This window comes from Promicromonospora sp. AC04 (assembly GCF_003058225.1).
GTDB lineage: Bacteria > Actinomycetota > Actinomycetes > Actinomycetales > Cellulomonadaceae > Promicromonospora.
In genome coordinates this window covers 1-57,671 of record NZ_QBUG01000012.1, presented here as the reverse complement: position 1 = coordinate 57,671, position 57,671 = coordinate 1, and the positions used below count along the sequence as shown (strand labels likewise).

The window sequence follows — 57,671 nt, the reverse complement described above, 5'->3', positions numbered from 1 at the left end:
TCGCGATCGCGCGTGCGCTGGCGCTCAAGCCCGAGGTGCTCGTGCTCGACGAGGCCGTCTCGGCGCTCGACGTGCTGGTCCAGGCGCAGATCCTGACGCTGCTCAACGACCTGCAGGCCGAGCTGGGGCTGTCCTTCCTGTTCATCACGCACGACCTGGCAGTGGTCCGGCAGATCGCCGACCTCGTGGCCGTGATGAAGGACGGGAGCATCGTGGAGCACGCGACCACCGACGAGGTGTTCGACAACCCGCAGCAGGAGTACACGCGGGACCTGCTGGCGGCGATCCCGGGCGCGAGCCTGGAGATCGGCGGCTGACCCGCTCCTCTGCACCGAAGTAGAACTGCGGCGAGACAGAACCAGGGCGGCTACCGCTCAGCTTCTATCTCGCCGCAGTTCTACTTTGCCCTGGTTCTACTTCGGCGTGGGTGTTCACCGCACAGTGACACGGTCGACACCTGGGGATTTCGATTCACGGGTAAGATAGTGCTGCCGCGAGACCGGTCCGCTCGGACCAGAGTCCGCGCACCTTGACTCCCCTTCTGGAAATGAGTGCTTCCGTGACCGTGCCTGCAACCGCGCCGACCTCGGCCCGTGCGACCCGATCCGACCTGCGTAACGTCGCGATCGTGGCCCACGTCGACCATGGCAAGACCACGCTCGTGGACGCCATGCTCAGGCAGTCGGGGTCCTTCGGTGCCCGCCAGCACCTCGAGGACCGCGTGATGGACTCGGGCGACCTGGAGCGCGAGAAGGGCATCACCATCCTCGCCAAGAACACCGCGATCCGGTACGCCGGCCCCGCGGCGGCGGAGAACGGCCAGCCCGAGGGCATCACTATCAACGTGATCGACACCCCGGGCCACGCCGACTTCGGCGGTGAGGTCGAGCGCGGCCTGTCGATGGTCGACGGCGTCGTGCTGCTCGTCGACGCGTCCGAGGGCCCGCTGCCCCAGACCCGCTTCGTGCTGCGCAAGGCGCTGGCCGCGAAGCTGCCGGTCATCGTCGTCGTGAACAAGGTGGACCGCCCCGACGCGCGCATCACCGAGGTGGTCGCCGAGACCACCGACCTGCTGCTCGGCCTCGCCGGCGACCTGTCCGACGAGGTCGACGACCTCGACCTGGACGCCATCCTCGACGTGCCGGTCGTGTACGCGTCGGCCAAGGCCGGCCGCGCCTCCACGGACCAGCCCGCCGACGGCGGCCTGCCCGCCAACGAGGACCTTGAGCCGCTGTTCGCGACCATCCTCGAGAAGATCCCGGCCCCGACCTACGAGGAGGGCGTGCCGCTGCAGGCGCACGTCACCAACCTCGACGCGTCGCCGTTCCTCGGGCGTCTCGCGCTGCTGCGCATCCACAACGGCACCCTGACCAAGGGCCAGAACGTCGCGTGGGCCCGGCACGACGGCACCCTGCAGAGCGTGAAGATCACCGAGCTGCTGGAGACCAAGGCGCTCGACCGCGTGCCGACCGACAAGGCAGGCCCCGGCGAGATCGTCGCCGTCGCCGGTATCGCGGACATCATGATCGGCGAGACCCTCACCGACATCGACGACCCGCGCCCGCTGCCGCTCATCACCGTCGACGACCCGGCGATCTCGATGACCATCGGTATCAACACCTCCCCGCTCGCGGGCAAGGGCGGCAAGGGCCACAAGGTCACCGCCCGCCAGGTGAAGGACCGCCTCGACGCCGAGCTCGTCGGTAACGTCTCCCTGAAGGTCCTCCCGACCGAGCGTCCCGACGCCTGGGAGGTGCAGGGCCGCGGCGAGCTGGCCCTGGCCATCCTCGTCGAGCAGATGCGCCGCGAGGGTTTCGAGCTCACGGTGGGCAAGCCGCAGGTCGTCACCAAGACGATCGACGGCAAGATCCACGAGCCGATGGAGCGGATGACCATCGACGTGCCCGAGGAGTACCTCGGCGCCGTCACGCAGCTCCTCGCGCAGCGCAAGGGCCGCATGGAGACCATGACGAACCACGGCACCGGCTGGGTCCGCATGGAGTTCATGGTCCCGGCGCGCGGCCTCATCGGCTTCCGCACGCAGTTCCTGACCGACACCCGCGGTACGGGTATCGCGGCGTCGATCTCCGAGGGCTACGAGCCCTGGCACGGCCCGATCGAGTCGCGCAACACCGGCTCGCTCGTCGCCGACCGCTCCGGCAAGGTGACGCCGTTCGCCATGATCAACCTGCAGGAGCGCGGCTCCTTCTTCGTGGACCCCACGCAGGAGGTGTACGAGGGCATGATCGTCGGCGAGAACTCGCGCAACGAGGACATGGACGTCAACATCACCAAGGAAAAGAAGCTGACGAACATGCGGTCGGCCACCGCCGACAACTTCGAGAACCTGATCCCGCCGCGCAAGCTCACGCTGGAGGAGTCCCTGGAGTTCGCCCAGGAGGACGAGTGCGTCGAGGTGACCCCGGAGGTAGTCCGCATCCGCAAGGTGCTCCTGAACGCCACGGACCGCGCCCGAGCGACGGCCCGCGCCAAGCGCAACTGACCGTCCCCCTCGCTGAGTGCTGGATATTCGCCCGATGAAGGCTCGTCTTCTGGGCGAAAATCCAGCACTCAGTGCTTTTGGGGTGTTGTTGGCCGTGCATGCGCATCCCGACGACGAGACGCTGTCGACCGGGGGGCTGCTGGCGACCTGGGCGGCCGCCGGGCGGCCCGCCCTTGTCGTGACGTGCACGCGCGGGGAACGGGGCGAGGTCATCGCCCTTCCCGGCACGACGTCGGAGGGGCTGGCCGGTCTCGAGGGCGACGGGCCCGCGCTGGGCGCCTACCGGGAGACCGAGCTGGCGGGGGCGCTGGCGGAGCTGGCCGGCGGCGACGTCGGCGCGATCGAGCAGACCTTCCTCGATGCCGTCCCGTTCTCGGACGCACCGGTCGCCGGGGCCACCCATGGATCTGATCCGTCCGGTGGGGTGCGGTACGAGGACTCCGGGATGGCCTGGGCCGCGCCCGGCGTCGCCGGCCCCGCGCCGGACTCGCCGCCGACGGCGTTCGCGCGGGTGCCGCTCGACGAGCCCGCGGGCCGGCTCGCGATGCTGATCCGCGCGCGACGCCCCGCCGTCGTCGCGACCTACGAGCCCGGCGGGGGCTACGGGCACCCCGACCACGTGCGTACGCACGCGGTGACGGTCCGTGCGCTGGAGCTCGCGGCGGACCCGGCCTGGCGGCCCGACGGCGGCGGCGCGCAGGCAGCTGACGGGGAGCCGGCCCCCGGCGTCGGGCGGCGGGACGAACCATGGGCGGGTGCCGAGCTGTGGCAGGCCGTCGCCCGGGCGGCCGAGGTGCGCGAGGCGCGGGCACTGCTCGCGGACCTGCCTGAGGCGGGCGCGCTCGCCGCGGCCGCCGGCCTCACGTTCGCCGATCCCTGGGAGGACCTGCCGCCGTTCGCGAAGGACGACCTGGACACGGCGACCTCGGGGCCCGAGGTGGTGCAGGTCGACATCGGGCTGGTGGCGGACCGGTTGATCGCCGCGCTACGGGCCCACGCCACGCAGGTCCAGCACGCGACCGTCCTGCCGCGTCCCGAGGGCCCCGTCGTCGGCTGGTACGCCCTGTCCAACGACGTGCTGGCCCCGATCCTCACGACCGAGACCTACCTCGTCACTCCGCCGAGATAGAACCATGGCGAGTGGGTTCTTTCTCGCCACGGTTCTATCTCGGCGGAGCTGTCTTGGCGAACGGCGGGATCAGCGCTGCTGGAAGGCGTCCAGGCCGATCGCCATGGCGGTCACGAGCCGGCGGTCGAGCCGCGGGTCCTGGACGTTCACGACGTAGCGGTCGCGCAGGCCCCACTTCTTCTCCACGGTGAAGGCCGGGCGGCCCTCGATCGTGAAGTCGAAGTGATACGGCAGCCAGGCCGCCTCGACGAGCCGACGGATCACGGCGACCGCCATGCTGCGCTCGCTCCCCGTGACGGTGCCGAGGTCGGGCTGGTCGATGTGCCAGGTGCTGCGCAGCAGCGACTTGGCGAAGTCCTTGCGGAACGAGCCGATCGGGCTGCCGCCCGCGTCGACCACGTCGTAGGTCGCGCCGAGGTCGATCACCTGGCGGGCCTTGAAGCCGAGCACTGCCTCCTGCTTGTTCTCGTCGGCGTAGAGCGTGACCTGCTCGCGGAACGCCATGCGCTTCTGCTGAGCGAACGCGTAGAGGTCGCCCTCGGAGCCGTCGGGCTGCGCGCCGCGCACCTCGTACTGGTTGACCATCAAGCGGATCCGCTGTCGGATGATGAGCTGCGTCTGTGCCTGGAGCGTATTCACCCGCCGGAGTGTTCCACACTTGCAGTGTCCTCCCAGATGAATACGGGAGAATGGCTGGGTGAACTCACCCGGACGACACCTCGGACGAACGATCGTGCGCACCCTCCTGGCCGTGGCGCTCGGCGTCGTCATGGGCGGCCTGGGGACCGTTGTGCACCGGTACGGCGACGAGCCCTGGCACCTCGGACTGATCCTCGCGCTCGCTTTGACGGCGGCGGCCGGCGTGCTCTCGCGCGCCTGGGCCGGCTATGGCACGCTGCTCGGGTTCGGCGTGGGCTGGGTCGCCATGGTGCAGGCCCTGTCGCTGCCGGGCTCCGGGGGCGACGTCATCGTCCCGGCGGGCGTGCTCGGCATGGTCTGGTCGTACGTGGGGGTGGCGGTCCTGGCGGTCGTCGCGTTCCTGCCGTCGTCGTGGTTCGCCGAGGTCCCGGCGCGGCGAAATCAGCCTGTTGCCTGAGGTCTGCGGTTCTTTGCAGAGTGATTCAGGATGGTGAGCAGGATTGATACAGAACCTCCACCTCGGGGCGTCCAGTACGAGGCCTTGGGCAGGATTCTCGCTCGATAGGATGCCCGGCAGGGCGGCCCCGTCCAGCGGATTCGCCGCGGGTCCGGTGCGCCCTTGGGGGACGCGGAGAGCCCGCGTCTCGGGTAGTTGCACGGAGCGTGCCGATGGGTCAGCCGACCGAGCGTGACGAACCGCTCGAGCCGACATCAGACGAGAACGCCGGGATCAAGCCTGCCCCGGCGATGGCTCCTCGCTTGTCCCAGAAACGCCCTGGCAGCGTGCCTCGACGGGCACCGCAACCCCAGGCGCGGCAGGCGGCCCCCAGGGCCGCACAGCCCGCAGTACCGGCCGGTCGTCCGACCGCTCAGCCGGCCCCCCGATCCGCAGAGAAGGTCGAACCCGTGACCACTCCGGAGCAGTCCGAGCCCTCGAAGGCCCCGCAGGTCCCCGTCGCACCGTCCACGGGGGCGCCGGTCGCGCCCGGGAGCACGCCGAGGAGCACAGCGGCGTCCGCCGCCCCGAGCGTGCCGGACTCCGCGAGCAAGCCGGACCCCACGAACGACCCCGCCGAACCAGGCACGGACAGCCCGGACCAGGTCGCTGTGCTGCAGACCGTCGTCGAGAAGCTCGCGACGCCGGCGACCAAGGCGTCCAAGCCCAGGAGCGGGTACACCCCGCGTGTCTTCGCGTTCGACCGGCCGCCCAAGAGCGGCTCCGGGTCGAGCGCCGGAAGGCAGAGCACGCGGCCGCAGGACTCCACGAGGCCGGGCACGACGCCGGCCGCCTCGACGGTAGGACAGGCACCAGACGTGACAGACGCGAGCAAGACCCCCGACACGACGGCGGATGCCACTCCCGCCGAGTCGGCAACCGAGACAGTGGCGCCCGCAGCGGCAGCGGCAGGAGCCGCGGCGGGGGTGGTGGCAGGCGCGGCTGGCGCGGCGGCGGTCTCCGCTGCTGGATCCGGTCCGGTCGCCGGCCCGGCTCCCGCGGCCGATTCCGCTCCGGGCGCCGATTCGGTGCCAGGTTCGTCGGACGCCGAGACAGGCTCGGCCGCACCGGACACGACGGCGGCGGGCGCCCCGGCAGACAAGGCGGCGGTCGCCCCGGTGGCCGCTGAGGCTGCCCCGGCAGATTCGGCTGCCCCGGACTCGACCGCCTCGGGCGCGGCAGCACCCGACGCGCCGGCAGCACCAGAATCGGCAGCACCTGACGCGGCGGCACCCGAATCAGCAGTTTCCGACGCCGTAGTTCCCGACGCACCGGCGCCTGACACCGTGGCGCCTGCAGCGGCAGCGGCCAGCTCGGCAGCGGCCAGCCCGGCGGCAGCGGCCAGCTCGGCAGCCGCGAGCCCGGCAGCCGCGAGCCCGGCAGCCGCCAGTCCCGCAGCCGCCAGCACAGCAGCCGCGGCAACCGCCGCAGCAGCGTCTTCCCCGGTGCCCGTACCGCCGTCGGTCCCGTCGTCCACGCTCCCCTCGCGCCCGGGCACGGTGCCGCCCGCCCCGCCGTCGGACCCGGGTACGGTGCCCCCGCCGGATGCCGGCCAGATTCCGTTCCTCAAGCCGCTGACCGGCGCGATCCAGCGCGTAGCGCGCCCCTGGGCGCCGACGCGGTCCGAGGCGACGCCGCAGGCGATCCCCCCGGCGGGCCCCGGCGGTCCGGGCGCACCCGGCAGCCCCACCGGCCCCGGTGGCCCGTTCGGGCCGGGTGGCTCGACCGGCCCGGGCGCGGCAGGCCAGGGCGGCTTCTTCGGCCTCGCCGGCGACGGCGCCCCGAGCCGGGGCCCCAAGATCGCGCTGTTCTCGGTGCTGGGTGCCGTCGTGCTGTTCGCGATCTACGCCCTGGTGTCGTGGAGCGTGAGCGACACGGTGCCGCGTGAGACCACGGTGGCCGGCGTCGACGTCGGCGGGATGACGCAGGCCGAGGCGGCGTCCGCGCTGACGGAGCAGCTCGCCCCGCGCATCAAGGAGCCGATCGAGCTCACCGCGGGCGAGGGGAAGGCCCAGCTCTCCCCGAAGCCCAGCGGTCTCGCGATCGACGCCGAGGCGACGGCGGCCGGGCTCACCGGGTTCTCGCTGAGCCCGATGCGGATGTGGGCGCACATGTTCGGCGGCTCCGAGCAGGAGCTGGTCCTGGCCATCGACACCGAGAAGTTCGACGCCGCGGTGGCGGGCCTCGAGGAGTCGCTCGCCGTGGAGCCCGTGGACGGCACTGTTTCGTTCGTCGACGGGCAGGCGGTCAAGACGGACCCGAAGGAGGGCTCGCGGATCGTCGCGAGCGAGACCTCGCGCATCATCCAGGAGCGCTGGCTGAACCAGGACGGCCCCTTCGACCTGCCGATCGAGCCGGTGCAGCCGGTCATCACGCAGACGCAGACGGACGACAGCTTCGCGGTGGCGCAGAAGATCGTCTCGGAGCCGGTCACGGTGTCCGTGGGCGGTCAGAAGCCGGTGCTGGCGCCCGAGGTCCTCGCCGGGCTGTTCCGGTTCGAGCAGCAGGACGACCAGCTCGTCACCATCGTGGACCGGGAGGCGACGGTCGCGGCGATCGTCGACGCCACGACCAACCTGCTGGAGGTCCCGTCCGACGCCCACTTCGAGTTCGCCGGCGGCAAGCCGACGGTCGTCGCGGGCAAGACCGGCACCACGCTCGATCCCACCGAGGCGGGCAAGGCCGTGCGGATCGCCGCGACGGGCGACGACCGTGAGACGTCGGTGGAGCTCGTCGAGCAGGACCCGAAGGACACCGTCGACTCGCTGAAGGCCCTGGGCGTCAAGGAGATCGTCTCGGAGTTCAGCACGCCGCTGACGAACGAGCCGGTGCGCACGCAGAACCTGGTGCGTGGCGCGCAGATGATCACGGGCAACCTCATCAAGCCGGGCGAGACGTTCTCCCTGCTGGAGGCGCTCGCACCGATCACGCTCGAGAACGGGTACTTCGACGCGGGCGTCGTCGAGAACGGCGAGCACGTGGAGGCGGTGGGCGGCGGTCTCTCGCAGATGGCCACCACCTCGTTCAACGCGGGCTTCTTCGCCGGGTTCGACGACGTCGAGCACCACGCGCACTCCTACTGGTTCCCGCGCTACCCACCGGGACGCGAGGCCACGATCTACGTGGGCGCCAAGGACATGAAGTTCACCAACGACACCCCGTACGGCGCGGTCATGCAGTCCTTCGTGTCGGGCGGCCAGCTCACGGTCCGGATCTGGAGCACCAAGTACTACACGGTGCAGGAGAACACGAGCGACAAGCGGAACATCGTGCCGAAGACGACGATCCACGACTCCTCGGCGGACTGCGAGCCGTACCCCGGTGGCGAGGACGGCTTCTCCGTCACCGTCTCCCGCAAGGTCCTCCACAACGGCCAGGTGGTCAAGGAGAACTCGTTCAGCCACTCCTACAACCCGGACAACCCGGTTGTCTGCGACTGAGCCGTGAGGCTCTGACGGGCGACCGGCGGTAGGTTGCGCACATGCTTGGACGTAGCGAGCGGGAGTCTCCCGCGCATGCGGTGCTTGCCGCGCGGATGGCGGGTTGGAACGACCCGGTCGAGCTGCTGGACCTCGGCACCACGGCGGACACGCTCGCCACGGTCGCGAGCATCGAGGCCCTGGCGGCCGTGGTGCACCTGGGACACCCGGAGCACCCGGCGCCGGGCCTCGAGCGCGCGCTCCTGGAGGGCGCCTCGTCGCTCATCGTGACGGCCGCGGTGGCCGTGCCCGGCCAGTGGGTGTGGGTCGGCGCGGGTGCCACGGTGGGCCAGGTGGTCATCGACGAGGCCGGTATGCGGGACTGCGCGAGCGTGCTGCGCGGCCTCGGCGTGAGCCCCCGCCTGGTGCCGACGCGCGCGACCGTCGAGGAGCGCATAGCGCTGGCGGGCGAGGGCGGATCCCTGGTCATCGAGCGGTCGCGGGTTCCAGCGGGCTTCGCGGAGCTCCCGGACAGCGCGGCCCTCGCCGAGGGCGGCCCCGTCTGGTACGGGCTGCTGGAGTCCCGCGACAACTGGCCGGAGTTCACCGAACCCGCGCAGGTGTGGCTCGCGTTCGGCCCGGCCGACGACCACCTCGGCTCCCTGCAGCCCACCCTCGCGGTCATCGCCGACGCCGGGCTCGACCTGGACCACCTGCGCAGCCAGCCGTCGTCGGGCGGGCCCCACGTGTTCTTCGCGTCGTTCTCCTGCCCGACGTCGGACGCGCTGACCGACCTGGTCGCCGCGCTCACCGAGCGCGGCGTCGCGCACCGCACGCTGGCCGTGCTGCCGGGCGAGGCCTTCGTGCCCGGGCCGGACGCCCTGACCCCGCGATGGGCATGACGGTGCCGGGTGGCCCTGCCGAGCACGGCACCCGCGTCGCGTACCTGGGCCCGGAGGGCACGTTCACCCACCAGGCGGCACTGGAGTGGGCCCGGCTGCACGCGGCGTCCGGGAGCTCCGCCGACGACGTCGCCGCCGAACCGCTCGACACCGTCAAGGACGTGCACGACGCCGTGGCGGCCGGCGGCGCCGACGTCGGCGTGGTCGCCATCGAGTCCTCCGTCGAGGGCTACGTGGTGCCGTCGCTGGACGCCCTGCTGTCGAGCGCGGACGTCGTCGCCGTGGACGAGGTGACGCTAGACGTGTCGTTCGACGCGTTCGTGCGCCCCGGCCACGGCGAGCTGACGGAGGTGTCCGCGCACCCGCACGGTCTGGCCCAGTGCGCGGGCTTCGTGACGAGCACCGGGCTGGCGACCGCCCCGGCGTCGTCCAACGCGGCGGCCTGCCGCGATGCCGGGCCCGGGACGATCGCGCTGGGCCCCACGATCTGCGGCGAGCTGTACGGGCTGGAGACGTACGCGAAGGCGGTGGAGGACTTCCGCGGCGGCCGCACCCGGTTCCTCGTCCTGACCAGGCGGGGCGAGGCCGGTGCGCACCTGGCGCGGTCGCGCGCCGCCGGCGTGACGGCGTGGAAGACGATGCTGGCGATCACCCCCGTGGTGACCGGGCCGGGCGTGCTGGCGCGGATCACCGCCGCGTTCGGCGACCGGGGCGTGAACATGTCGAGCCTGATCACCCGGCCGCTCAAGGCGCAGCAGAGCAAGTACGTGTTCGTGGTGACGCTCGACGAGGCGCCGTGGGACCCGGGCGCCCGGGACGTCCTGAGCGACCTGCTCGCCGCGGGCGACTCCCTCAAGACGCTCGGCCTGCTCCCGGCCGGCGGGTCCTTCGCGGCGCTCGACGGCGTGCTCGACCCGGACCATGTCCCGGTCGGCTCGGTGTCGGCGTCGGACTCGGCCGAGGCGCGCGAGCGGGGACTGCTGTGGTGAGCGGCATCGGCGCGGCGCGGGTCGGCATCATCGGGCTCGGCCTGATCGGCGGCTCCCTGGCCCGCGCCCTGCAGGCGGCGGGCGTGCCCGTGGTCACCACCGACCCGTCGTCGGCCGAGGACGCCCGGGCGGCGGGCCTCACGGTGGCCGACGACGTCAGCGGGCTCGCCCTGCAGCGGCCCGACGTCGTGGTGCTCGCCGCGCCCCTGCGCGCCATGCGATCCGTCGCGGGGGAGCTCGCCGAGGCGCTGGCCGGCGAGCCGGGCTGGGACCCGACGGTGACCGACGTCGGCTCGGTGAAGGCGCCCGTGCGGGAGGCCGTCGTCGAGGCCGGGCTGGGTGACCGCTACGTGGGGGCGCACCCCATGTCGGGGACGGAGCGAAGCGGGTTCGCGGCGTCGTCCGCGGGGCTGATGCAGGGGATTCCGTGGGCGGTTACGTACGCGGCGGGGGGTGCGGTGTCTGGTGCTGGTGCTGGTGCTGGTGCTGGCAGTGTTGTGTCTGGTGCAGGTGCGGGTGGCACTGGCGGTGTTGGTGCAGGTGCAGGTGCAGGTGCAGGTGCAGGTGGCTCTGGCGGTGTTGGTGGCGGTGTTGGTGGCGGTGCTGGTGCTGGTGGCGCTGACGCTGCTGGCCCTGCTGGCCCTGCTGGCCCTGCTGGCCCTGCTGGCCCTGCTGGCCCTGGTGGCGGTGCTGGTGCTGGCGCGTCCGGTGTGGCCGATATGGCTGGAGGAGGCGTGGTCGGGGTCGGGGCGGCAGGCATGGCCGGAACCGACCCGGCCCGCCTGGAGCTGGTGCTGCGCCTGGTCACGGGCCCCCTGGGCGGGACGGCCGCGGTGCTCACCGACGAGCTGCACGATGAGGCGGCCGCCCTCGTGTCACATGTGCCGCACGTGCTGGCCAACCAGCTCCTCGGGGCCGTGGCGGGTGCCCCGGTGCGTGACCTCGCGCTGCGGCTCGCCGCGGGTTCCTTCCGGGACGGCACCCGGGTGGGCCTCACCGACCCGCGCCGCACCGAGGCGATGGTGACCGAGAACGCCGCCTGGGTCGCCCCCGTGCTCAGGCTCGCCGCCCGGGACCTGGAGCGGCTCGCGGAGGCGCTGGACTCCAACGCGCCGACGCACTGGTTCTTCGACCGCCCCGACCCGGTGCGGGAGCGGCTCGGCCGCCCGGGCGGTTCCCGCGTGACGGGGCTGCACCCGGGCGACGCGGCCGCCGGCTCCGGCGTCGGCGCGGATGTCGAGACGGTGCCGCTGACGGGCGACTGGCCCGCGGAGCTGGTGGCCCGCTGTGCCCGGGGCGCGGTAGTGATCGCCCTGAAGGACGGCAAGGCCCTGCTCCGGTAGCCCCCGCCCGTCGGCGGGCCGCTCTTGAACTTGATTCAGCAGGCTCTTTGAGACCGGTCCCCCGGGCTTCATGGACTCATTGGGCCTGCTGAACCCAAGTCAGCCCGCGCTGGCCCGTCCGGAGATCACCCGGTGCAGCCGGCCGACCCGCCGCTCAAGGGTCGGTTGGCCTGACGGCCGGGCCGCCGAACCGCAACTTGGCCATGGACCTCGGCGTCGAACCGAAACAACCGGGTCCATCCGTACCCGGATCGACTCGCACCCTTCGGCTCGGCGCCCGGATCGACTCGTACCTTGCGGTTCGGCGTCCGGTGGGGACCGGTAACCTGCGGTTCGGCGTCCGGTGGGACTCACGTCTTGCGGTTCGGGGTCCGGTGGGACTCGCAACCTGCGGTTCGGCTCACGTCGGGGACTCGGAACTTGCGGTTCGGCGCCGGTGGGCAGATCGGCTACAGCGCGTCAGCCAGGGCGCGGCCAGTTGTTCGGCCCGTGAAGAGGCAGCCGCCCAGGAACGTGCCCTCCAGCGCGCGGTGGCCGTGTGCGCCGCCGCCGCCGAAGCCCGCGGCCTCGCCCACTGCCCACAGGCCCTCCAGCACGTCGCCGGACGGGGTCAGGGCGCGGCCGGTCTCGTCGCACCACAGGCCGCCGAGCGTCTTGCGGGTCAGCACCGACAGCCGGACGGCGAGCAGCGGCCCGTCCTTGGGGTCGCTGAGGGCGCGCGGCGGCGACACGCGGATCGCCTTGTCCACGATGAAGTGCCGTGCGGCCGCCGTCGCCACGACCTGCGGGTCCTTGCCCAGCCCGGTCGCGACCTGCGCGTCCCGGGCCGCGATGAGGGCGGCCAGCGCCTCGCCGTCGATGTGTCCCGAGGACCCGGGCGTCGCCTCGGTGAGGGCGTTCATCTTCCCGGCGAGCTCGGCAGGCGAGTTGGCCCAGAGGAACTCGTCCGACTGCTCCGCGAAGGTCCGCACCGGCACCGACCTCCCACGCACGCGCTCCAGCAGGAGGGGCACCGACTTCCCGGTCAGGTCGGGGTTCTGCTCGGAGCCCGACAGCGCGAACTCCTTCTCCATGATCGTCTTGTTCAGCACGAACCAGGAGTGGTCGTCGCCGCGCGTGGTCACGTGCTGCAGCGCGCCGAGCGCGTCGAAGCCCGGGAACAGCGGGCCGGGCAGGCGGCTGCCGTCGGCGTCGAGCCACAGGGAGGACGGGCCGGGCAGGATCCGGATGCCGTGCTTCGACCAGACCGGCGAGTGGTTCGCGATGCCCTCCGGGTAGTGCCACATGCGGTCCTCGTGCACAAGGGCCGCTCCCGAGGCCTCCGCGACGCCGAGCATGAGCCCGTCCGTCGAGTCCGGCACGCCCGACAGCATCCGCTCCGGAAGGTGCCCGGCGTCGGCGGACCAGCGGGCGCGAGCCAGGTCGTGGTTCGCGCCGATGCCGCCGCTCGCGACGACGACGGCCTGTGCCGACAGCTCCACCTCGCCGGTCACCGCGCGGCTGGAGGGCTCGCCGCGCCCGGCGTCGTCGTCCGCGAGGATCTCCGCGCGCACGCCGGTGACGCGGCCGTCCGTGACGACCAGGGACGTGACCCGGTGCCGGAAGCGCAGGTCGAGCAGCCCGGCCCGGTTCGCCTCGTGCGCCGCGGCCACGAACGGCTCGACGACGGCGGGGCCCGTGCCCCACGTGACGTGGAAACGCGGCACCGAGTTGCCGTGCCCGCCGGCGGGGTAACCGCCGCGCTCCGCCCACTGCACCAGCGGGAACCAGCGCACGCCTTTGGCGTGCAGCCACGGTCGCAGGTCGCCCGCGGCGAACTCGACGAAGCCCTTGGCCCACCGGTACCCGAACCGGTCAGGACCCTCGCCGCGGTCGGCCCCCGGCGAGAACTGGGCGGAGCCCAGCCAGTCGGCGAACGCGAGGTCGAACGAGTCCTTGACCTTGAGGCGCCGCTGCTCGGGGGAGTCGACGAGGAACAGCCCGCCGAACGACCACCACGCCTGCCCGCCCAGCGACGCTGCCGGCTCCTGGTCGAGCAGGATCACCCGCTTGCCCGCTGCGGTCAGCTCGGTCGCGGTGACGAGACCGGACAGCCCGGCGCCGATGACGATGACGTCGGTGTCGACCGCTGCGGCAACGTCGTTGTTGGAGACGGAGTCAGTCATGAGCGCACTGTAACCACGACGCACCCCCGGTGGTACCAGCGCCGGACCACACCATGGGTGAATCCCTTGGCTGTGGGCGCGACCGTTGCGACTATCCGTCCGGTTTGGGCGCAACGGTCGCGCCCACAACCAGACGGGTCAGGCGGAGCCCGGCGAGAGCAGCACGTGGATGTTGAGCGCGTCCAGAGTCACCGACGTCCGGGGGCCGGCCTCGTCGTCGGGCACCTCGGGGGCGTCCCAGGCGGAGTCCCACACCAGCTCCCATGGCGTGCATTCGGGGCGGGGCTGCGGCAGCGTCACCTCGACGTCGGCCAGGCCGCCGTTGATCACGAGCAGGACGTCCGCGTCGCCCACGGCCGGCCCCGGCCGCAGCATCTGCAGCACCCGCCGGCCGGGCTGGTTCCAGGTGTCCGGATCCATGGGCGCCCCTGTCTCGGAGAACCAGAGCAGGTCCGGGTCGGACTCGTTCGGCCTGGGCGAGCCGAGGTAGAACGAGTCGGCGCGCAGCGCCGGGTGCTCCCGCCGCAGCCGCAGCAGGTAGCGCGTGGTCTCCAGGAGGTCGGTGGCGGCGTCGTCCAGCGCCCACCGCAGCCAGGAGACCTCGTTGTTCTGGACGTACGCGTTGTTGTTGCCGCCCTGGGTGCGGCCGAACTCGTCACCCGCCGTGAGCATCGGGGTGCCGGCCGCGAGCAGCAGGGTGCCCAGCAGGTTGCGCTGCGACCTGCGACGGGGCGGCACGATCGCCTGCCAGGGCTCCGTCGTGGCGTCGTCGCCCAGCGGGGTGTGGCCCTCGATCCCGTGGTTCCACGACAGGTTGTTGTCCGACCCGTCGCGGTTGTCCTCACCGTTGCCCTCGTTGTGCTTGTGGTCGTAGGCCACGAGGTCGGCGAGCGTGAAGCCGTCGTGCGCCGTCACGTAGTTGACCGACGCCACGGGCCCGCGCACGAGCGGCGGGTCGCCCGGCCCGAACAGGTCGGCGCTCCCGGCCAGCCGCGTGGCCAGGTCGCGCAGGCCGCGCATCTCCTGCCCGCGCACGCCCTGCTTGGGCGCGTCCAGCCAGAACCCGCGCACGGCGTCGCGGAACCGGTCGTTCCACTCCGCCATCGGCGGCGGGAACGACCCCGTCTGCCATCCGCCGGGCCCCACGTCCCAGGGCTCGGCCACGAGCTTGAGGCCCGACAGCACCGGGTCCGTCTGCAGCGCCACCAGGAACGGGTGGTCCGGGTCGAAGCCGACGGCGTCACGGCCCAGAGTCACCGCGAGGTCGAACCGGTACCCGTCCACGCCGACCGTCTCGGCCCAGTACCGCAGGGAGTCCAGGGCCATCTGGATGACCCGCGGCCGCCGGAAGTCCAGCGAGTTGCCCGTACCCGTGACGTCCGCCAGCGCGGCGGGCGAGGCGCCGTCGTGCAGGTAGTAGACGGGGTTGTCGAGGCCGCGCCAGGCCAGGTGCAGGCTGTCGTCGCCGCCTTCGCAGGTGTGGTTGTAGACCACGTCGAGCAGCACCTCGATACCCGCCTGGTGCAGCAGGTGCACCATGCCGCGCACCTCGTCGAGCACGGCCTCCGCGCCCTGGTCCTGGGCGGCCCGGGTCGCGTAGGCCGCGTTGGGCGCGAAGAAGCCGAGCGTGTTGTAGCCCCAGTAGTTGGTCTGCCCGTGAGCGGCGAGCCGCGGCTCGGCCACGCTCTTGTGGATCGGCAGCAGCTCCAGCGTGGTCACGCCCAGGCTCAGCAGGTGCTCGACGACGGCCGGGTGGGCCGCCCCCGCGTACGTGCCGCGCAGCTCGGCCGGGACGTCCTCGCGCAGCATCGTCAGGCCGCGCACGTGCGCCTCGTAGACCACGGTGTCGGCCCAGGGCACGCGCGGCCGCGTGAGCGGAGGAGGCGGCGGCAGCTTCCCGAGGACGACGGAGTGCGGCACGTACGCCAGCGAGTCGGTGCCGTCCGCCGCGCCGTAGGGATCGCCGAGCCACCAGCCGCCCTCGTGCTCCGTGCTCACGGAGCCGATCACCTCGGGCCCGTACCGCAGCCGGCCCGCGAACCCGCGGGCGTACGGGTCGACCAGGAGCTTGGCCGGGTTGTGCCGCATCCCCGCGCGCGGGTCCCACGGCCCGTACACGCGGAAGCCGTACCGCTGGCCCGGCGCGACGTCCGGGACGTGCGTGTGCCAGACCCCGTACACGGGGCCCACCATCTCGAACCGGCGCTCGGTGTACCGGCGCGGGTCGTGCTCGTCCAGGGCCGGGTCCGTGACGTCGATCAGGCACAGGTCGACGGCGGTCGCGTGGGACGCGAGGACGGCGGCGTCGATCCCGCCGTCGGGCGTGACGTACACGCCGAGCGGCGGGACGTGGCTGCGGCGTGCCGTCGGCCGGATGAGCGGCCGGACGACCGGCCGGGGCGCCGGGTCGCCCGGGGCACGCTGCGGTTCTGCTCGTCGTGACTGCACCATGCCCCCAATCGTCGCAGGCGCGTCCGTGGACCGAATCAGTCCCGCACCGCCCGACGTCGTACCGTAAACCCCATGCGCATAGTGGTCACCGCCAAGTACGTCCCGGACATCAACACGGACCGCGGTTTCGACGACGGCCGGGTCGTGCGGAACGCCGGCGAGGGCACCCTCAACGAGCTGGACGAGAACGCTATCGAGGCGGCCCTCCAGCTCGTCGAGGCCGAGCGGGAGTCCGGCCGCATCGGGCCGTCCGACGGCGAGGTGGTGGTCGTCACCATGGCCGGGCTCGACGGCGACGTCGCGCTCCGCAAGGCGTTCCAGCTGGGCGTTGACCGCGGCATCCGCGTGTCCGACGACGCCCTGGCCGGCTCCGACTACTTCGGCACCGCCGCGGTGCTCGCCGCGGCCGTCCGCAAGCTCGGCGAGGAGTCCCCCGTGGACCTCGTGGTGACCGGCATGGCGGCGCTGGACGGCCTGGGCTCCGTGGTCCCGACGCTGCTCGGCGCCGAGCTCGGCCTGCCCACCCTGAACCTCGCCATGAAGGTCGAGCTGGCGGGCGGCGTGCTCACCATCACCCGCGAGATCGACGACGTCACCGAGCAGCTCTCCGGCCCGCTGCCCGCCGTCCTGTCCGTGACGGACTCGGCCAACCAGCCGCGCTTCCCGGGCTTCAAGCTCATCATGGCCGCCCGCAGCAAGGAGATCGAGGTGTGGTCCCCGGCCGACCTCGGGCTCGACCCCGCCGCGGCGGGCAGCGCGGGCGCCCGCACCGAGACGCTGTCGGCGGCCCCCCGCCCGGCGCGCCCCGAGGTGGAGCTCGTCACCGACAAGGGTGAGGGCGGCGTGGCGCTGGCCGACTTCCTGATCCGCAACGACCTGGTCTGAGAGAGAGACACCCGATGACCAACCGCACAGTCCTGGTCCTGCTCGACCCCGCGACCGAGGTCCGCACCAGCACGCTCGAGCTGCTCACCATCGCCCGCGGCCTCGGCCGGGTCGAGGCCGTCACCCTGGAGGCACCCACCGTCGAGGTGCTGGCCCAGCTCGGCGCCTACGGCATCGAGACCGTGCACCAGGCCGAGCCCGCCCGCGACGGCGCCTGCGTGAGCGGCGACGAGCGGCACCTGCCCGCCGTCGTCGCCGCCGCTCTGGCCGCCGCCGTGCGCCTCACCGACGCCGACGTGGTGCTGCTGCCCACGTCGTTCGCCGCGAAGGAGGCCGCGGCGCTCGCTTCCCACGAGCTGGGCGCGGGCCTCGTCATCGACGCCGCCTCCGTGCGCGAGGCGGACGGCCGGATCGTGGCAGGCAAGCGTGTCTTCGCCGGCTCGTGGGACACCGAGTGCGCGGTGACCACGGACGTCGCGGTGGTGACCGTCCGGGCGAACTCCGCGGTCGCGCAGCCCGTCGCCGCCGCCGTCGAGCCCGTGACCGAGGGTTTTGCCGTCGAGGTGGCCCCGTCCCCGGTGACGCTGCTGTCCCGTGAGGTCAAGGCCGACACGAGCGGCCGGCCGCCGCTGGACCAGGCGGCGATCGTGGTGGCCGGCGGGCGCGGCACCGAGGGCGACTTCGGCCCGGTCGAGGACCTCGCGGACGCGCTCGGCGCCGCCGTCGGCGCGTCCCGCGACGCGGCGTTCGAGGGCTGGTGGGACTCCTACGTGGGGCAGACCGGCGTCACGGTCGCCCCGCGCGTCTACATCGGCGCGGGCATCTCGGGCGCTCCGCACCACCGCGGCGGCATGCAGGCGTCCCAGGTGATCGTCGCGGTGAACAGCGACCCGGAGGCGCCGATCTTCGAGATCTGCGACTTCGCGGTGGTGGGCCAGCTGGCGGACGTCCTCCCGCAGGCCGCGGCGGAGATCCGCAAGCACAAGGGCTGAGCTCGCGGAGGCTCACAACCAAGACCCGCGACGTGGTGGAATGACGTGATGGAGACGTTCCCGCCGCAGCTTGCGCCCGTCGAGGGCCGCTTGGCGCCCGCCGAGCGGCGCAGGGCCGCGCGGCACCTCCTGCTCGACGGGTTCGGCATGGCGGCGCAGGAGCGCCTCGCCGCGTCGCGGGTCGTCGTGGTGGGCGCGGGCGGCCTCGGGTCGCCGGTGCTCCAGTACCTCGCCGCGGCGGGCGTCGGCACGCTCGGCATCGTGGACGACGACGTCGTCGACGCCTCCAACCTGCAGCGCCAGGTGCTGCACTCGGTGGCCGACGTCGGGCGCGCCAAGACGACGTCGGCCGCCGACGTGCTGCGCGGGCTGGCCCCGGACGTCGAGGTGATCGCCCACCGCGAGCGGCTGACCCGCGACAACGCCGCCGCGATCCTCGGTGGATACCACCTGGTGGTCGACGGCTCGGACACGTTCGAGACGCGCTACGCCGTGTCCGACGCCGCGGCGAGCCTCGGCCTACCCGTCGTCTGGGGCACCGTGCTGGGCTGGGACGGCCAGGTCAGCGTGTTTTGGTCGGCGGCGCCGGACGGGCGAGCGATCACCTACCCGGACGTGTTCGGCCCGCAGCCGGACGAGGGGGAGTCGTGTGCGACGGTGGGCGTGCTCAGCCCGGCGTGCGGCGTCGTGGGCTCGACGATGGCGGTCGAGGCCGTCAAGGTCCTGACCGGTACGGGTGAGCCGGCGCTGGGCCGCCTGCTGGCCTACGACGCGCGCACCTCCGCGTGGGACACGATCGAGCTGGCCGCGCCGCCGTCAGGCCCTTCCGATGGCACCGCGGAGGAGGGCTCGCCTGCTGCGGACGCGAGGGTTGCGGGCGCGACGCCGGTTCCGGCCGCTGCCGACGCGGACCCGGTACCGGCGGCGCCGAGCGGGCCGGGCGTGCTGCTGCTCGACGTCGGGCTGCGGCCGGGCGCCGTGCCCGGCGCGGTCTTCGCGCGGCTGGAGGACCTGGCGGCCGGGACCTTCCCGCCCGAGCTGCTGGACCACCCCGTCGACGGGCCGGTGGTGGTGGTGTGCGAGCGCGGGCTGCGGTCGCGGGGCGCGGAGCAGCTGCTCCGCGCCGAGGGGTGGCGCGACGTCACGAGCCGCGCCATCCTCGGGTGAAGATCGACCGTCCCACCTCCTGGACACCTCGCGTTCACCTGGACGTACCGGACCTTTCGTGGGCGAGACACCGCCTGCTCCTAGGTTGACGACGACCTACCCCCCAGCTCGGACCGGAGAACCTCCGATGACGATCGCCCCTGAGAACCGCCCGCTGCTGACGGTGCACACGCACGCGCGCGGCAAGCGCAGCCCCGTCACGTGTCGGCTCAAGTGCAATGACGCGTGCCTCCACCCCGCTCCCAACGAGAGCGCCAACGAGTACTTCAAGGATGTCGTGAGCTCGGTGCTGTCGCGCCGCGCCATGCTCGGCACGCTGGCGGTCGCCGCCGGTGCCGTGGTGATCGGCGCACAGGGCGCCGGTGCGCCGTCGGCCGCCGCCGCGACCCTGCCCGAGGGGCGTCTCCCCGGGACCGGCTACGGCCAGGGGCTCGCCTTCGGTGCGATCGACCCGCAGCCCGTCGACGTCGACGCGCTGGTGGTGCCCGAGGGCTACACCTGGGACCCGATCATCCGCTGGGGTGACCCGATCCTCCCGGGCGCACGCACCTTCGACCCGAACAACCAGTCGCCGGAGCAGCAGGCCAAGCAGTTCGGCTACAACTGCGACTACCTCGACATCCTCCCGATCAGCCCCGGCGAGAAGCACCGTGGCACCCGCGGGATCCTGGTGTCGAACCAGGAGTACACCAACGCCGAGATCATGTTCCCGCCCACGGCGAAGTACTGGGACACCGCCGCCGACGGCAGCCGCACCAAGAACGCGTACTCCCGCGCGATCGAGCGCGCCGCGCACGGCATGGCCGTCGTCGAGGTCCGGCGCCGCGCGACGGGCAAGCCGTGGGACTACCAGCGGATCAGCCCCCTCAACCGCCGCATCCACCTGGGCACCGAGTTCGTCGTCGACGGCCCCGCGGCCGGCTCCGACCTGCTCAAGACCGCCGCGGACCCCACGGGCACCCGCGTCCTTGGCACCATGAACAACTGCGCCGGCGGCACCACGCCGTGGGGCACCGTCCTGTCGGGCGAGGAGAACTTCAACGGCTACTTCGTGGCCGCCGGAGCCAACCCGACCGCCGACGCCCGCTACGGCATCACCACCTCCACCAGCTACGGCTGGGAGGCCGACGAGCCGCGCTTCGCCCAGTCGGAGGGCTACGAGAACGAGGCCAACCGCTTCGGCTGGATCGTCGAGCTCGACCCGTACGACCCGCAGGCGAAGCCCGTCAAGCACACCGCGATGGGCCGGTTCAAGCACGAGGGCGCCAACGTCACCCTGTCCAGCCGCGGCCACGCCGTCGCGTACATGGGTGACGACCAGGCGTTCGACTACATCTACAAGTTCGTGTCCTCAGGCCGCGTGGCCAAGGGCGACTCCCGGTGGGCCCGCGCCCACAACAAGACACTCCTGTCCGACGGCGACCTGTACGTCGCGAAGTTCACCGGCGACTCGCCGGCCGCCGAGATCGACGGCTCGGGCGCGGTCCCGTCCGACGGCGCCTTCGACGGCTCCGGCCAGTGGCTGCCCCTCGTGGTCGACGGCGCCAGCAAGGTGCCCGGCATGTCCGTCGAGGAGGTGCTGGTCTACACCCGACTGGCCGCGGACGCCGTCGGCGCCACCAAGATGGACCGGCCGGAGGACGTCGAGATCAGCCCGGTCACGGGTCGCATCTACGTGGCCTGCACCAACAACTCGGGCCGCACCCCCGGCAACGCGGTCGAGGGCCCCACCGAGCCCAACCCGCGCAACCGCAAGGTCGTGGGCGGCGTCACCACAAACGGCAACCGGGACGGCCACGTGGTCGAGATCATCCCGTCCGGCGACCAGACCTCCACCCGCTTCACGTGGAACCTGCTGATCGTCGCGGGCGACCCCGCCGTCGAGGGCACGTACTTCTCCGGCTACCCGCGCGAGCGGGTGTCGCCGATCTCGTGCCCGGACAACCTGGCGTTCGACGCCGAGGGCAACCTCTGGATCTCGACCGACGGCCAGCCGAGCTCGTCCTCGATCGCCAAGTGCGACGGCCTGTTCAAGGTGCCGGTCGCCGGCCGGGAGCGTGGCCACGTCCAGCAGTTCCTCTCGGTGCCCGCTGGCGCCGAGACCTGCGGGCCGCTGGTCGACTCCCGTGACGGCATGGTCTACGTGAACGTGCAGCACCCGGGCGAGAGCGGTTCGTACGAGTCGCCGGACTCCTACTTCCCGGACTACGTCGCAGCGGGCACCACCCCGGAGGCCGGCGACTTCAGCGGCCCCCGCCCGACGGTGGTACAGGTCTACCGCAACCGCTGACCCCGCGACAGCGAGGTAGAACCGCAGCGAAGTCGAACCGCAGTGGAAGCCGCGGTACTGCTTCGCTGCGGTTCTACTTCGCGGATGTCACATCCGCGGGATGCGATCGGGGCCCTCGGGCGTTCGTAGACTTGATGACCGTGACCAACCCGCCCCCTGACTCCGCGCGCAAGCCCCTGATCGCGAGCGGCGCGCACGGTGAGCCGACCCGAGAGCCCGAGAGCGCGTACCTCGACCACGCCGCGACCACGCCCATGTCGGCCGCGGCGCTCGCGGCGTACGTCGCAGAGGCGCAGCGCACCGGCAACGCGTCGTCGCTGCACTCCGCCGGCCGGACGTCGCGGCGTGCCGTCGAGGAGGCGCGGGAGACGCTGGCGAAGTCGCTGGGCGCGCGGCCCAGCGAGGTCATCTTCACGTCCGGCGGCACCGAGGCGGACAACCTGGCGATCAAGGGCATCTTCTGGGGGCGCCGCGCGCAGGACCCGTGCCGCACCCGGATCCTCGTCTCCGCGGTGGAGCACCACGCCGTGCTCGACCCCGCGTTCTGGCTGGCGGGCCACGCCGGCGCGGACATCGTGCTCCTGCCCGTCGACGCCGAGGGCCGGCTCGACCTCGACGCCCTGCGCGCCGACCTCGCCGCCCACGCCACCGAGACGGCCCTGATCAGCGTCATGTGGGCCAACAACGAGGTCGGCACGGTCCAGCCCATCCGCGACGTCGTGCGCGCGGCGCGACCGTACGGCATCCCCGTGCACACCGACGCGGTACAGGCCGTCGGCCAGGCCGAGGTCGACTTCACCGAGTCGGGCGTGGACGCCATGACAGTCACCGGCCACAAGCTCGGCGGCCCCGTCGGCGTCGGCGCCCTGCTCGCCAAGCGCGACCTGGCGCTCGACGCGGTGATCCACGGCGGCGGCCAGGAGCGTGGCGTGCGTTCGGGCACGCTCGACGCCGCCTCGATCGCGGCCTTCGGCGTCGCCGCGCGCCACGCCGTCGACTGCCTGCCCGACCGCGCGGCCCGGCTGGCCGCCCTGCGCGACGATCTCGTCGCCCGGGTGAGCGCCGCCGCGCCCTCCGCCGAGCTGCGGGGCCCCGACCCGGCGTCGGGCGAGCGGCTGCCGGGGAACGCGCACTTCACCTTCCCGGGCGCGGAGGGCGACTCGCTGCTCTACCTGCTGGACTCGGCGGGCGTGCAGGCGTCCACGGGCTCGGCGTGCCAGGCGGGCGTGCCCCAGCCCTCGCACGTGCTGCTCGCGATGGGCGTGCCCGAGGCCGAGGCCCGTGGCGCCCTGCGCTTCACGCTCGGGGCGACGTCCACCCAGTCCGACGTCGACCGGCTCGTGGCCGCGCTGCCGCAGGTCGTGGCGCGGGCGCAGGCCGCGGGCCTGGTCTCCGGGCGTGCGATGGGAGGCACGGCATGAGGGTGCTCGCCGCCATGTCGGGCGGCGTGGACTCCGCGGTCGCGGCCGCGCTGGCCGTGGAGGCGGGGCACGACGTCGTGGGCGTGCACATGGCGCTGTCCCGCAACCGGGACCAGTTCCGCACGGGCTCGCGCGGCTGCTGCTCCATCGAGGACGCGGGCGACGCCCGCCGGGCCGCCGACGTGCTCGGCATCCCGTACTACGTGTGGGACCTGTCCGAGCGGTTCGAGGACACGGTGGTGGCCGACTTCCTGTCGGAGTACGAGGCGGGCCGCACGCCCAACCCGTGCGTGCGCTGCAACGAGCACATCAAGTTCGAGGCCCTGCTCGACAAGGCGACGGCCCTCGGGTTCGACGCCGTCGCGACGGGCCACTACGCGCAGATCGAGACGCGCGAGGTCGCGCTGCCCGACGGCGGGCGGCGCACCGTGCGCGAGCTGCACCGCTCGCCGAACGACGCCAAGGACCAGTCGTACGTGCTGGCGGTAGCCGGCCCGGACCGGCTGGCGCGCGCGATGTTCCCGCTGGGCGGGTTCGCGTCCAAGGACGAGGTGCGCGCCGAGGCGGCGAAGCGCGGTCTGTCGGTCTCCGCCAAGCCCGACTCCTACGACATCTGCTTCGTGGCCGACGGTGACACCCGCGGTTTCCTGCAGTCCCGCCTGGGCTCCCGGCCGGGCTCCGTGGTCGACACCGACGGCGAGGTGGTGGGCGAGCACGACGGCGCCTACGCGTTCACCGTGGGCCAGCGGCGCGGTCTCGCCCTGGGCCGCCCGGCCGAGGACGGCCGGGCGCGGTACGTGGTGGACGTGCAGCCCGCGACGAACACCGTGGTCGTGGGGCCCGCCGAGCTGCTGAGCGTGGACCGGATCGCGGGGGAGAAGGCACTCTGGTTCGACGGGGTGCTCGAGCCGCCGGTGTTGGTCGGGGCGGCCTCGCAGGCCGAGACGGCCTCGTCGGTCGAGATGGTTTCGTCGGTCGAGCCGGCCGACACGGTTTCGTCGGTCGAGCCGGTCGAGGCACTCGGAGAGGTTCTCCCCGATCCGGACGGCTGGTTCGACGCCGAGGTGCAGGTCCGGGCGCACGGTGCCCCCGTCCCGGCGCGAGTGCGGTCCATCGCCCCGGTCGGCGACGCGTATGGTGACGGCGTAGCGGACGGTGAGCGGTCGGCGTCGTCCGCCGCTGGGACGGGAGTGGCCGCACCTGGCATGGAGATCGAGCTGACCGGAGCTCCGCTGCGCGGCGTCGCGCCGGGCCAGTCAGTGGTGGTGTACCGCGGCACGCGGGTGCTGGGCCAGGCGACGGTCTCCCGGGCGTGGCGGGCCCCAGCGCCGCAGTAGCCCCTTGGCAATTGACCGAACCCGTTGATCTCGGTCCGTTGCCATGAGATCGGTCCATTGATTGACCGATCTCATGGCAACGGACCGATCTCGCCGAGCAAGGCACTAAACCTGAACATCTGAACGGGGAGAGCGATGACTGCTGTGAGCGGGCACGGGCCATGGCCAGGAGGCGAGCGCGACGTGCTCGAGGCGCAGCAGCTGGCGCTGGGTGAGCTCGCGGAGCTGCCGACAGGCGTCGACGCTGTGCCGTTCCTGACGCAGCTGACGCAGCGTGGCCCGGGCGCCGACGCCCTCGGGCGGACGGCGGCGCTCCTGACCGAGATGCCCGTCGAGCTGGGCCCGCACGGCTGGAAGCTCACCGAGCGCCCCGGCGCGGACGCGCGGCGGGCCGAGGCGTTCTGGCGCGAGGACCTCGGCGCGCTCGCCATCGCGGCGCACGGCCACGTGGGACCGCTCACCGTGGAGGTCCTGGGGCCCTGGACGCTGGCTGCCCAGCTGTGGTCGGCCCGAGGGGACCGCGTCCTGGCCGACGGCGGCGCCCGCAACAGCCTGGCCCTCGCGCTCGCCGACGGTCTGCCCACGCTCATGTCGGACATCGTTGCCCAGGTGCCCGGCGCCCAGGTGACGGTGCAGCTCGCGGAGCCGCTGCTCGGCCAGGTGCACGCGGGCGTGCTGCCGACGTTCTCCGGGTTCTCGCGGCTGCGGGCGGTGGCAGGGCCGGAGATCGTCGAGGGCCTGGAGCCGGTGCTCGCGGCGGTGCGGGACGCGGGCGCACGCTCGGTGGTGCACCTCGGCAGCACGTGGGTGGGGGTGCCGCCAGTGGTGCTCGCTGGTGCGGACGCGCTGGGGCTCGACCTGGCCGACGTCGGGCCGGGTGGCTGGAACGAGAACGCCTGGGAGCTGATCGCCCGCGCGATGGAGCGCGGCACGAAGCTGTGGGCCGGCCTGCCGCCGGCGCAGATCTCACAGTGCGCGGGGCCGGCGCTCGGCCAGCTCGCCGACCTCGTCGGGGTGCCGTGGCGGCGGATCGGCCTGCCCGCGGCGCAGCTCGACGACGTGACGCTGCTGGCCGCGCCCCGGAGGGCGCTCGGCTCGACGGACGAGCATCGGGCGGAGCTGGCCAACCTCGGCCGCGTGGCGGAGGCCCTGGCGGAGAAATCGGAGGCGTGACGGCGACCAGGCTTCTGACTCGGCGACTGAATGCGCCGAGTCAGTCACCCGGCCCGACATGCTGACTGACTCGACGCCGCCGAGTTCCCGAGTCAGTCATCTGGTTCCTCTCGAAGTTTTCCACAGGTTTATGTTCGATGTTGCTCCTTCCGCTGGATTGATGGCCAATATTGTTGGGTGACACGAGAACCTGACTACGTGGGCAACCTGCGGCATATCGCTCGGTGGCAGCAGGCCAGACGCGACGGCACCGACCCCACCGCGCGGATGCACTCCGCGGATCGGGCGGACCGTCCGACCGTTCCCCGGGCAGTGCCATACCAGCGGGGCGAACGGAGGAGGCTCGCAGAGGACGCTCGCGCCGGCCGGCTGGACCGGATGCGCCGGGGCGTCTACCTCAGGCCGTTCGTACCGTCCGGGCGCGCGAGCCGGGACACCGAGATCGTGATGATGCGTCGTGTGCGCGGGGTCGTGGAGGCATCGAGCGTGGACCTGTGGTTCAGCCACACGACGGCGGCGCTTCTGCACCGGTGCTGGACCTACCGCACGTCCGAGACCGTCCACGTGACGTACCTCGTCAAGCCACACGTCGCAAGGGGGGCGGACGGCGACGTGCGCAAGCACTGGACGGCGTTGCCCCTGCGGGACCGCGCGGTAGTCGACGAGATACCCGTCACGGCCCTCGAACGAACGGTTGTGGACTGTGCGCGCATGCTGTCGTTCGAGAGCGGCGTCGTGCTGGCCACGTCAGCCTTCCGCCTTGGAGCGAACCCGAAGTTGGTCGGCGAGCTGCTGGACGAGATGGGTGGCGCACGAGGGATTGTCAGAGCGCGCGAGGTCGCCGCCGCCGTCGAACCGGGTTGCGCCTCGCCCGGCGAGGTGCTGGCCTACCTAGCGGCCAGGCGCCTACGGCACCGGCGGCCGGAGACCCAGATCCCGGTGGCGACGCGGCGTGGCGTCTACTGGGTGGACTGCGGATGGTCGGATCTCCGGATCGGTTTCGAGTTCAACGGCGCAGTGAAGTTCTCGGGTGGCTCGTACGGCGATCCGGACGCCAGGCAGCGCGACCAGTCCGTGCGAGCGCAGGCGCTCATGGAGGCGGGCTGGTGGATCGTGGACCTGTCGTGGGCGGACGTGGACGACCAGGGCATCTCGAGCTCGTCCTGCGCCGGGCGATCGTGGACCGCCGTCGCCAGCACGGACGATGAACCCGCCGACTGCCTCGGCGTCCGGAGAGCGTCGAGTCAGTCAGCGGGTCGGACAATGCCACTGACTCGGCGACTTGAATGCGCCGAGTCAGTGTCGTCGTCCGGCGTCAGGCGGCCAGGCGTTGCCACAGGAACGTCCAGTGCGTGGCCGCCATGTAGGCCGCCTGCGCGTTGTTCGCCGCCCCGCCGTGGCCGCCCTCGATGTTCTCGTAGTACGTCACGTCCTTGCCCGCGGCCAGCATGAGCGCCGCCATCTTGCGGGCGTGGCCGGGGTGCACGCGGTCGTCCTTGGTCGACGTCGTGAACAGCACCGGCGGGTACTCCCGCGCGGCGTCGAACAGGTGATACGGCGAGAACGTCCGCACGAACTCCCAGTCGTCGGTGTCCGGGTCGCCGTACTCGGCCATCCACGACGCGCCCGCGAGCAGGTGCGAGTACCGCTTCATGTCCAGCAGCGGCACACCCACGATGATCGCCCCGAACAGCTCCGGGTACTGCGTCAGCATGTTGCCGGCGAGCAGCCCGCCGTTGGAGCGGCCCTCCATCCCGAGCCGCGCGGGGACGGTGATGCCCTGGGCGACGAGGTCGCGCGCGACGGCGGCGAAGTCCTCGTACGCCTTGTGCCGGTTCGCCTTCAGCGCGGCCTGGTGCCAGGCCGGCCCGTACTCGCCGCCGCCGCGGATGTTGGCCACGGCGTACACCCCGCCGCGGTCCAGCCACGCGCGTCCGACCGTGCCCGAGTAGCCGGGCAGGATCGCGTGCTCGAACCCGCCGTAGCCCCACAGCAGGGTCGGCGCCGGGCCGGCCGCCCCGGAGACGAGGTCCGCCCGGCCGACGACGAAGTACGGGACGCGCGTGCCGTCGTCCGACTCCGTGAACTGCTGGCGGACCTCCAGGCCCGCCGCCTCGAAGTACGACGGCGCGGACTTGAGCACCTCGGGCGTCCCGGGCTCCTCGCCGGGACCGACGACGGTGGTGCGCGCCAGCGTCGACGGCGTCAGGTACCCGGTGGTGACCACCCAGACGTCGTCGGAGTCGACGACGTCCACGGCGCCGACGCCGACCGTGAGCAGCTCGCCGCCCACGGGGAGGTCGGAGGGGACCCACTCGCCGGCCGGCGAGGCCGGCGGCGTCAGCACGTGCAGCAGGTTCTTCACGTCGTCGAGCACGTTGAGCACGAGGTGGTTCCGGGTCCAGGTGATCCCGGCGAGCGACGTCGTCGCCGTCGGCTCGAAGAGGACCGTCAGGTCGCGGGACCCGGCCATGAAGTCGTCGAAGGGGGCGGCCAGCAGGGACCCGGCGCGGTGGGTCGTGTCGCCGAGCGCCCAGTCGTCGCGCAGCCGCACCAGCATCCACTCGCGGTGCAGGCCGACGTTCGCCGAGTCGGGCACGTCGATCTTGGTGAGGGTCTGCTCGGGCGTGCCCACGTTCGTGGCCAGGTACGTCTCGTTGGCGTAGAACCGCAGCGCGCGGTGCACCAGGTCCCGCTCGAAGCCCGGGGTGTGCGAGCGGGACGCGCTGATGTACATGTCCTGCTCGGTGCCCTCGTAGACGAGGGTCGCCTCGGCCAGAGGGGTCCCGCGGCGCCACCGCTTCACCTGCCGGGGGTAGCCCGACGGCGTCATCGTGCCCGCGCCGAAGTCCGTGTGCACGTACACCGTGTCGGCGTCGACCCACGCCAGCCCGCCCTTGGCCTGGGCCCGGACGAACCCGCCGTCGGCCTCCGTCACGAACTGCTTGGTGACCAGGTCGAACTCGCGCGTCACGTCCGAGTCGGAGCCGCCGGGCGACAGGTCGACCAGCGCGTGCCGGCGGGGCTCGCCCGCCGCGAGCTGCTCCGGCGTCGGGCGCAGGACGCTCGCGCCGTGCCAGACCCAGCTCTCGCCCTCCTGCTCCGCGAGGGCGTCGAGGTCGAGGACGGTCTCCCACTCGGGCTCGGCGGTCCGGTAGGAGTCGAGCGTGGTGCGGCGCCACAGGCCGCGCTCGTGCTCGGCGTCCTGCCAGAAGTTGTAGTAGTGCTCGCCGACCTTCGAGACGTGCGGGATCTTGTCGTCCGAGTCGAGGACCTCGCGTACCGCCCGCTCGGTCTCGGCGAAGGCGGGGCCGCCGAGGGCGGCCGCACTGTGCGTGTTGCGCTCGCGCACCCAGTCCAGGGCGGTGTCGCCCTCGACGTCCTCGAGCCACGCGAACGGGTCGGTCGCGGTGGGGTCGAGGGGGGTTGCCGGGAGAGCGGTTCGGGGTGCGGTCTGGGTGTGCTCGACGCTCATGGAGAGCACCCTACGCGGCCGGTCGGAGAGTCCGCCGACGTTTTCCACAGACCCTCACGAACCCCTCGGACGGCGAGACCCGCCCCGTCGCCGCCGTCGTGCCGCTTGCCGTGCACCTGAATCTTGTGTGCCCGATTTTTGCTGTTTTGAGGCGTTACCAGGCCTAGGGCCGTCCACAATCCTCATTGGCACTTATTTTCGCTCGTCGCACCACGCTCCTGCCCTTCCACGCGTGGGACGCCCTGTGGTAGAAACTGCACTCCAGGGGGTTGTTCGCCTCCTTCAGCCGAGTTCGTGGAGCAGGCTGCGGTTTTCGCCGTGTCCGGGCTTCCCAAACTCTGACGAGACAACTCTTAGGGGGATCGGCTCGGTGAGCTCGATGTCTTCTTCTCCTCCGCCGAGCAGGCTGCGCCAGGTTGCACCCTGGGTGTGCGTCGCCGGCGTGCTTGCTTACGTACTCGTAGCACCCGTCCTTTTCACTGCCACGGGCGCCAGCTCCACGTGGCCCGCATGGCTCGTCGGCATCGCCGCCGTCGGTCTGGCCGTTGCGGCCGCACTGATCGCCGCGCGGTCCTCACGGGACGACATGGCCGCGCACGACGAACTGGTCCTCGCGTACCGCCGGGCCGAGGAGCGCGCCGAGGCGGCCTCCACCGCCCTCGACGCCCTGGCGAAGGAGCAGCTGCCCGCGTTCCTCGACAGCGAGCCCGCCCCTCCCCTCCCGCACCTTCCGGGTGACTCCCGCGCGCAGGCTCGTCTCGACGAGGCCGCCGCGATGCTCGCCCGGGTGCAGGAGGAGCGCGTCGCGCGCCGCGACGCGGTCCAGGTCGCCGTGGTCGCCCTGAGCCGCAAGGTCCAGGCCGCCGCGCACCGCATCCAGGAGGAGGCGGCGCGCATGGTGCAGCGCCACCCCACCGACGCGGACATCCTGCAGACCTCCATGCGCGTCGACCACGCGGCGGCCCAGCAGGCCCGCCAGGCCCAGAGCCTCGCGGCCCTGTGCGGCGAGTGGCCGGGCCAGCAGTGGAGCGAGCCGCTCCCGCTGCCCGACGTCGTCAAGGGCGCAGCCAGCCGCATCACGGCGTTCCACCGGGTCGAGGTGTCGGGTGACCCCGGCGTCGCCGTCTCGGCGCGCATCGTCGAGCCGCTCATCCACCTCGTGGCCGAGCTGCTGTCCAACGCAACGCAGTCCTCCCCGCCGACCACGCAGGTGCTCGTCGCGCTGCGCCAGGTGCAGCGGGGCGCCGTCGTCGAGATCGACGACTGCGGCGTCGGCCTCGACCTCAAGCAGCTCGAGCAGGCGCGCGACATCGCCTCCGGCAAGCGCGAGATCAGCATCACCGAGCTGGGCGAGATCCCGCAGACGGGCCTCGCCGTGGTCGGTACCTACGCGCGTCGCCACGGCTTCCGCGTGGACGTCACCGAGTCGGTGTACGGCGGGCTCCGCGCCATCGTCATGATTCCGGCCGAGCTCACCGAGGCCGTCGTGCCGTCGGGCATGCTCACGCCGTCGGCGACCCTGCCGAGCGCCAGCATGCCCTCCACCGGGGTCGCGGCGCTGGCGTCCAGCCGAGCTGCCACTGCTGTCGTCGAGGCGCCGCTCGCGCCCGAGCTGCCCACCGCGAAGCCTGCCGACGACGACGAGTGGCCCGCGCCCGCGGCGCCCGACGCCGTGACCGTGCTGCCCGTCGAGCCGCTGAGCGTGGCCGGCGACGTGGTCGACGAGGAGGAGACGCCCGTGGCCGGTGCCCAGGTGAAGGCCCCTGGCGAGCTGCCCCTACGCCCTGGGCGAGCCCGCCCTGAGGACGAAGAGTTCCCCGAGCCGGCTGCGCTTCCGCAGCGGCGGTCACGCCGTGGAGAGACGGACTTGCCCGACGACCGGACCGAGACCAGACAGGAGCCCCGTACCGAAGCTCCTGGCCCCGCTCAGACGGCCGAAGAGGCCGGTGAGTGGATGGGCGCCTTCTTCAGCTCGAGCGAGGCCCGGTTCGGGGACTCACCTGACAGCAGCGAACCGTCGGCTGGAGCCGGCGGAACTTCGGAGGACCGATGACTACGCAGGCCGACGGCATGACGAGCACCGACGGCAACAGCTGGATGCTCGAGCTCATCAGTGGGGTACGGGGTGTCAAGCATGTTGTGGTGCTCACCTCGGACGGGCTGATGAAGGTTCGGACGGAACAGACCCCGCTGGACGTGGCCGACAAGGTAGCCGCGGCATGTGCCGGACTTGCTGCACTGGGGATCGGAATGGCCAGGGAGTTCGGGAACAGTGACACGATCCGCCAGGTGATGGTGGAGTACGACGGCGGGTTCCTCTTTGTCCGAGGGGCCGGCGACGGCTCCCGCCTCGCGGTCGTCACGGACACGGTGATCGACCCGGCGCTGATTGCCCAGCAGATGCAGGCCCAGGTCCTCATGATCGGGGAACGCACGCTGGGCACGGAGCGGATCTCCAACTGAGCCCGTCTCCGGCGTCGTCTCGGAAAGCAGTACTCGAGCCCTACGCGGCCCGGGGGTTCAAGGCACCACCAGCTCGACCGATACCTGACCGACCGACAGGGGGCGAGGGGATGGACACCGAGGAGTACCGCGACCACCCGGTGCGCTCGTACGTACTCACCTCGGGGCGTGCGCACCCGTCGCGGAACACTCTGCGACCGGAAACGCTGCTGCGCGCCGTCGAGAGCCGGCCAGTGCTCTCGACGGCGGGGCGGCTCGAGCGTGAGCTGGTGCAGCTGTGCCACGGCACGCTCGCGCTCGCAGAGGTGGCGGCGTACCTGCAGCTACCGGCAAGTCTCGTGACGGTCATGGTCTCGGACCTGGTCGACGCGGGGAACCTGACGATTCGTTCCAACCATCAAGCGCACGTCCTGCCCGGCAAGGACATCCTGGAGAAGATTCTCGATGGACTCCGCAAACTCTGACCGCACTGCACCTGGACAGCATCTGGCGCCGACCGTTGCACGGTCGGTCAAGATCCTCGTCGTGGGCGCTTTCGGGGTGGGCAAGACGACACTGATCGGCGCGGTCAGCGAGATCGATCCGCTGCGTACCGAGGAGCGGATCACCACGGCCAGCGTGGGCATCGACCCGGGGCAGCCGAACAAGGAGACGACGACGGTCGCGATGGACTTCGGTCGCATCACCGTGACCGACGACATCGCCCTGTACCTGTTCGGCACCCCGGGTCAGCGCCGCTTCTGGGATCTGTGGGCGGGACTGGCCGACGGCGCCGTCGGCGCGCTGGTCCTGATCGACACCCGGCACCTCGAGGACAGCTTCGAGGTTCTGGACCAGCTCGAGCTGCACACCAAGATCCCGTTCACGGTGGTCGTCAACCAGTTCCCGGACTCGCCGGACTACCCGCTGGAGCGGGTCCGCGCGGCGCTGGACCTGCTGCCGGAGACGCCCATCGTGGAGTGCGACGCACGCGACCGGCCGTCCGCCGTCCTGACCCTGATCACCCTGGTCGAGCACGCCATGACCTTCCCGGTGTTCCAAAAGGTCAACGCGTGACATTGGCCAACAGACTGTATCGGCGCCTGGAGGACATTCCAGACCGGATGCAGCTGTCGGACATCACGACGGCTCGGGACCCGCACAAGCTCTACGAGCGGCTCCGTGACGACTGGGGTCCGGTGGCCCCGATGGACCTGGAGCCCGGCGTTCCCGCCTGGCTCGTCCTCGGGTACGACGAGGCGAGCAGCGTGATGCGCAACGAGTTGCTGTTCTCCCGCAACTCGCGCAACTGGCGATACGTCAAGGAGCGCTCCCTGCCCGCGGACTCGGGCGTGTTCGCCGCCCTGGCCCCGCGGGAGAACGCCTACTTCCTCGACGGGATGCAGCAGCGCCGGCTGCGCGCCCCGCTCGACGACGCACTGGGCGCCGTCGACGAGAAGCGCCTGGCGCGCACCGTCGCGGTGACGTGCGAGGCGATCATCGACCGCCTGATGCCGCGCGGCGAGGCGGACCTCGTGAGCGAGTACGCGGTGGCTGTTCCCGTGATGGTCATGACCGAGATGTTCGGCATGAGCCTGTCCGACGGGAACAAGATGCACGAGCTCACCGAGGCGCTGTACGCCGGCAAGGAGAAGGCGCGCGCGGCGGCCGTCGAGCAGGAGTCGCTGCTGGCGGTGCTCGTCGCGACGCACCGGGCGGAGCCGGGCGAGGACCTGACCACCGCCCTGGTGAACCACCCGAACCATGCGAACGACGTCGAGGTCATGGCCTCGATCGGCGTGATGTTCAGCCTGGGGCACGACGCCGAGATCGCGTGGATCGCGAGCACGCTGCACATGATCCTGACCGACCCGGCGTTCGCCGCCCGCGTGCGCCGCGGCCGCCTCGACCTCGACGACGCGCTGGACGAGGTGTCGCGGCGCAACCCGCCCGCGCCGCACGTGCTGCCCCGGTTCGCCCGGCAGGACTGCGAGCTCGGCGGGCGCCGGATCGCGCTCGGCGACGCCCTCGTCCCCGCCGTCGCGGCCGCGAACGCCGACCGGGCCATTCGCACGGACGACCCGTGGGAGGAGCTGGGCAGCCGGTTCCATCTCACGTGGGGCGCGGGCGCGCACGCGTGCCCGGCGCACCGGATCGGCCCGCTCATCGGCCGCATCGCCGTGGACACCCTGCTGCGCCGCATCCTCGACATGGAGCTGAAGGTGTCGTCGGACTCGATCAAGATGTCGGTCTCGCCGTGGTCGCGCTACCCGCGCAGCCTGCCGGTCCGGTTCACGTCCCCGGAGGGCACGGGCCAGGCCGAGCGCTGATGACGCAGACCCTGACGCGGAGCGAGACCCTGCAGACGGACTCGATCGGTGAGCTCGTGGACAGCCCGCTGTTCGACGTGACCTGGGAGCAGCAGGACATCACGTTCCCGCTGGCGACCTTCGACCCGCTGTCGGACGGCGAGCCGCACCTGACCGACGTGCGCCTCAGCGCGGAGGTCCTGGAGCGCGCGCTGCGGTTCGTGTCCCTCTCCTGCGAGTGGTCGCTCGCCTCCTCCGCGACCTCGTCGGGGCGATCGCTCGACGGGGAGTTCCACCTCCCGCACCTGTACCTCGCCCTCGTCAGGGACGCGCCCCGGTACAACGACCTGGCCTTGAGCTATCCCGAGTACCTGGACGTCCTGCGGCTGACCAAGGGCGTCTTCGGGTGGCAGCTGCTGTTCGTCGATGTCTCGCTGCGCGAGCCGGGCCTCCGGCCGCACCTGGAGAGCATCACGACCATGCTCGAGGTGTTCCCGTCCGTGTTCCCGCAGCACGACTACGCGCCGTTGCAGGGCCGGCTGGCGGCGCGTCTCTGACGGGTGCGCGGCACGCGCGTCGTCGTCGCACGCACCGCTGGCCTGGCCCCAGACGCACCGCGGGCCCGGCCGAAGGATCGGCCGGGCCCGCGTCTGCCGGGAGCGTCGCCCGACGGCGTCAGGAGTCGGAGCCGACCCGCTCCTTGCCCGGCTGCAGGCTGATCTTCTCCTTGAGCCGCGGCACCACGTTCTTGTAGACGGACGGGTCGATGGGCAGGAGCCACTGGACGGCCCGGGCGCGCGGGCTGATGTTCACGCCGGCCTCGTCGAGGGTCTCGTCGATCTGGTGCATCGAGAACGGGATGACGTTGGTGCCGCGGGCGTGCTTGCCGCCCGTGCGCTCCTCCATCCACGCCACGCGCTCGGCCACGTGCTTGCGCCGCTCCTCGACCGAGGGCAGGTCCAGCGCGCCGCCCAGGTAGGCGGCGATCCAGATGGCGCCCGCCTCGGCGGACAGGGGCGAGAAGAACGACGAGTTGTAGCCGGAGAAGGTCAGGTGCGGCACGCCGTGCGGCAGGATCTGGCGGTAGAGCTGGTAGTTGCCCTGCTCGTCCTGCAGGCGCGCGGAGATGGCGTCGTCGAGGAACGGCACGCGCTGGTGGAACCCCGTGCCGCAGACGACGAGGTCGGCGGGGATCCGTGCGCCGTTGCTGAGCACCGCCACCGGCTGGTCGCCCTCGGTCTCGAACCGCTCGATCTCGGCGTCCCGGTGAACCGCGATGGCGCCGTCGGCGACCTGCTCGTAGAAGCTGTCGGTCGACAGCGACACCTGGCTGTTGGCGATGTCGGCGAACTCGCCGTGCGGGACCAGGTCGAGCTTCTTCAGCTTGAGCTGCCAGGTGGCGACCGAGCCGATGCTCGCCAGCATCGACGCGCGCACCTTGTTGCCGCGGCCGTGCAGGAACTTCTCCATCCCGCCGGTCAGCTCCTGGTACCGGAACAGGGCCTCGCCCAGGCGGGACAGCAGCAGGTACTTCATGTTGAGGACGTTGGCTATGCGCTTGGGCATCTTCCACAGCAGGTGCCGGGCCACGACGGTGGTGGACTCGGCCACCGGACCGATCTCGGCGGCGACGTCGCACGCCGACTTGCCGTACCCGACCACCACCACGTTCTTGCCGCGGGCGTCGTCCAGGGTGTTGAGCTGGCTGGAGGCGACGAGCTTGCCGCCGGCGCGGACGAGGTCGGCGTAGCCCGGGTACTGCGGGAAGACGGGGTCGGAGAAGACCCCGTTGGCGACCACCAGGTGGTCGAACCGCTCGGGCGCCGAGACCGGGGCGCCGATGCGGCGGGCCGTGACCATCCAGCCGTCCTCGGCGTCGGTGAGCTCGGCGCGGACGACCTCGGTCGCGAGCCGCAGGTACGGGCGCAGCTCGAACGTCGAGACGTAGCGCTCGAGATAGGCCTGGACCTGCTCGCCCGTCGGCCACTCGGGATAGTCGCGCGGCATCGGCAGGTCGGTGAAGGCGTACGAGTCCTTGTTGTTCTGGGTCCGGAGGCCCGAGTAGCGGCGCGTTGCGCTCCACACCCCGCCGACGTCGGGCGCCTTCTCGAAGACGGTGACGTCGTGCTCGAACTCGCGGAGAATTTTCGCGGTGGCCAGACCTGCGAAACCGGCACCGACGACGGCGATCTTCAAGGGACCCCTGCTCTCGTGTAGATTCCTGGCATTTTTCCCGAATGGTAGCGGGACCCGACCGTGCGCGATAGGTGCGGATCGGGGCGAATGCCCAGGTCGGCAGCCTCTTCGGCGCAAGCTTCCGCGGGTGACCGCTCGGATGTCAGTGGTTCAGTCCATGATTGTGTCTGTGAGCGAGACGACAGGCATCCTGGGACCGGCCGAGACGGGCGACGAAGCGGCGGCGCAACGCCGATGGGCTGAGCTGGTCGCCATGATCGAGGAGGACCGGCGAGCGTACTTCGAGGACGACGCCCCCGTGTCCTCGGACGCCGAGTACGACGCGCGGATGCGCGAGCTGCAGGCGCTCGAGGCGGCCCACCCCGCGCTGGTGACACCGGAGTCCCCGACGCAGAGCGTGGGCGGCGTGGCGACGGCGGGCTTCGCCACGGTCGAGCACATCGAGCGCATGCTGTCGCTCGACAACGCCTTCAGCACCGAGGAGCTCGGGGTGTGGGCGGACAAGGTGCACCGCGACCTCGGCACCGATACCCCTGGCCTCCTGTGCGAGGTCAAGATCGACGGTCTGGCGATCTCCCTGGTGTACGAGAAGGGTCGCCTGGTCCGCGGCGTGACCCGTGGCGACGGCCGCGCGGGCGAGGACGTGACGCGCAACGTGCTCCGGATCGCTGAGATCCCCCAGCAGCTCTCCGGCGAGGACCATCCCGACGTGGTCGAGGTGCGCGGCGAGGTGTTCATCCCGGTGGCCACGTTCGCGCGGCTCAACGAGCTGCAGGGGCAGCTTCGCGAGCGGGTCGTCGACGAGGCACGGGAGCGTTCCGGAAGGCACGCCGGTGGCAAGGAGTTCGACGTGGAGCGAGCGCGCATCGCCGCGCTCCGCCGGTTCCCGCAGTTCGCCAACCCGCGTAACGCTGCGGCAGGCGGCCTGCGGCAGCTGCTGGAGAACAAGGACGGGCTCGAGCTGGAGGCGGGCGTCGCCCGCGTCGAGGGCCTGCGCATGTACGCGCACGGCGTGGGCGCCCTGCAGTGGGAGGCGGGGCAGCACGCGGAGCTGGAGCGGCAGTCCGACGCCTACGTCCTGTTCACGCAGTGGGGTATCCCCGTCTCCCCGCACAACCGGGTGGTCGACGGTCTGGACGGCGCCCTGGAGATGATCGAGTACTTCCGTGAGCACCGGCACGACATCGAGCACGAGCTCGACGGCATCGTCCTCAAGGTCGACGCCCTGGAGCAGCAGCGCCGGCTGGGCTCGACCAGCCGCGCGCCGCGCTGGGCCATCGCCTTCAAGTACCCGCCGGAGGAGGTCAACACCCGGCTGCTCGCCATCCAGATCGGTGTGGGCCGCACCGGCCGCGCCACCCCGTACGCGGTGATGGAGCCGGTCAAGGTCGCGGGCTCCACCGTGCGCCAGGCGACGCTGCACAACCAGGACGTGGTGAAGGCCAAGGGCGTACGCATCGGCGACGTCGTGGTGCTGCGCAAGGCGGGCGACGTCATCCCCGAGATCCTCGGGCCGGTGACGGCCCTGGCGGGCGACGGCTACCCGCGCGAGGACTTCGTCATGCCCGCGAACTGCCCCGAGTGCGGCACGCCCCTGCGCCCCATGAAGGAGGCCGACGTCGACCTGCGCTGCCCCAACGCGGAGTCCTGCCCCGCGCAGGTGCGTGGACGGGTCGAGCACATCGGCTCGCGCGGCGGCCTCGACATCGAGGCGCTCGGCGAGGTCACCGCCGCGGCGCTCACCCAGCCCGACGTGCCGGACACGCCGCCCCTGGTCACGGAGGCCGAGCTGTTCTCGCTCACGCTCGACCAGCTCCTTCCGATCGAGGCTGTCGTCCGCGACGCCGAGACCGGCCTCCCCAAGATGGACGACGACGGCGTGGTGCGGCACCGAACCCCGTTCCGGCGCAAGCTCTTGTACGGCAAGGCGCAGCGCCTCGCCGCCGAGGAGTCCGGCGAGACCCTGCCGGAGTGGGCACCGTCGGCGAACGCGACCAAGCTCCTCGAAGAGCTGGAGCGCGCAAAGACGAAAGACCTCTGGCGCATGCTCGTCTCGCTGAACATCCGGCACGTCGGTCCGGTCGCGGCGCGGGCGCTCGCGGGCTGGTTCGGGTCGGTGGACGCGATCGAGGCGGCGTCGGAGGAGGAGCTGGCGGCCGTCGAGGGCGTGGGGCCCGTGATCGCCGCCGAGATCAAGGCGTGGCTCGAGGTGGACTGGCACCAGGGGATCCTCGCGGCGTGGCGCGCGGCGGGCGTGCAGCTCGCCACCCCGGGGCATCCCGGCCCCGCGGTGATGGCCGAGACGGACACCGAGCCCACCGGCCCGCTGGCCGGCCTGACCGTCGTGGTCACCGGCTCGCTGGTGGACTTCACGCGCGACGGTGCCAAGGAAGCGATCATTGCCGCGGGCGGCAAGTCCGCCGGATCGGTCTCGAAGAAGACCGACTACGTGGTGCTGGGGGAGAACGCGGGGTCCAAGGCGGCCAAGGCCGAGGCCTTGGAGATCCCGACCCTCGACGAGGACGGCTTCAAGCTGCTGCTGGAGGGCGGCCCGGAAGCGCTGTAATCGCCGGCGATCGCGGGGGACCGCTTCGAGAACGACTTGGGGTACCGAATCCAGCCCGGATCGGTACCCCAAGCTGATGACACCCCACCGCGCCCGAACCGCAAGATGCCGGTCCATCCGGCAGCCGAGCCGAAAGTTGTACGTCCACGAGCGCCCTGTTGGACGCGGATCCGGCGGTTCGGCGCTCGCCGCGACTCGGGAGTTGCGGTTCGGCGGCCTCCCGGGTCTCGCCGAACCGACAGCAAGTTGTGGGTCTATCCGGCGGCCGAGCAGAAAGCTGTGCGTCCCTGAGCTCTTGTTTGGACTCGCCGTCTGCGGTTCGGCCCCGAGTTCGTTGGACCGGACCGCTGCTCCAAACATAACGATGATCTCCTGACAACTTTTGCTTGACGTCCGACAGAAGTCCTCGTAGGTTCTAGCCGCAAGGTCAACGCCGACCGAGGAGAGCTCATGCGACAACGTGGAACCAATTCCCGCACGAGACAGGCAGCCGCAGGCGCGACCGCCGTGGCACTGACAGCGGTGATGCTGGCCGGGACGGTCCCCGCCGCGACGGCGGCGGACGATCTGCCGCCCCAGGAACCAGGCGTCACCCTCCGCACCTACGACCTGGCTCGCGATCTCAGCGAGCTGTGCACGCTCCGCTCGGGTCAGACCCCGAACGTCGACCGGCTCGCCCCGACCATCGACTACGCGACGGACGCGGACTTCGGGATGAGCGAACACTTCATCGCCCACGCGCTCGCCAACCTGGACGTCCCGGCAGCCGGCAACTACGAGTTCCGGCTCACCAGCGACGACGGCTCGCGCCTGGTCATCGACGACCAAGTCGTCATCGACCATGACGGCCTGCACGGGGCGGAGCCGAAGGAGGGCACCGTAGCTCTCGAGGCCGGGTTCCACGACCTGCGCGTGGAGTACTTCGAGAACGGGGGCGACAACGTGCTCCGGCTCGAGTGGCGGCCGCCGGGTGCCACCGACTTCGTCGTCGTCCCGCAGAGCGTGCTGAGCACCGAGGCCGGCGTCGTACGCGTTACGGCCCCGGGCACCAAGTACTGCGAGGGCCAGGACGAGTCGGCGGGCGACGGCATGCGCCTCGACTCCGTCTACCCGGGCTACACCCTCACCGACCTGCGACCCGAGGGCTTCGAGCCCATGGTCGCCGGACTCGACTGGACCGACGACGACCGCCTCGCCGTGCTCACGTCCGGCTCGGTGAGCCCCGGCGGCTGGGTCGAGGACCCGGAGCCGGGCGAGGTCTTCCTGCTCGACAACGTCACCGGTGACACCTCCAAGGACCAGGTCACCGTCGAGAAGGTCGCCACCGACCTGTTCAACCCGATGGGCGTGGCCGTGATCGGGGAGTCGATCTACGTCTCCGAGCGCGACAAGCTCACCGAGCTCACCGACCCCGACGGCGACGGCTTCTACGACGACCACCGCACCGTGGCCGAGTGGCCGTTCGGCGGCAACTTCCACGAGTTCGCCTTCGGCCTGCTGCACGACAGGAATTACTTCTACGTCAACCTGTCGGTGGCCATCAACAACGGCGGTGCCACCACGGACCCGCAGCCCGCCGAGAACCGCGGCACGGCCATCCGGATCGACCGCAGGACCGGTGAGGTCGAGTACGTCGCCGGCGGTCTGCGCACGCCCAACGGCATGGTCAAGGGCCCGGACGGCGAGATGTTCGTGATGGACAACCAGGGTGCCTGGCTGCCCAGCTCCAAGCTGGTGCACATCGAGGAGGGCAAGTTCTTCAACCACTTCACCAACCCCTCGGGCCCGTACGACGCCGAGCCCGTGTCGGCGCCGGCCCTGTGGGTGCCGCAGAACGAGATCGGCAACTCGCCGAGCGCGCCGGTGCTGCTGGAGGAGGGTCCCTACGAGGGCCAGCTGGTGTTCGGTGACGTCACCTACGGCGGCCTGCAGCGCGGCTTCCTGGAGCAGGTCGACGGCGAGTACCAGGGCGCGGTGTTCCGGCACTCGGCCGGTCTGGAGGCGGGCGTCAACCGCACCGTCGTCGGGCCCGACGGCGCCCTGTACGTGGGCGGCATCGGCGAGGGCGGTAACTGGAGCGAGCCGGGCAAGCTGCGCTACGGCCTGCAGAAGCTCGTGCCGAACGGCGAGGACGCCTTCGACATGACCGAGATGCGCGCCATCACGAACGGGTTCGTGGTCGAGTACACGCAGCCGCTGTCGGACGAGGCGGTGGCCAAGATCGCCGAGAACCCCAACGCGGCGTACCGGATGGACCACTGGCGTTACGTGCCCACGCGCGCCTACGGCGGGCCGAAGATCGACGAGCGGCCGCTGTTCGTCGCGGGCGCCAAGGTCTCCCGCGACCGTACGAAGGTCACGCTCACCGTGGACGGGCTCGAGCCCGGCCGCGTGGTGCATCTGCGCAGCCCGCGCCCGTTCGCGGACGCCGAGGGCCGCGAGCTGTGGAACACCGAGGCCTGGTACACGCTCAACGCGATCCCGGGCTACACGGCCCCCGCCGAGCGCGGGTATCACGAGGCCGAGGAGGCGACGCTCCGCGGCTCCGCGAACGTGGCCACCGAGCACAGCGGGTACTCGGGCTCCGGATTCGCGGCCGGCTTCACGAGCCCGGGCGCCTCGGCGACCTTCACCATCACCGTCAAGCGCACGGGCACCCAGCCCGTGAGCCTGCGCTACTCGAACGGTCCCAACCCGTTCCAGGGCACCAAGGAGGTATCGGTGCTGGTCAACGGCCAGGAGGTCGAGCCGTGGGCGCTGGAGTCCACGGGCGACTGGAAGACGTGGGCCACGGCCACACGCGACCTGCCGCTGAAGAAGGGCGTCAACACGATCACCCTGCGCTACGACGAGGACGACGACGGCAACGTCAACCTCGACGCTCTCAAGGTCGGGGCCGGCGCCGCGGACATCTGCACCCCGGAGCGCTACGAGCGGGGCTACCAGGCCCTGTTCGACGGCACCCTGGAGTCCCTTGACGGGTGGCGCCTGGCGGGCGCCGGCTCGTTCGGCCGCCAGGCCGACTGCTCGATCCGCAGCACCGGGGGAATGGGTCTGCTCTGGTACACGGGCCAGGAGCTGGGGCAGTACAGCCTCAAGCTGGACTGGAAGCTCGTGAAGGACGACAACGGCGGCATCTTCGTCGGCTTCCCGAACCCGGGGAACGACCCGTGGGTCGCCGTGAACCAGGGCTACGAGATCCAGGTCGACGCGAGCGACGAGCCAGACCGCACCACCGGGGCGATCTACACCTTCCAGGGTGCGGACCCGGAGGCCGTGGAGCGGGCGCTGAACCCGCCGGGCTCCTGGAACTCCTACGAGATCCGGGTAGTGGGGCAGACCATCAAGGTCCTCCTCAACGGGGTGCTGGTGAACGACTTCGTCAGCACCGATCCTGCGCGTGACCTCGCCCAGGGGTACGTGGGCCTCCAGAACCACGGGGGCGGGGAGACGATCTACTACCGCGACGTCCGGGTGAAGAACCTGGACTGACCCTGCCGAGATAGAACCAGGGCGAGATGGAACCCCAGCGTTACTGGGGTTCCATCTCGCCCTGGTTCTATCTCGGCGGGGGAGGGGTGCGTGGTCAGGCGACCAGGCGGTCTACCGCCTCCGAGGAGAGCGCCTGGTCCACGGCCATGGCGCTCGCGCCGAGCACACCCGCCTGCGTACCGGTGCGGGCCGTGACGATGCGCAGGTGCTGGGTCGCCAGGGGCAGGGACCGCTGGTAGACCACCTCGCGGATGCCGGCCACGATGTGCTCCCCGGCGTCGGCCAGGATGCCGCCGATCACGATCATCGACGGGTTGAGCAGGCTGACGCTCGTGGCGAGCACCGCGCCGATCTCCCGGCCGGCCTGGCGGACCGCCTGGCTCGCGGCGACGTCGCCCGACCGCACCAGCGCGACGACGTCGGCGGGCGTCTTCGCACCCTCCAGCTTGTTGGCGACGGCCTGCCCGCTGGCGATGGCCTCCAGGCACCCGACGTTGCCGCACCGGCACACGATGTCGGTGACGCCGGGGACGGCGACGTGCCCGATGTCGCCCGCGGAGCCCTGGGCGCCGCGCCGCAGCGCGCCGTCGGCGATGATCCCGGCGCCGATACCGGTGGCGACCTTGACGAACAGCAGGTCGGCGACGCCGGGCCAGGCCGTCCGGTGCTCGCCGAGGGCCATGATGTTCACGTCGTTGTCCACGAGCACCGGCGCGTGGAACCGGGCGCCGAGGATCGCGGGGACGTCGGCGTCGTCCCAGCCCGGCATGATCGGCGGGTTGTTCGGCTTGCCGGTGGCGTGCTCCACGGGCCCGGGCAGGCCGACGCCGACCCCGGCGAGCTCGCTGGTGGACCGGCCGGCCTCGCGCAGCAGCTCGGCACCGGTCTCGGCCACCCGGTCGAGCACGGGACCCGGCCCGTCCGTGATCAGCAGGGGCAGGTCGCGCTGCGCCAGGATGTTGGAGGCGAGGTCGGTCACGGCGAGCCGCGCATGCGTCGCACCGAGGTCGACACCCAGCACGACCTGGGCGGACGGGGCGAACGCGAAGGTCGCGGGCGGCCGCCCGCCGGTCGACGTCGCCTCGCCCGCCGGGGCGATGAGCCCCGCCGCCATGAGCAGGTCGATGCGCGCCGCGACCGTCGACCGCGCCTGCCCCGTGACGGCCGCGAGGTCCGCTCGCGTGCGGGGTCGCCCGTCGCGCAGGAGCTGGAACATATCGCCCGCCCCGGACACCTTGGGTACCTGCTGGACCACTTCTCGTGCCACTTCCACCATGTCTCTAGTCAATCATGGCCAACAAAGTCTCGACTTTTGCTTGACGATCGCCAAAAGTCCCTCTACGTTCGATACATGGTCGATGCGGACCCCCATGAGGCGGTGGAGCCTCTGCTGCGTATGCGTGGCATCGTGAAGGAATTCCCCGGCGCGCGAGCGCTCGACGGCGTGGACCTCGAGGTCCGCCCCGGCGAGGTGCACTGCCTGCTGGGCCAGAACGGGGCAGGCAAGTCCACCCTGATCAAGATCCTGGCCGGGGCCCACCAGCCAACGGCGGGCGAGATCCTGCTCGATGAGGAGCCGGTCACCATCCCGGACCCCGTCGCAGCCCTGAAGCTCGGCATCGCGACGATCTATCAGGAGCTCGACGTCGTGGACGGCCTGACCGTCGCCGAGAACATCTACCTCGGGCACGAGCTCGCGCGGGGCGGCGTCAGCCGCCGGTCCGACGCCGCGCGTCGTACCCGCGAGATCATGCAGCGCCTCGGGCACCCGGAGATCACGCCGCACCGCGAGGTCGGCCGCCTGCCCGCCGCGGGCAAGCAGATCGTCTCGCTGGCCCGGGCGCTGTCGCGCGACGCGCGCGTCGTCGTCATGGACGAGCCGTCTGCCGTGCTGGACTCCGAGGAGGTCGGCAACCTCCACCGCATCGTGCGCGAGCTCACCGCGGACGGCGTCGCCGTCGTCTACATCTCGCACCGGCTGGAGGAGATCCGGCAGCTCGGCGACCGGATCACCGTGCTCAAGGACGGCCGGACCGTCGCGACGAGCCTCCTCGTCGCGGACACGCCGACGAACGACCTGATCAAGCTCATGACGGGCCGCGCGGTCGAGTACGCGTTCCCCGACCGCCCCGGCGTCCCGGAGGGCGCCGCGCCCGTCCTGGAGGTCGAGGACCTCGGGCTCGGCGACGTCTTCAACGACGTTTCCCTCACGGTCCGGGCCGGCGAGATCGTCGGCCTGGCGGGCCTGGTCGGTTCGGGCCGCTCCGAGATCCTGGAGACGATCTACGGGGCCCGGCGGTCGACGTCGGGCAGCGTGCGCGTGGGCGGCAAGCGCCTGCGTTCAGGTGTGGACGCGGCCGTCGCGGCAGGCGTTGGCCTGTGCCCCGAGGAGCGCAAGAGCCAGGGCCTGCTCTTGGACGAGCCCGTGTACCGCAACATCACCCTGTCCACCTTCGCGCGTATCGCGCGCGGGGGACTGCTCGACGAGGGCGCCGAGCGTGCCGCGGCGCGTGAGCAGGTCGAGGCGCTCGACCTGCGGCCCGCCTCGGTGGACCGCAACGCGCGCACCCTGTCGGGCGGCAACCAGCAGAAGGCGCTGCTCGCCCGCTGGCTCGTGCACGGCTGCCGCGTCCTCCTGCTCGACGAGCCCACCCGCGGCGTCGACGTCGGCGCGCGCGCCGAGATCTACAGCCTGATCCGCCGCCTGGCCGACGACGGCGCGGCCGTGGTCGTCGTGTCCAGCGAGATCCCCGAGGTGCTCGGCCTCGCGGACCGCGTGCTGGTCATCTCCGACGGCAAGGCGGTCCACGAGGGCCCGGCCCGCGAAATCGACGAGCACGCCGTGCTCGACCTGGTCATGGAAGGAAGTGTCGCGTGAGCGCACGATCGGGTCTCATGGGCCCAGCCCTGCGAATGGGTGGCCTCGTGTTCGCCCTGATCCTCCTGGTCGTCGTGGGAGCGGTGACCGCCGGCGAGCGATTCATGAGCCCCGGCAACCTCACCACCATCCTCAGCCTCGCGGCAGTGACCGGCGTGGTGAGCATCGGCATGACCTTCGTCATCACGTCCGGTGGCATCGACCTGTCGGTGGGCGCGGTGCTGGGCCTGGCATCGATCTGGGCCTCGACCCTGTCGACCCAGTACATGGCCGAGGACTACGGCTGGTGGGTCATCGTGGTCACCGCTCTGGCCGTCGGCCTGGCCGCGGGTCTGGTGAACGGCGCGCTCATCGCGTACGGCAAGGTCCCGGCGTTCATCGCGACGCTCGCCATGCTGGCCGCGGCCCGCGGCCTCGCCGAGATCATCGCCGGACGGCGCACGCAGATCGTCGACGTGGAGCCGTTCTTCGACGTGTTCCAGGCTCGCCCGCTGGGCCTGCCGACGATCGTCTGGATCTTCGTCGTGGTCGCCGCCGCCGGGTGGTTCCTGCTGAACCGTACGACGTTCGGACGGCGCACCGTCGCGGTGGGTGGCAACCCGGAGGCGTCCCGCCTGGCGGGCATCAAGATCAAGCGGCACACCCTGTACCTGTACGGGCTCGCCGGGCTGACGGCGGGAATCGGCGCCGTGATCATGCTGGCCCGCACCACTGCCGGGTCCTCGACGCACGGAACGCTCCTCGAGCTGGACGCCATCGCGGCGGTCGTCGTGGGCGGCACGCTGCTGGCCGGCGGCCGCGGCACCATCACCGGCACCGTCCTGGGCGTCCTGATCTTCTCGACGCTCACCAACATCTTCGTCCTCAACAACCTCGACAGCTCGGTCCAGGCGATCGCCAAGGGCGCGATCATCGTGGTCGCCGTGCTGCTGCAGCAGTGGTTCGCCTCGCGTGAGAAGGCGACGAGCACATGAGCTCGCCGTCATCCCGGCGCCAGCACACAACCGAGTACGTGTCCCAGCCAGCCAACCAGCTTCACCCCGGATCAAGGGAGATCATCATGACTTCGTCTATCGCAGTTCGCACGCGCCGGGTGTCCGGCGCCCTCGTCGCCGTGGCGTGTACCGCGCTCGTCGTCGCCGGTTGCACCAGCAACGAGCCCCGCGAGACCGAGGAGACCGCCACCGGCCCCGTCACGGTGACCGAGAACGACGAGCCCGGCGACGAGGTGGTCATCGGGTTCTCCGCCCCGGCCGCCGACCACGGCTGGATGGGCGCCATCACCTCGGCGGCCCGGGCCGAGGCCGAGAAGTACGAGGACGTCGATCTTCAGGTCGCCGAGGGCACCAACGACGTCAACGTGCAGATCAGCCAGATCGAGGGCTTCATCGAGCAGGGGGTCGACGCGATCGTGCTCCTCCCGTTCGACGGCGCCGCCCTGACGGACGTGGCACTGGAGGCCATGGAGGCGGGCATCCCCGTCATCAACGTGGACCGCGAGTTCAGCAGCCCGTTCGCCGCCCGCTCCACGGTGCTGGGCGACAACTACGGCATGGGCGTGAGCGCGGGTACCTACATCTGCGAGCAGCTGGGTGACAACCCGGACGCGGTGGTCGCGGAGATCGCCGGTATCGATGCCCTGCCGCTGACGACCGACCGCAGTGACGGCTTCAAGGACGCCCTGGACGACTGCGGGCTCGACGTCGACGCGCGCGTCGCCGCCGACTTCACGGTCGAGGGTGGCGAGGAGGCGGCCGCGAACCTGCTGTCCGCCGAGCCCCAGATCGACGCCATCTGGAACCACGACGACGACCAGGGCGTCGGCGTGCTCGCCGCCATCGAGAACGCCGGCCGCGACGAGTTCTTCCTCGTGGGCGGCGCAGGGTCCAGCAACATGATGGAGCTGATCCAGTCCGGTGACAGCGTCGTCCAGGCGACCGTCATCTACCCCTCCACCCAGGCCGCGGACGGCGTCAAGCTCGCCCGCCTGGTCGCCCAGAACAAGACGGTGAGCGACCTCGCATCGATCGGCGTGCCGCGCACGGTCCAGCTCTTCGCGCCCGTCGTCACGGCGGACAACGTCGAGGAGTACCTGCCCATCGGCTTCGACTCCTGACGCGGTGACGGATCGGACGACGCCCGCTCGGGCGTGCGACACGGCAGGTGAGCGAACAGTGGGGGGAGGCGCGGTATGAGTAGCGGTACGAGTACTGGTACGAGCAGCGAGCTCGGGGTCGGCATGGCCGGCTACGCGTTCATGGGTGCGGCGCACTCGCAGGCCTGGCGCACGGCGCCGCGGTTCTTCGACCTGCCGCTCGTGCCGCGCATGCGCGCGGTCGCGGGGCGGGACGCCTCGGCGGTCCGCGCCGCGGCCGAGCGCCTGGGCTGGGACGACGCCGTCACCGGGTGGCGCGAGCTGCTGACCAGGGACGACGTCGGGCTGGTCGACGTCTGTACGCCCGGCGACACGCACGCCGAGATCGCGATCGCCGCGCTGGAGGCGGGCAAGCACGTCCTGTGCGAGAAGCCGCTGGCCAACACCGTGGCCGAGGCGGAGGCGATGGCCGCCGCCGCCGAGGCCGCGGCCGAGCGGGGCGTGCTCGCGATGGTGGGGTTCACCTACCGTCGTGTGCCCGCGATCGCCCTGGCCCGACAGCTGGTCGAGCAGGGCCGGATCGGTCAGGTGCGGCACGTGCGCGCGCAGTACCTGCAGGACTGGATAGCGGACCCGCAGGCGCCGATGTCCTGGCGCCTCGACAAGCAGAAGGCCGGCTCTGGTGCCCTGGGCGACATCGGCGCCCACGTGGTGGACCTGGCGCAGTACGTCACCGGCGAGTCGCTCACGGGGGTGAGCGGCCTGCTCGAGACCTTCGTGCACGAGCGCCCGGAGGCGGCGTCGTCCTCGGGCCTGTCGGGTGTGGCCGACGGCGGCCGCACGGGCAAGGTGACGGTGGACGACGCCGCGGTGTTCCTCGGGCGGCTGTCGGGTGGCGGGCTGGCGAGCTTCGAGGCGACGCGCTTCGCCTGGGGCCGCAAGAACGCGATCCGGCTGGAGGTCAACGGGTCGAAGGGCTCGCTGGCCTTCGACTTCGAGGACATGAACCTGCTGCACTTCTACGACGCGGAGGAGGCTCCGCAGACCGCCGGCTTCCGCCGGATCATCGTCACGGAGCCGGAGCACCCGTACGGCGGCGCGTGGTGGCCGCCGGGCCACGGCCTCGGCTACGAGCACGCGTTCACGCACCAGGTGGTGGACCTGATGGGCGACCTGGCCGTCGGGCGACAGCCGACGCCGTCGTTCAGCGACGGCCTGCAGGTCCAGCGGGTGCTGGACGCCGTCGAGCGCAGCTCAGCGGGCGGCGGGGGGTGGGTGCCCCTGACGTCCTGAGCTTTTGGGCACCACCGCACGAGAACTGACCCGACTCAATGAGGAGCTCCAGGTGAGAAACGTGCAACGAACCCGCCGTGTCCTGCGGACGGCGGTCGCGGCGGCTGCCGTGGCCGCCCTCGGCATCCCGGCGGCGCTGGCCTCGGCGGTCGAGCCGCCCGCGGCACCCCAGACGGCGTCGAGCATCGGGCTCGCCGACCGGTCGGCGAGCAGCCCGGCGAAGCCCGACAAGCCAGGGAAGCCACCGAAGCCGCCGAAGCCTGACAAGCCGGCCCATGCCGAACCGTTCGACGCGCTCGTCTTCTCCAGGACGACGGGCTTCCGGCACGGTTCGATCCCGGTCGGCATCGAGGCGATCACGCAGCTCGGCGCGGCGAACGACTTCACGGTCACCGCCACCGAGGACCCGAGCGTCTTCTCGGACGAGGGCCTGGCCGACTACGAGGTGGTCGTCTTCCTGTCCACCACTGGCGACGTGCTCGACGCCGGCCAGCAGGCCGCGTTCGAGCGGTACATCCAGGGTGGCGGCGGGTACGCGGGCATCCACGCGGCGTCGGACACCGAGTACGACTGGCCCTGGTACGGCGACCTGGTGGGCGCCTACTTCCTCAGCCACCCGGCGAACCAGGACGCGACGATCGACGTCGAGGACCCCGCGCACCCTTCCACCGCGCACCTGCCGGACCGCTGGGACCGGCACGACGAGTGGTACAACTTCCGGTCCAACCCGCGTGGCGACGTGCACGTGCTGGCCAGCCTGGACGAGGACAGCTACGACCCCGGCTCGGGCGCGATGGGCGCCGACCACCCGACCGCCTGGTGCCAGGTGTACGACGGCGGCCGGTCCTGGTACACGGGCGGCGGGCACACGGACGAGTCGTACGCGGAGCCGGCGTTCCAGGAGCACCTGCTGGGCGGCATCCAGACGGCCGCCGGCGTCGTCGACTCGGACTGCAACGCGACGCAGGACGCGAGCTACGAGACGGTGCCGCTGGACGAGAACACGGCCAACCCGATGATGCTCGACGTCGCGCCCGACGGCACGGTGTTCTACGTGGAACGCGACGGCCGGGTGCAGCTGATCTCGCCGGAGACGAACCTGACCACCACGGCCATGACCCTGGACGTGACGCTCGCCAACGAGGACGGCCTCACGGGAATCGTGCTCGACCCCGGCTTCGCCACGAACCACTGGGTCTACCTGTACTGGTCGCCGGCGGACGTCGGCGAGGACGGCCCGCACAACCGGGTCTCGCGGTTCACCTACGACCCGGCGGCCGGGACGATCGACCCGGCGAGCGAGGCGGCGGTCCTGAAGGTTCCCACGCAGCGCGAGCGGTGCTGCCACGCGGGCGGCGACATGCAGTTCGACTCCCAGGGCAACCTCGTGCTCGTGACCGGGGACAACACCGACCCGTTCGAGTCGAGCGGCTACGACCCGATCGACGAGCGGCCGGGCCGGGAGAACTTCGACGCGCAGCGCACGGCGGCCAACTCGAACGACCTGCGGGGCAAGGTGCTGCGCATCCACCCCGAGCGGGACGGCTCGTACACGATCCCCGAGGGCAACATGTTCGCGCCGGGGACCGAGCTGACGCGCCCCGAGATCTTCGCCATGGGCTTCCGCAACCCGTTCCGCATCGGCGTGGACCAGGCGACCGACAACATCCTGGTCGCCGACTACGGGCCCGACGCGGGCGCTGCCGACCCCGCCCGCGGGCCCGCTGGCACCGTCGAGTGGAACGTGGTCAGCGAGCCGGGCTTCTACGGCTGGCCGTACTGCACGGGCGCCAACAACGCGTACGTCGACTACGACTTCGCCACCGGCGAGTCCGGTGCGTCGTTCGACTGCGCGGGCGGCGTCGTCAACGACTCGCCGAGCAACACGGGCCTGACCCAGCTGCCGCCCGCCCAGGAGGCGGAGGTCTGGTACGGCTACGGCGGCAACCCGGACTTCCCCGAGATCGGGGGCGGCGGCGCGCCGATGGGCGGGCCGGTCTACGACTTCGACTCGGAGCTCGAGTCCGACGTGCAGTGGCCGGCCTACTGGGACGGCAAGGCGTTGTTCGGCGAGTGGAACCAGGGCAAGGTCTACTCGTTCCAGCTCGCCGGCGACCAGCGGGACGACCTGGTCGACATCAACCGGGTGCTGCCCGGGGTCCTGGACCCCACGGCGGGCTTCGACCGGCCCATGGACATGGACTTCGGGCCCGACGGCGCGCTGTACGTCATCGACTGGGGCTCCGGCTTCGGCGGCAACAACGACACCAGCGGGGTCTACCGGGTGGACTACAGCCAGGGGAACCCGTCGCCGATCGCGCAGGCCTCGGCCGACGTGACCGACGGCGCGGCCCCGCTGGCCGTGCAGTTCTCCTCCGAGGGCACCCGCCACCCCGCCGGCGAGCCCCTCACGCTGCACTGGGACTTCGGCGACGGGACGACGTCGACCGAGGCGGACCCGGCGCACACCTACACGGAGAACGGGTCGTACACGGCTCAGCTCACCGCGACGGATGCCGCGGGCGGGACCGGGGTGGCCAACGTGACGATAGTCGTCGGCAACACCGCACCCACGGTGTCCATCACGTTCCCGGACGACGGCGGCATCTTCGCCTGGGGCGACCAGGTCCAGTACGAGATAACCGTCGACGACCCGGACGGGACGGTGGACTGCGCCGACGTCACGCTGTACACCTCCCTGGGCCACGACGCGCACTCGCACCCCATCGAGGAGCTGACCGGTTGCACGGGCGTGCTGCAGACGGCCGCGGACGGTGGTCACGACGCCGAGGCGAACCTCTTCTGGACGCTGGAGGCCACGTTCCCGGACGACGGCGGCGCGGTGGGCATCCCGCTCACCGGCAGCGACCTGCAGGTGCTGCAGCCCAAGCGGCTCCAGGCCGAGTTCTTCACCGACACCGGCCGGCTCGCGGGCTCGACCAGCGGCGGCGACCCCGGCGTGCAGCGCGAGGGCACGGGCGACAGCGCGGGCGGCGGCCAGAACATCGGGTTCATCGAGCCCGACGACTGGTGGGCCTACGAACCGCTCAGCCTCCACGGGATCGACGCGGTCACGCTGCGCGCGGCCTCGCCGAGCGGCGGCGGGCCGATCTCGGTGCGCTGGGGCGCGCCCGACGGCCCGGAGGTCGGCAGCGTGACGGTGCCGGCCACGGGCGACTGGCAGGTGTACACCGACGTCACCGCCGAGCTGCACGACGTCCCAGAAGGCACCGGGAAGCTGTACTTCGTGCAGACGGCGGGCCAGTCCAACGTGAACTGGCTCGACTTCGTGGGGGACGGCGTGGCGTACCAGCCGCCGTCGCCCCGCCCCCCGACCAGGCACCTACGACGGAGGAAACCATGGCACGACCGATCACCCTGTTCACCGGCCAGTGGGCCGATCTACCGCTCGAGGAGGTGGCACGCCTCGCCTCGGAGTGGGGCTACGACGGACTCGAGCTGGCCTGCTGGGGCGACCACCTGGACCCGTGGCGCTGGGACGACGACGAGTACGTCGCCGGGCGCCTCGACCTGCTGGAGCGGCACGGTCTGAAGGTGTGGGCGATCTCCAACCACCTCAAGGGCCAGGCCGTCTGTGACGACCCGATCGACCAGCGGCACCGCGACATCGTGTCGGACCGGGTGTGGGGCGACGGCGATCCCGAGGGCGTGCGACAGCGCGCGGCGGAAGAGATGAAGAACACCGCCCGCCTCGCCGCCAAGCTCGGGGTGAAGACGGTCATCGGCTTCACCGGCTCCGCGATCTGGAAGTACGTGGCGATGTTCCCGCCGGTCTCCGACGCCGCGATCGAGGCCGGCTACCAGGACTTCGCCGACCGCTGGAACCCGATCCTCGACGTGTTCGACGAGGTCGGCGTCCGGTTCGCCCACGAGGTGCACCCCAGCGAGATCGCCTACGACTACTGGACCACCGTCCGGACGCTCGAGGCGATCGGCCACCGCGAGGCGTTCGGCCTCAACTGGGACCCCAGCCACATGGTGTGGCAGGACCTGGACCCGGTCAGCTTCCTCTGGGACTTCAAGGACCGGATCTACCACGTGGACTGCAAGGACACGAAGAAGCGCATGACGAACGGCCGGAACGGCCGCCTGTCGTCGCACCTGCCGTGGGCCGACCCGCGCCGCGGCTGGGACTTCGTGTCGACCGGGCACGGCGACGTCCCCTGGGAGGACGCGTTCCGGATGCTCAACACGATCGGCTACGACGGCCCGATCTCCGTCGAGTGGGAGGACGCGGGCATGGACCGCCTCGTCGGCGCACCCGAGGCGCTCGAGTTCGTGCGCTCGCACGCGTACGACGCGCCGGACTCGGCGTTCGACGCCGCATTCTCGACCCGCTGACGTCCTCGACCCGCTGACGCGGCCGACCCGCTGACAGGGAGGTACGACCAGGAACGAACCTGCACCACCCCGGCGTCGCCGTACGACGCGGGAGTAGAAGACCGGGCCCCGCACGAATGGGATGCGGACGGGACCCGGCCGGCGTGACCAACTCGACGAGGAGCTGCATCACGGATGAAGAGTATCCAGGCACGCGCTCATGCGCGGCATCAGACGGCGTTCGCGGCGCTCGCCGCGACCGCGTTGGTCGGGGCGGCACTCGTGGCCACGCCGACGGCGTCCGCCCACGACGGCGAAGCCCACGACGTCGCGGCCGCGGCCGCTACCGACTGGGCCAACTACGAGAAGATCCTGCTCACCAAGGACGTCGGTGAGCCGATCGACATGGCGGTGCTGCCCGACCAGCGGGTGCTCCACACGGCCCGCAACGGCGACGTCCGCCTGACCGACCCGGCGACGGGCGTCACCAGGGTCGTCAACACCCTCGACGTGTACGCGAACTCGGAGGACGGCCTGCAGGGCATAGCCCTGGCGCCGGACTTCGCCACGAGCAACGAGGTCTACCTCGTGTACGCGCCGCGGGACGCCGACGGCGACGGCGAGACGGACACGCCGACGGGCAACGCACCCAACACCCTGCCCGCCGGCGAGGACGCGAGCTACTGGGACCGGTGGCTGGGCGTGAACCGCCTGTCGAAGTTCACCTGGACGGGCGACGCCCTCGACCCCGCGTCGGAGCAGCCGATCCTGGACGTCACGACGCAGCGAGGACAGTGCTGCCACGTCGGCGCGGACATCGACTTCGACGGCGAGGGTTATCTCTACCTGTCGACCGGTGACAACACCCCGGCCGGCACGCCGGGCGCCAGCGGGTACGCCCCGAACAACGACGCGCCGAACATGAACCCGGGCTTCGACTCGCGTCGCGGCGCGGGCAACACGAACGACCTGCGGGGCAAGATCCTGCGGATCGACGTGAAGGACGAGATCCCGGCCGGTGCCCCGCCGGGCGCGGGCAGCACCTACGACATCCCCGAGGGCAACCTGTTCGCCCCGGGCACCGAGGGCACCCGTCCCGAGATCTTCGTGATGGGCGTGCGCAACCCGTTCCGCATCGAGGTGGACCCGGAGACCAGCTCCCTGTCGTGGGGCGACTACGGGCCCGACGCCGCCGCGGCGAACGCCGACCGTGGGCCGATGGGCTACGTGGAGTGGAACGTCGTCGGCCTCGACGACCCCCACAACTCCGGCTGGCCGTACTGTCACGGGCCGAACGCTGCCTACAACGAGTGGAACTTCGAGACCGCGACGCCGCGCGAGTTCTTCGACTGCGCGGCACCGCAGAACAGCTCCCGGTGGAACACGGGCCTGATCGACCTGCCGCCGTCCCGCGCGGCGACCGTCTACTACGGGGACCAGCCGGGTCAGCAGCCACGCGACGAGCTCGTGAACTTCGGGTCGGGCAGCGGCCAGGCCCCGATGGGCGGCCCGGTCTACCACTACGACGCGGAGAACACCGCGCCGGGCAAGCTCCCTTCGGTCTGGGACGGCAAGGCGTTCTTCGGCGAGTTCTCCCAGGACTACTACGCGGCGTTCAGCGTGGACTGGTCCACGTTCGAGGTCGGCGAGATCGAGAACTTCTTCCCCAACGCCGATCTGCAGGCCGCCGGCATGCCGATCAACGACAACCCGATGGACCTCGAGTTCGGTCCGGACGGCTCCCTGTACGTGCTCGAGTACGGCGACGGCTTCTTCCGGGCCAACCCGGACGCGGGCCTGTACCGGATCGACTACGCGGAGGGGAACAAGGCGCCGCAGGCGTCGTTCACGGCCACGCCGGAGTCGTCGTCGTCCGCACCGCTGGAGGTCGCGTTCGACGCGTCCGCGTCGAGCGACCCGGACGGCGACGCGCTCACCTACGAGTGGGACGTCGACGGTGACGGCACCTTCGACCTGACCGGCCCCGAGGTCACCCACACCTACACGGAGCTCGGCGTCTACACGGCTCGCCTGCGCGTCACAGACGGCAGCGGGAAGCGGACGCTGACCTCGACGTCGATCAGCGTGGGCAACCAGGCGCCCGAGATCACCGTCGACCTCCCGGCCGACGGCGGGTTCTTCGACTGGGGCGACGACGTCCCGTTCCAGGTGTCCACCGAGGACGCCGAGGACGGCACCGAGACCGTCTGCACGCGGGTCGCCTGGTCCTACGGCCTCGGCCACGACCAGCACGCGCACCCCGAGGTGTCGGGCACGGGCTGCACGGGCGTCTTCCCGACCGATCCCAACTCCCCGGAGCACGGCGCGGGCGCGCACCTGTACGGCGCCGTCGTCATCACCTACACCGATAACGGGGCCAACGGCCTGCCGCCCGCCGCGGGCGAGGCGACGCTGCGCCTGAACCCCAAGCTGCAGGAGGCCGAGCACGCGACGCTCGAGGGCGCCGAGGTGGTCGAGGACGAGGCGGCCTCGGCCGGCGCGTACGTGGCCGGCCTGGGCAAACGGGACTCGCTCGCCATGGAGCGGGTGAGCCTGTCCGGCATCAACAGCGCCACCGCGTCGGTACGCGGCAGGGGCACGCTCCAGCTGCGCTGGGGCTCGCCCACGGCGAAGCCGTTCGCGACGGCCAAGGTGAACGCGCGCACGTGGCGCGACGTCGGGCTGTCGTTCCGCGACCGCGAACGCACGGGGACGCTCTACATCACGGCGACCGGCGGTCTCGACCTCGACACGGTGACCATGGTCGGCGAGGGCGTCGGGACGCCCCCGCCGGCCGAACAGAACTCGACCGGCCCGTCCGGGGCCGCTCGGACCGAAGGAGAGCAGTGATGGAACCACGCACTGACGTCGACCGCAGGAACTTCCTGAGGCTGGCTGGCGGCACCGTGGCCGTGGGCGCGGCGTCGCTCGCCGGCGCGGCCCTCGCGGGCAGCGCCGCAGCTTCCACGCTCACCCCGACGACGGCCGCCGCCACCACGGCCGCCGGCGGGGGCCGCGTGCTCGTGCCGCCGGGCAACATCGGCATCCAGCTGTACTCGATCCGGGACAAGGTGTCCTCGCTCGGCTTCCGCGCCGTGTTCGAACGCCTCTCGGCCATCGGGTACAAGGAGGTCGAGTTCGCCGGGTACACGCAGGGCCAGGTCGGGGCGATAACCCCGCAGGAGATCCGGCAGTTGCTGGACGACAACGACCTGCGCGCCGTCGGGTCGCACCGCGGCATCTCGGACTTCGCGAACAACATGGAGCTCGAGCTCGACAACGCCGAGATCCTGGGCATGAAGCACATCGGCACGGCCCAGGCCCCGACCGGGGACCGCACGGTCGCGGGGTACCTCGCCGCGGCCGAGCAGTTCAACGGCTTCGGCGCGGCGGCGCGCGCTCGCGGCCTGAAGTTCTACCAGCACAACCACGACGGGGAGTTCAGCTTCGCCACCGACGACCCCGACGTGCGCCTCTACGACGTCTTCTACGACAACACCGACCCGAGGACCGTCTTCCTCGAGATGGACGTCTTCTGGGCTTTCGTGGGCCAGCACCGGTACCCCGGCTTCGAGCCGGTGGACTACATCAAGCGCAACCCGTACCGGTACCCGCTCCTGCACCTCAAGGACGGGCAGGTCAACCCGGAGAGCTCCGCGGGCTACGACATGGTGGAGTTCGGGATCGGCGACCTGCCGTACACCGAGTTCCTGTCGGCGCTCCCGGGCGGGGGGCAGCGGCACGGCGTCTGGGAGCAGGACAACGCAGCGACGGTCCCGGCGCCGGGCTACCCGGCCGACTCGTTCGGCAACGCCCAGCGCTCCTACGTCGAGGTCCGCTCGCTGCGGAGCAAGCGCTGCTGAGTGAGGGCTGCTGAGCGAGCGCGTGTGAGTGCGCGCCGCTGAGCGAGCGCATGTGAGTAAGCGTTGCTGAGCGAGCGCGTGAGGGGTGTGGCCGACGCCGTCCGGCGTCGGCCACACCCTTCTGCTGAGCGGACCGGGCTTGCCTGCCCTGCCTACGGGCGGGTCCGCAGGAGCACGACGTCGTCATGCTCCAGACCACCCACGAGGTAGGTGCGCTTGCCGATCACCTCGAAGCCGCTCTTGCGGTAGAAGGCCTGGGCGCGCAGGTTGGCCGCGTTCGTCGCCAGCCAGAAGGGCAGGTCCGGGCCGAGCTCGGCCGCGACGACGGAGGCGGCCCGCATGAGCTCGCCCGCCACGCCGCGCCCCTGCACCTCTGGGTGGACGTAGATCTTGGACAGCTCGACGTAGGGGGCTCCGCGCCCGCTCGCCGCGCGGACTGCGTCGGCCTCGGCCACACCTTCAGGGGTCCCGCGGATCAGGAGCGCATAGCCGAGCAGCTGGCTGCCGTCGTCGTACACGAGCAGCGCATGCCTGTCGCTGGTGGCCCACTCGCGAAACTGCGGGAGGGTCAGCTTGTGCGCGATGTGCGTGGCCATCTCCGACCGCGACGCCTCGGGCGGGCAGGCGAGGGGGAAGGTGAGGGCGGCGAGCCACGCGGCTTCGGCCGCATCGTTGACGGTCGCGCTGCGCACGACGCCGGGGCGCGTCGTGGTCGTGCGGGGTGCCGTGCTCCCCGCAGTGCTCTCTGCAGTGCTCGGTGCGCTGCTCGGTGCTGTTGGTGTCTCGGGGGCGGCAGGGGACGCCGCTGTGCGCTCGCGTGTCACGACACGAAGGTAGTACTCGGCTGCCGACAGGCGAGCGAAACGCGGGTACCGGAAAATGCTGGTGCGGTGCGGGGCAAAGGACAGCCGTCGAGACGTGCGCGACGGGAACCTGCACCCCATGGGCGTGGCCCCCGTCACAAGCGCTGTTCGATGTCGCTTCATGATCTGTTCAAATGCGCGCTGACCTGCGGAAACACGTTGTGCCGCAGGCCACCCCGGCTGAGTTGGCGCACACGCGGGATCGTGTGTAATGTTCTCCAGGTCAGCCCGACGGGCAGACGGACACCAACCGGAAACGGTTGGGTGGCCGCGCCGGGGTTGAAACCCACATCGCAAGACCGAGGGACTTCGTGTTCCCCGGATTCGATGAGGTCGCCGAATTCGGCAGGCAGGTTGCAATTCCTTCCAGTTCTGAGAACGGAAGCGAATTTGATCGGCCGAAAGAATCTGGTAAGTTTGAGGAACTGCCCCGGGCGGTGAAGCGATCGGAATGGTTGCGGATCTGGCGGTGTGCGTCGGTTGTTTGAGAACTCAACAGTGTGCTTGATAGTCAATGCCAAATTGTTTGGCCCTTTGCGGGGTGTGGCTTTGCTGAC

General features: G+C 71.6%; 39 protein-coding genes and 1 pseudogene (1 of these 40 running past the window's edge). 31 read left to right on the top strand and 9 right to left on the bottom strand.

The window, feature by feature from the left end; translation table 11 throughout:
* The 3 genes from C8K30_RS25795 to C8K30_RS25785 form a co-directional block, all read left to right on the top strand.
* Positions 1–317, top strand: the end of a protein-coding gene (locus C8K30_RS25795; RefSeq protein WP_108495771.1) for an ABC transporter ATP-binding protein. Its footprint begins 1,429 nt before the window's first position; the window shows 317 of its 1,746 coding nt (coding positions 1,430–1,746); its start codon lies off the left edge, out of view; it ends in the stop codon at positions 315–317.
* Positions 318–559: 242 nt separating this feature from the next.
* Positions 560–2,503 carry a translational GTPase TypA gene (typA, locus tag C8K30_RS25790; RefSeq protein ID WP_369941252.1) on the top strand — a complete coding sequence of 648 codons (1,944 nt, stop codon included), beginning with the start codon at positions 560–562 and terminating at the stop codon, positions 2,501–2,503.
* Positions 2,504–2,597: 94 nt separating this feature from the next.
* Complete coding sequence (locus tag C8K30_RS25785) at positions 2,598–3,632, top strand: PIG-L family deacetylase (RefSeq protein WP_233257462.1); 1,035 nt, start codon at positions 2,598–2,600, stop codon at positions 3,630–3,632.
* A gap of 69 nt (positions 3,633–3,701) precedes the next feature.
* Here C8K30_RS25785 and C8K30_RS25780 read toward each other — a convergent pair whose 3' ends face one another.
* Positions 3,702–4,271, bottom strand: coding sequence for a hypothetical protein (locus C8K30_RS25780; protein WP_199230710.1), 570 nt, complete (start codon positions 4,269–4,271; stop codon positions 3,702–3,704).
* A gap of 94 nt (positions 4,272–4,365) precedes the next feature.
* Here C8K30_RS25780 and C8K30_RS25775 point away from each other — a divergent pair, with 94 nt between their 5' ends.
* A complete protein-coding gene (locus tag C8K30_RS25775) occupies positions 4,366–4,728 on the top strand; it encodes a hypothetical protein (protein ID WP_233257461.1) in 363 nt (120 codons plus the stop codon).
* Between the two features lie 412 nt (positions 4,729–5,140).
* Here the strand turns inward: C8K30_RS25775 and C8K30_RS30505 are convergent, their stop codons facing one another.
* On the bottom strand, positions 5,141–6,244 hold the full coding sequence (locus C8K30_RS30505; protein ID WP_146197599.1) for a hypothetical protein: 1,104 nt from the start codon (positions 6,242–6,244) through the stop codon (positions 5,141–5,143).
* On the opposite strand from C8K30_RS30505, the gene C8K30_RS25765 reads away from it, so the two are divergent.
* Genes C8K30_RS25765 through C8K30_RS31425 form a run of 4 tightly spaced genes read left to right on the top strand, consistent with a single transcriptional unit; the run spans position 6,213 to position 11,420 of the window.
* On the top strand, positions 6,213–8,207 hold the full coding sequence (locus tag C8K30_RS25765) for a VanW family protein (RefSeq protein WP_146197598.1): 1,995 nt from the start codon (positions 6,213–6,215) through the stop codon (positions 8,205–8,207). The two genes, C8K30_RS30505 and C8K30_RS25765, sit on opposite strands and share 32 nt — an antisense overlap.
* Positions 8,208–8,248: 41 nt before the next feature.
* Entirely contained in the window at positions 8,249–9,088 is an 840-nt protein-coding gene (locus C8K30_RS25760; protein ID WP_199230709.1) for a hypothetical protein, read from the top strand.
* A complete protein-coding gene (locus tag C8K30_RS31710) occupies positions 9,085–10,077 on the top strand; it encodes a prephenate dehydratase domain-containing protein (RefSeq protein WP_304590816.1) in 993 nt (330 codons plus the stop codon). Before C8K30_RS25760 ends, C8K30_RS31710 begins: the two co-directional genes overlap by 4 nt.
* Positions 10,074–11,420 (top strand): prephenate dehydrogenase/arogenate dehydrogenase family protein, encoded by a 1,347-nt coding sequence (locus C8K30_RS31425; RefSeq protein ID WP_233257460.1) that lies wholly within the window; start codon positions 10,074–10,076, stop codon positions 11,418–11,420. The genes C8K30_RS31710 and C8K30_RS31425 overlap by 4 nt, the downstream gene beginning before the upstream one ends.
* A 449-nt stretch (positions 11,421–11,869) precedes the next feature.
* On the opposite strand, the gene C8K30_RS25740 is transcribed toward C8K30_RS31425, so the two are convergent.
* Both C8K30_RS25740 and glgX read right to left on the bottom strand, forming a co-directional pair.
* On the bottom strand, positions 11,870–13,585 hold the full coding sequence (locus tag C8K30_RS25740) for an FAD-binding dehydrogenase (RefSeq protein ID WP_108495763.1): 1,716 nt from the start codon (positions 13,583–13,585) through the stop codon (positions 11,870–11,872).
* Positions 13,586–13,723: 138 nt separating this feature from the next.
* The gene (glgX, locus tag C8K30_RS25735; RefSeq protein ID WP_108495762.1) at positions 13,724–16,036 is read right to left on the bottom strand and encodes a glycogen debranching protein GlgX; all 2,313 of its coding nucleotides are present in this window, start codon (positions 16,034–16,036) and stop codon (positions 13,724–13,726) included.
* Positions 16,037–16,108: 72 nt separating this feature from the next.
* On the opposite strand from glgX, the gene C8K30_RS25730 reads away from it, so the two are divergent.
* The 7 genes from C8K30_RS25730 (at position 16,109) to C8K30_RS25700 (ending at position 25,301) form a co-directional block, all read left to right on the top strand.
* Positions 16,109–16,921: an electron transfer flavoprotein subunit beta/FixA family protein gene (locus C8K30_RS25730; protein WP_108495761.1), complete on the top strand. Its 813-nt coding sequence runs from the start codon at positions 16,109–16,111 to the stop codon at positions 16,919–16,921.
* 14 nt (positions 16,922–16,935) lie between these two features.
* Positions 16,936–17,913 carry an electron transfer flavoprotein subunit alpha/FixB family protein gene (locus tag C8K30_RS25725; RefSeq protein ID WP_108495760.1) on the top strand — a complete coding sequence of 326 codons (978 nt, stop codon included), beginning with the start codon at positions 16,936–16,938 and terminating at the stop codon, positions 17,911–17,913.
* 48 nt (positions 17,914–17,961) lie between these two features.
* A complete protein-coding gene (locus C8K30_RS25720; RefSeq protein ID WP_108495759.1) occupies positions 17,962–19,080 on the top strand; it encodes a HesA/MoeB/ThiF family protein in 1,119 nt (372 codons plus the stop codon).
* A 127-nt stretch (positions 19,081–19,207) separates the two neighbouring features.
* On the top strand, positions 19,208–21,370 hold the full coding sequence (locus C8K30_RS25715) for a PhoX family phosphatase (RefSeq protein WP_108495758.1): 2,163 nt from the start codon (positions 19,208–19,210) through the stop codon (positions 21,368–21,370).
* A 134-nt stretch (positions 21,371–21,504) separates the two neighbouring features.
* Positions 21,505–22,791 (top strand): cysteine desulfurase family protein, encoded by a 1,287-nt coding sequence (locus tag C8K30_RS25710; RefSeq protein ID WP_108495757.1) that lies wholly within the window; start codon positions 21,505–21,507, stop codon positions 22,789–22,791.
* Positions 22,788–24,128 carry a tRNA 2-thiouridine(34) synthase MnmA gene (gene mnmA, locus C8K30_RS25705; protein ID WP_108495756.1) on the top strand — a complete coding sequence of 447 codons (1,341 nt, stop codon included), beginning with the start codon at positions 22,788–22,790 and terminating at the stop codon, positions 24,126–24,128. The genes C8K30_RS25710 and mnmA overlap by 4 nt, the downstream gene beginning before the upstream one ends.
* Positions 24,129–24,263: 135 nt before the next feature.
* Positions 24,264–25,301, top strand: coding sequence for a hypothetical protein (locus C8K30_RS25700; protein WP_108495755.1), 1,038 nt, complete (start codon positions 24,264–24,266; stop codon positions 25,299–25,301).
* Positions 25,302–26,616: 1,315 nt separating this feature from the next.
* Here the strand turns inward: C8K30_RS25700 and C8K30_RS25690 are convergent.
* Positions 26,617–28,776 (bottom strand): prolyl oligopeptidase family protein, encoded by a 2,160-nt coding sequence (locus C8K30_RS25690; protein ID WP_108495866.1) that lies wholly within the window; start codon positions 28,774–28,776, stop codon positions 26,617–26,619.
* 442 nt (positions 28,777–29,218) lie between these two features.
* On the opposite strand from C8K30_RS25690, the gene C8K30_RS25685 reads away from it, so the two are divergent.
* From C8K30_RS25685 to C8K30_RS25660, 6 genes are all read left to right on the top strand, one after another.
* The gene (locus C8K30_RS25685) at positions 29,219–30,829 is read left to right on the top strand and encodes an ATP-binding protein (RefSeq protein WP_199230708.1); all 1,611 of its coding nucleotides are present in this window, start codon (positions 29,219–29,221) and stop codon (positions 30,827–30,829) included.
* Entirely contained in the window at positions 30,826–31,239 is a 414-nt protein-coding gene (locus C8K30_RS25680) for a roadblock/LC7 domain-containing protein (RefSeq protein WP_199230707.1), read from the top strand. The genes C8K30_RS25685 and C8K30_RS25680 overlap by 4 nt, the downstream gene beginning before the upstream one ends.
* Positions 31,240–31,349: 110 nt before the next feature.
* Positions 31,350–31,703 carry a DUF742 domain-containing protein gene (locus tag C8K30_RS25675; RefSeq protein ID WP_108495752.1) on the top strand — a complete coding sequence of 118 codons (354 nt, stop codon included), beginning with the start codon at positions 31,350–31,352 and terminating at the stop codon, positions 31,701–31,703.
* A 61-nt stretch (positions 31,704–31,764) separates the two neighbouring features.
* Positions 31,765–32,295, top strand: coding sequence for an ATP/GTP-binding protein (locus tag C8K30_RS25670; RefSeq protein ID WP_233257459.1), 531 nt, complete (start codon positions 31,765–31,767; stop codon positions 32,293–32,295).
* A 47-nt stretch (positions 32,296–32,342) separates the two neighbouring features.
* Complete coding sequence (locus tag C8K30_RS25665; RefSeq protein WP_108495750.1) at positions 32,343–33,548, top strand: cytochrome P450; 1,206 nt, start codon at positions 32,343–32,345, stop codon at positions 33,546–33,548.
* Positions 33,548–34,084, top strand: a complete 537-nt coding sequence (locus C8K30_RS25660; protein WP_108495749.1) for a hypothetical protein — start codon at positions 33,548–33,550, stop codon at positions 34,082–34,084. Before C8K30_RS25665 ends, C8K30_RS25660 begins: the two co-directional genes overlap by 1 nt.
* A gap of 118 nt (positions 34,085–34,202) precedes the next feature.
* Here the strand turns inward: C8K30_RS25660 and C8K30_RS25655 are convergent, their stop codons facing one another.
* Positions 34,203–35,723 carry an NAD(P)/FAD-dependent oxidoreductase gene (locus C8K30_RS25655; protein WP_108495748.1) on the bottom strand — a complete coding sequence of 507 codons (1,521 nt, stop codon included), beginning with the start codon at positions 35,721–35,723 and terminating at the stop codon, positions 34,203–34,205.
* Between the two features lie 157 nt (positions 35,724–35,880).
* On the opposite strand from C8K30_RS25655, the gene ligA reads away from it, so the two are divergent.
* Both ligA and C8K30_RS25645 read left to right on the top strand, forming a co-directional pair.
* Positions 35,881–38,289, top strand: a complete 2,409-nt coding sequence (gene ligA, locus C8K30_RS25650; RefSeq protein ID WP_108495747.1) for an NAD-dependent DNA ligase LigA — start codon at positions 35,881–35,883, stop codon at positions 38,287–38,289.
* A gap of 507 nt (positions 38,290–38,796) precedes the next feature.
* Positions 38,797–41,781 (top strand): family 16 glycoside hydrolase, encoded by a 2,985-nt coding sequence (locus C8K30_RS25645; RefSeq protein ID WP_199230706.1) that lies wholly within the window; start codon positions 38,797–38,799, stop codon positions 41,779–41,781.
* A gap of 94 nt (positions 41,782–41,875) precedes the next feature.
* Here the strand turns inward: C8K30_RS25645 and C8K30_RS25640 are convergent, their stop codons facing one another.
* Positions 41,876–43,057, bottom strand: a complete 1,182-nt coding sequence (locus C8K30_RS25640) for an ROK family protein (protein ID WP_199230705.1) — start codon at positions 43,055–43,057, stop codon at positions 41,876–41,878.
* Between the two features lie 75 nt (positions 43,058–43,132).
* Between C8K30_RS25640 and C8K30_RS25635 the strand changes: the two genes are divergently transcribed.
* The 8 genes and pseudogenes from C8K30_RS25635 to C8K30_RS25600 all read left to right on the top strand — a co-directional run bounded on the left by C8K30_RS25635 (position 43,133) and on the right by C8K30_RS25600 (position 56,251).
* The gene (locus C8K30_RS25635; RefSeq protein ID WP_108495745.1) at positions 43,133–44,659 is read left to right on the top strand and encodes a sugar ABC transporter ATP-binding protein; all 1,527 of its coding nucleotides are present in this window, start codon (positions 43,133–43,135) and stop codon (positions 44,657–44,659) included.
* 17 nt (positions 44,660–44,676) lie between these two features.
* Complete coding sequence (locus C8K30_RS25630; RefSeq protein ID WP_233257483.1) at positions 44,677–45,633, top strand: ABC transporter permease; 957 nt, start codon at positions 44,677–44,679, stop codon at positions 45,631–45,633.
* 86 nt (positions 45,634–45,719) lie between these two features.
* The gene (locus C8K30_RS25625; RefSeq protein ID WP_108495743.1) at positions 45,720–46,775 is read left to right on the top strand and encodes a substrate-binding domain-containing protein; all 1,056 of its coding nucleotides are present in this window, start codon (positions 45,720–45,722) and stop codon (positions 46,773–46,775) included.
* Positions 46,776–46,850: 75 nt separating this feature from the next.
* The gene (locus C8K30_RS25620) at positions 46,851–48,047 is read left to right on the top strand and encodes a Gfo/Idh/MocA family protein (RefSeq protein ID WP_233257458.1); all 1,197 of its coding nucleotides are present in this window, start codon (positions 46,851–46,853) and stop codon (positions 48,045–48,047) included.
* Positions 48,048–48,099: 52 nt separating this feature from the next.
* A pseudogene (locus tag C8K30_RS25615) lies at positions 48,100–51,327 on the top strand (ThuA domain-containing protein); the annotation flags it as partial.
* A gap of 80 nt (positions 51,328–51,407) precedes the next feature.
* Positions 51,408–52,409, top strand: a complete 1,002-nt coding sequence (locus C8K30_RS25610) for a sugar phosphate isomerase/epimerase (protein WP_108495741.1) — start codon at positions 51,408–51,410, stop codon at positions 52,407–52,409.
* A gap of 174 nt (positions 52,410–52,583) precedes the next feature.
* Positions 52,584–55,238 (top strand): PQQ-dependent sugar dehydrogenase, encoded by a 2,655-nt coding sequence (locus tag C8K30_RS25605; RefSeq protein ID WP_108495740.1) that lies wholly within the window; start codon positions 52,584–52,586, stop codon positions 55,236–55,238.
* Complete coding sequence (locus C8K30_RS25600) at positions 55,238–56,251, top strand: sugar phosphate isomerase/epimerase (protein ID WP_108495739.1); 1,014 nt, start codon at positions 55,238–55,240, stop codon at positions 56,249–56,251. The genes C8K30_RS25605 and C8K30_RS25600 overlap by 1 nt, the downstream gene beginning before the upstream one ends.
* 152 nt (positions 56,252–56,403) lie before the next feature.
* Here the strand turns inward: C8K30_RS25600 and C8K30_RS25595 are convergent, their stop codons facing one another.
* Together C8K30_RS25595 and C8K30_RS31420 are read right to left on the bottom strand one after the other, a co-directional pair.
* Positions 56,404–57,075, bottom strand: a complete 672-nt coding sequence (locus C8K30_RS25595) for a GNAT family N-acetyltransferase (RefSeq protein ID WP_233257457.1) — start codon at positions 57,073–57,075, stop codon at positions 56,404–56,406.
* Between the two features lie 158 nt (positions 57,076–57,233).
* A partial coding sequence (locus C8K30_RS31420; RefSeq protein WP_233257456.1) for a hypothetical protein occupies positions 57,234–57,671 on the bottom strand: 438 nt, incomplete at its 5' end.

Excerpts from the sequence above, each read along its gene's own strand:
- C8K30_RS25760 (WP_199230709.1), top strand. The coding sequence starts at position 8,249 with ATGCTTGGACGTAGCGAGCGGGAGTCTCCCGCGCATGCGGTGCTTGCC.
- C8K30_RS31710 (WP_304590816.1), top strand. The coding sequence starts at position 9,085 with ATGACGGTGCCGGGTGGCCCTGCCGAGCACGGCACCCGCGTCGCGTAC.
- C8K30_RS25740 (WP_108495763.1), bottom strand. The coding sequence starts at position 13,585 with ATGACTGACTCCGTCTCCAACAACGACGTTGCCGCAGCGGTCGACACC.
- glgX (WP_108495762.1), bottom strand. The coding sequence starts at position 16,036 with ATGGTGCAGTCACGACGAGCAGAACCGCAGCGTGCCCCGGGCGACCCG.
- C8K30_RS25730 (WP_108495761.1), top strand. The coding sequence starts at position 16,109 with ATGCGCATAGTGGTCACCGCCAAGTACGTCCCGGACATCAACACGGAC.
- C8K30_RS25725 (WP_108495760.1), top strand. The coding sequence starts at position 16,936 with ATGACCAACCGCACAGTCCTGGTCCTGCTCGACCCCGCGACCGAGGTC.
- C8K30_RS25720 (WP_108495759.1), top strand. The coding sequence starts at position 17,962 with ATGGAGACGTTCCCGCCGCAGCTTGCGCCCGTCGAGGGCCGCTTGGCG.
- C8K30_RS25715 (WP_108495758.1), top strand. The coding sequence starts at position 19,208 with ATGACGATCGCCCCTGAGAACCGCCCGCTGCTGACGGTGCACACGCAC.
- C8K30_RS25710 (WP_108495757.1), top strand. The coding sequence starts at position 21,505 with ATGACCGTGACCAACCCGCCCCCTGACTCCGCGCGCAAGCCCCTGATC.
- mnmA (WP_108495756.1), top strand. The coding sequence starts at position 22,788 with ATGAGGGTGCTCGCCGCCATGTCGGGCGGCGTGGACTCCGCGGTCGCG.
- C8K30_RS25700 (WP_108495755.1), top strand. The coding sequence starts at position 24,264 with ATGACTGCTGTGAGCGGGCACGGGCCATGGCCAGGAGGCGAGCGCGAC.
- C8K30_RS25690 (WP_108495866.1), bottom strand. The coding sequence starts at position 28,776 with ATGAGCGTCGAGCACACCCAGACCGCACCCCGAACCGCTCTCCCGGCA.
- C8K30_RS25680 (WP_199230707.1), top strand. The coding sequence starts at position 30,826 with ATGACTACGCAGGCCGACGGCATGACGAGCACCGACGGCAACAGCTGG.
- C8K30_RS25675 (WP_108495752.1), top strand. The coding sequence starts at position 31,350 with ATGGACACCGAGGAGTACCGCGACCACCCGGTGCGCTCGTACGTACTC.
- C8K30_RS25665 (WP_108495750.1), top strand. The coding sequence starts at position 32,343 with ATGCAGCTGTCGGACATCACGACGGCTCGGGACCCGCACAAGCTCTAC.
- C8K30_RS25660 (WP_108495749.1), top strand. The coding sequence starts at position 33,548 with ATGACGCAGACCCTGACGCGGAGCGAGACCCTGCAGACGGACTCGATC.
- ligA (WP_108495747.1), top strand. The coding sequence starts at position 35,881 with ATGATTGTGTCTGTGAGCGAGACGACAGGCATCCTGGGACCGGCCGAG.
- C8K30_RS25640 (WP_199230705.1), bottom strand. The coding sequence starts at position 43,057 with ATGGTGGAAGTGGCACGAGAAGTGGTCCAGCAGGTACCCAAGGTGTCC.
- C8K30_RS25635 (WP_108495745.1), top strand. The coding sequence starts at position 43,133 with ATGGTCGATGCGGACCCCCATGAGGCGGTGGAGCCTCTGCTGCGTATG.
- C8K30_RS25630 (WP_233257483.1), top strand. The coding sequence starts at position 44,677 with ATGGGCCCAGCCCTGCGAATGGGTGGCCTCGTGTTCGCCCTGATCCTC.
- C8K30_RS25625 (WP_108495743.1), top strand. The coding sequence starts at position 45,720 with ATGACTTCGTCTATCGCAGTTCGCACGCGCCGGGTGTCCGGCGCCCTC.
- C8K30_RS25620 (WP_233257458.1), top strand. The coding sequence starts at position 46,851 with ATGAGTAGCGGTACGAGTACTGGTACGAGCAGCGAGCTCGGGGTCGGC.
- C8K30_RS25610 (WP_108495741.1), top strand. The coding sequence starts at position 51,408 with ATGGCACGACCGATCACCCTGTTCACCGGCCAGTGGGCCGATCTACCG.
- C8K30_RS25605 (WP_108495740.1), top strand. The coding sequence starts at position 52,584 with ATGAAGAGTATCCAGGCACGCGCTCATGCGCGGCATCAGACGGCGTTC.
- C8K30_RS25600 (WP_108495739.1), top strand. The coding sequence starts at position 55,238 with ATGGAACCACGCACTGACGTCGACCGCAGGAACTTCCTGAGGCTGGCT.